The 57,671-nt window shown below is 36.9% G+C and carries 47 protein-coding genes and 1 riboswitch (2 of these 48 running past the window's edge); of the genes, 39 read left to right on the top strand and 8 right to left on the bottom strand.

The annotated features are described in order from the left end of the window. On the bottom strand, positions 1-159 hold the start of the coding sequence (locus tag ACPF63_RS22520) for an MBL fold metallo-hydrolase (protein WP_426481392.1). It extends 1,251 nt beyond the left edge of the window; 159 of the gene's 1,410 nt are visible here — the first part of the coding sequence; the start codon lies at positions 157-159; its stop codon lies beyond the left edge, outside the window. 342 nt (positions 160-501) lie between these two features. Here ACPF63_RS22520 and ACPF63_RS22525 point away from each other — a divergent pair, with 342 nt between their 5' ends. From ACPF63_RS22525 to ACPF63_RS22585, 13 genes are all read left to right on the top strand, one after another. After that, on the top strand, positions 502-2,028 hold the full coding sequence (locus tag ACPF63_RS22525; RefSeq protein WP_426481393.1) for a helicase HerA-like domain-containing protein: 1,527 nt from the start codon (positions 502-504) through the stop codon (positions 2,026-2,028). A 150-nt stretch (positions 2,029-2,178) separates the two neighbouring features. Then, positions 2,179-3,402: a 3'-5' exonuclease gene (locus ACPF63_RS22530; RefSeq protein ID WP_077419409.1), complete on the top strand. Its 1,224-nt coding sequence runs from the start codon at positions 2,179-2,181 to the stop codon at positions 3,400-3,402. Between the two features lie 260 nt (positions 3,403-3,662). After that, on the top strand, positions 3,663-4,865 hold the full coding sequence (gene lysA / locus ACPF63_RS22535; protein ID WP_175627301.1) for a diaminopimelate decarboxylase: 1,203 nt from the start codon (positions 3,663-3,665) through the stop codon (positions 4,863-4,865). Between the two features lie 230 nt (positions 4,866-5,095). Continuing rightward, entirely contained in the window at positions 5,096-6,829 is a 1,734-nt protein-coding gene (locus ACPF63_RS22540; protein ID WP_426481394.1) for a thiamine pyrophosphate-dependent enzyme, read from the top strand. Positions 6,830-6,961: 132 nt separating this feature from the next. Then, positions 6,962-7,444, top strand: a complete 483-nt coding sequence (locus ACPF63_RS22545) for a hypothetical protein (protein WP_426481395.1) — start codon at positions 6,962-6,964, stop codon at positions 7,442-7,444. A gap of 180 nt (positions 7,445-7,624) precedes the next feature. After that, positions 7,625-8,404 (top strand): hypothetical protein, encoded by a 780-nt coding sequence (locus tag ACPF63_RS22550; RefSeq protein WP_426481396.1) that lies wholly within the window; start codon positions 7,625-7,627, stop codon positions 8,402-8,404. A gap of 85 nt (positions 8,405-8,489) precedes the next feature. Beyond that, complete coding sequence (miaB, locus tag ACPF63_RS22555) at positions 8,490-9,926, top strand: tRNA (N6-isopentenyl adenosine(37)-C2)-methylthiotransferase MiaB (protein WP_426481397.1); 1,437 nt, start codon at positions 8,490-8,492, stop codon at positions 9,924-9,926. Positions 9,927-9,985: 59 nt separating this feature from the next. Next, positions 9,986-10,453 carry a hypothetical protein gene (locus ACPF63_RS22560; protein ID WP_426481398.1) on the top strand — a complete coding sequence of 156 codons (468 nt, stop codon included), beginning with the start codon at positions 9,986-9,988 and terminating at the stop codon, positions 10,451-10,453. Then, positions 10,425-11,222, top strand: coding sequence for a tetratricopeptide repeat protein (locus ACPF63_RS22565; protein ID WP_426481399.1), 798 nt, complete (start codon positions 10,425-10,427; stop codon positions 11,220-11,222). The genes ACPF63_RS22560 and ACPF63_RS22565 overlap by 29 nt, the downstream gene beginning before the upstream one ends. Before the next feature lie 36 nt (positions 11,223-11,258). Next, positions 11,259-12,548, top strand: a complete 1,290-nt coding sequence (locus tag ACPF63_RS22570; RefSeq protein WP_426481400.1) for a sigma-54 interaction domain-containing protein — start codon at positions 11,259-11,261, stop codon at positions 12,546-12,548. 13 nt (positions 12,549-12,561) lie between these two features. Further along, positions 12,562-13,266 (top strand): hypothetical protein, encoded by a 705-nt coding sequence (locus tag ACPF63_RS22575; protein WP_426481401.1) that lies wholly within the window; start codon positions 12,562-12,564, stop codon positions 13,264-13,266. Then, entirely contained in the window at positions 13,256-13,807 is a 552-nt protein-coding gene (locus tag ACPF63_RS22580) for an LptE family protein (protein WP_077419575.1), read from the top strand. Before ACPF63_RS22575 ends, ACPF63_RS22580 begins: the two co-directional genes overlap by 11 nt. Position 13,808: 1 nt before the next feature. After that, positions 13,809-15,944, top strand: a complete 2,136-nt coding sequence (locus ACPF63_RS22585; RefSeq protein WP_426481402.1) for a hypothetical protein — start codon at positions 13,809-13,811, stop codon at positions 15,942-15,944. Between the two features lie 41 nt (positions 15,945-15,985). Here the strand turns inward: ACPF63_RS22585 and ACPF63_RS22590 are convergent, their stop codons facing one another. The 4 genes from ACPF63_RS22590 to ACPF63_RS22605 all read right to left on the bottom strand — a co-directional run bounded on the left by ACPF63_RS22590 (position 15,986) and on the right by ACPF63_RS22605 (position 18,628). Continuing rightward, complete coding sequence (locus ACPF63_RS22590; RefSeq protein WP_077419417.1) at positions 15,986-16,594, bottom strand: DUF4126 domain-containing protein; 609 nt, start codon at positions 16,592-16,594, stop codon at positions 15,986-15,988. Positions 16,595-16,811: 217 nt separating this feature from the next. Next, entirely contained in the window at positions 16,812-17,183 is a 372-nt protein-coding gene (gene rnpA / locus ACPF63_RS22595) for a ribonuclease P protein component (RefSeq protein WP_077419418.1), read from the bottom strand. 100 nt (positions 17,184-17,283) lie between these two features. Beyond that, entirely contained in the window at positions 17,284-18,009 is a 726-nt protein-coding gene (locus ACPF63_RS22600; protein WP_426481403.1) for a tRNA threonylcarbamoyladenosine dehydratase, read from the bottom strand. After that, on the bottom strand, positions 18,002-18,628 hold the full coding sequence (locus tag ACPF63_RS22605; RefSeq protein ID WP_180564797.1) for a TatD family hydrolase: 627 nt from the start codon (positions 18,626-18,628) through the stop codon (positions 18,002-18,004). The genes ACPF63_RS22600 and ACPF63_RS22605 overlap by 8 nt, the downstream gene beginning before the upstream one ends. Positions 18,629-18,724: 96 nt before the next feature. Between ACPF63_RS22605 and ACPF63_RS22610 the strand changes: the two genes are divergently transcribed. The 9 genes from ACPF63_RS22610 (at position 18,725) to ACPF63_RS22650 (ending at position 28,120) form a co-directional block, all read left to right on the top strand. Continuing rightward, on the top strand, positions 18,725-19,354 hold the full coding sequence (locus ACPF63_RS22610) for a TetR/AcrR family transcriptional regulator (protein ID WP_027372956.1): 630 nt from the start codon (positions 18,725-18,727) through the stop codon (positions 19,352-19,354). A 103-nt stretch (positions 19,355-19,457) separates the two neighbouring features. Beyond that, positions 19,458-20,453, top strand: coding sequence for an outer membrane protein assembly factor BamD (locus tag ACPF63_RS22615; protein WP_077419421.1), 996 nt, complete (start codon positions 19,458-19,460; stop codon positions 20,451-20,453). 42 nt (positions 20,454-20,495) lie between these two features. Beyond that, complete coding sequence (locus ACPF63_RS22620) at positions 20,496-20,819, top strand: DNA-directed RNA polymerase subunit omega (RefSeq protein ID WP_034681463.1); 324 nt, start codon at positions 20,496-20,498, stop codon at positions 20,817-20,819. A gap of 125 nt (positions 20,820-20,944) precedes the next feature. Continuing rightward, positions 20,945-22,150, top strand: coding sequence for a bifunctional phosphopantothenoylcysteine decarboxylase/phosphopantothenate--cysteine ligase CoaBC (gene coaBC / locus ACPF63_RS22625; protein WP_426481404.1), 1,206 nt, complete (start codon positions 20,945-20,947; stop codon positions 22,148-22,150). Positions 22,151-22,186: 36 nt separating this feature from the next. Next, the gene (locus ACPF63_RS22630; protein ID WP_077419423.1) at positions 22,187-23,092 is read left to right on the top strand and encodes a DUF4835 family protein; all 906 of its coding nucleotides are present in this window, start codon (positions 22,187-22,189) and stop codon (positions 23,090-23,092) included. A gap of 160 nt (positions 23,093-23,252) precedes the next feature. Then, positions 23,253-24,902 carry a DNA repair protein RecN gene (locus tag ACPF63_RS22635; RefSeq protein ID WP_426481405.1) on the top strand — a complete coding sequence of 550 codons (1,650 nt, stop codon included), beginning with the start codon at positions 23,253-23,255 and terminating at the stop codon, positions 24,900-24,902. Between the two features lie 74 nt (positions 24,903-24,976). Then, positions 24,977-26,443 (top strand): DUF5687 family protein, encoded by a 1,467-nt coding sequence (locus ACPF63_RS22640; RefSeq protein WP_426481406.1) that lies wholly within the window; start codon positions 24,977-24,979, stop codon positions 26,441-26,443. A 3-nt stretch (positions 26,444-26,446) separates the two neighbouring features. After that, complete coding sequence (locus tag ACPF63_RS22645) at positions 26,447-27,163, top strand: ABC transporter ATP-binding protein (RefSeq protein ID WP_047381821.1); 717 nt, start codon at positions 26,447-26,449, stop codon at positions 27,161-27,163. A gap of 18 nt (positions 27,164-27,181) precedes the next feature. Beyond that, positions 27,182-28,120, top strand: coding sequence for a Dyp-type peroxidase (locus ACPF63_RS22650; RefSeq protein WP_077419426.1), 939 nt, complete (start codon positions 27,182-27,184; stop codon positions 28,118-28,120). Positions 28,121-28,176: 56 nt separating this feature from the next. Here the strand turns inward: ACPF63_RS22650 and ACPF63_RS22655 are convergent, their stop codons facing one another. Next, positions 28,177-28,383, bottom strand: a complete 207-nt coding sequence (locus ACPF63_RS22655; RefSeq protein WP_077419427.1) for a bacteriocin-like protein — start codon at positions 28,381-28,383, stop codon at positions 28,177-28,179. Between the two features lie 246 nt (positions 28,384-28,629). Between ACPF63_RS22655 and ACPF63_RS22660 the strand changes: the two genes are divergently transcribed. From ACPF63_RS22660 to ACPF63_RS22670, 3 genes are read left to right on the top strand one after another with little or no spacing between them, the layout of a single operon-like run. Then, on the top strand, positions 28,630-29,190 hold the full coding sequence (locus ACPF63_RS22660) for an RNA polymerase sigma factor (protein ID WP_077419428.1): 561 nt from the start codon (positions 28,630-28,632) through the stop codon (positions 29,188-29,190). Continuing rightward, positions 29,177-29,785, top strand: a complete 609-nt coding sequence (locus tag ACPF63_RS22665) for a hypothetical protein (RefSeq protein WP_426481407.1) — start codon at positions 29,177-29,179, stop codon at positions 29,783-29,785. The genes ACPF63_RS22660 and ACPF63_RS22665 overlap by 14 nt, the downstream gene beginning before the upstream one ends. A 30-nt stretch (positions 29,786-29,815) precedes the next feature. Further along, positions 29,816-30,856, top strand: a complete 1,041-nt coding sequence (locus ACPF63_RS22670; protein WP_426481408.1) for a porin family protein — start codon at positions 29,816-29,818, stop codon at positions 30,854-30,856. Positions 30,857-30,931: 75 nt separating this feature from the next. Here ACPF63_RS22670 and fumC read toward each other — a convergent pair whose 3' ends face one another. Beyond that, positions 30,932-32,326 (bottom strand): class II fumarate hydratase, encoded by a 1,395-nt coding sequence (gene fumC / locus ACPF63_RS22675; RefSeq protein ID WP_426481409.1) that lies wholly within the window; start codon positions 32,324-32,326, stop codon positions 30,932-30,934. A gap of 226 nt (positions 32,327-32,552) precedes the next feature. Between fumC and ACPF63_RS22680 the strand changes: the two genes are divergently transcribed. After that, positions 32,553-34,160, top strand: a complete 1,608-nt coding sequence (locus ACPF63_RS22680) for a fumarate hydratase (protein ID WP_047381802.1) — start codon at positions 32,553-32,555, stop codon at positions 34,158-34,160. A gap of 93 nt (positions 34,161-34,253) precedes the next feature. Beyond that, a complete protein-coding gene (locus ACPF63_RS22685; protein WP_172625768.1) occupies positions 34,254-34,538 on the top strand; it encodes a hypothetical protein in 285 nt (94 codons plus the stop codon). Positions 34,539-34,631: 93 nt separating this feature from the next. On the opposite strand, the gene ACPF63_RS22690 is transcribed toward ACPF63_RS22685, so the two are convergent. Beyond that, a complete protein-coding gene (locus ACPF63_RS22690) occupies positions 34,632-35,504 on the bottom strand; it encodes a helix-turn-helix transcriptional regulator (RefSeq protein ID WP_426481410.1) in 873 nt (290 codons plus the stop codon). A gap of 154 nt (positions 35,505-35,658) precedes the next feature. Here ACPF63_RS22690 and ACPF63_RS22695 point away from each other — a divergent pair, with 154 nt between their 5' ends. The 12 genes from ACPF63_RS22695 to ACPF63_RS22750 all read left to right on the top strand — a co-directional run. After that, on the top strand, positions 35,659-37,737 hold the full coding sequence (locus ACPF63_RS22695) for a T9SS type A sorting domain-containing protein (RefSeq protein WP_426481411.1): 2,079 nt from the start codon (positions 35,659-35,661) through the stop codon (positions 37,735-37,737). 192 nt (positions 37,738-37,929) lie between these two features. Then, positions 37,930-40,767, top strand: coding sequence for an alpha-amylase family glycosyl hydrolase (locus tag ACPF63_RS22700; RefSeq protein WP_426481412.1), 2,838 nt, complete (start codon positions 37,930-37,932; stop codon positions 40,765-40,767). A 272-nt stretch (positions 40,768-41,039) separates the two neighbouring features. Continuing rightward, positions 41,040-41,145: riboswitch (SAM riboswitch) on the top strand. 94 nt (positions 41,146-41,239) lie between these two features. Beyond that, positions 41,240-43,663 carry a TonB-dependent receptor plug domain-containing protein gene (locus ACPF63_RS22705; RefSeq protein ID WP_426481413.1) on the top strand — a complete coding sequence of 808 codons (2,424 nt, stop codon included), beginning with the start codon at positions 41,240-41,242 and terminating at the stop codon, positions 43,661-43,663. Positions 43,664-43,670: 7 nt separating this feature from the next. Next, the gene (locus ACPF63_RS22710) at positions 43,671-44,981 is read left to right on the top strand and encodes an APC family permease (protein ID WP_426481414.1); all 1,311 of its coding nucleotides are present in this window, start codon (positions 43,671-43,673) and stop codon (positions 44,979-44,981) included. Positions 44,982-45,127: 146 nt separating this feature from the next. Then, positions 45,128-46,213, top strand: a complete 1,086-nt coding sequence (prfA, locus tag ACPF63_RS22715; RefSeq protein WP_077419437.1) for a peptide chain release factor 1 — start codon at positions 45,128-45,130, stop codon at positions 46,211-46,213. An 82-nt stretch (positions 46,214-46,295) separates the two neighbouring features. Next, positions 46,296-46,970: a hypothetical protein gene (locus ACPF63_RS22720; RefSeq protein ID WP_426481415.1), complete on the top strand. Its 675-nt coding sequence runs from the start codon at positions 46,296-46,298 to the stop codon at positions 46,968-46,970. Between the two features lie 95 nt (positions 46,971-47,065). Beyond that, positions 47,066-49,168 (top strand): prolyl oligopeptidase family serine peptidase, encoded by a 2,103-nt coding sequence (locus tag ACPF63_RS22725; RefSeq protein ID WP_426481416.1) that lies wholly within the window; start codon positions 47,066-47,068, stop codon positions 49,166-49,168. Positions 49,169-49,305: 137 nt separating this feature from the next. Further along, complete coding sequence (locus ACPF63_RS22730; RefSeq protein ID WP_426481417.1) at positions 49,306-52,320, top strand: reprolysin-like metallopeptidase; 3,015 nt, start codon at positions 49,306-49,308, stop codon at positions 52,318-52,320. A gap of 138 nt (positions 52,321-52,458) precedes the next feature. Next, entirely contained in the window at positions 52,459-54,579 is a 2,121-nt protein-coding gene (scpA, locus tag ACPF63_RS22735) for a methylmalonyl-CoA mutase (RefSeq protein ID WP_426481418.1), read from the top strand. Between the two features lie 42 nt (positions 54,580-54,621). Then, positions 54,622-55,608 carry a M28 family peptidase gene (locus ACPF63_RS22740; protein WP_219071919.1) on the top strand — a complete coding sequence of 329 codons (987 nt, stop codon included), beginning with the start codon at positions 54,622-54,624 and terminating at the stop codon, positions 55,606-55,608. Positions 55,609-56,024: 416 nt separating this feature from the next. Next, positions 56,025-56,762 carry a hypothetical protein gene (locus ACPF63_RS22745; protein ID WP_426481419.1) on the top strand — a complete coding sequence of 246 codons (738 nt, stop codon included), beginning with the start codon at positions 56,025-56,027 and terminating at the stop codon, positions 56,760-56,762. A gap of 27 nt (positions 56,763-56,789) precedes the next feature. Further along, a protein-coding gene (locus ACPF63_RS22750; RefSeq protein WP_426481420.1) for an RtcB family protein crosses the window boundary here: on the top strand, positions 56,790-57,671 show its 5' portion. The gene runs 510 nt beyond the window's last position; only the first 882 of its 1,392 coding nucleotides appear in the window; its start codon is at positions 56,790-56,792; its stop codon lies beyond the right edge, outside the window.

The raw sequence follows: 57,671 nt of genomic DNA on the forward strand, positions 1-57,671 counted from the left end.
AGTTTCAAAAATATATTTTAAAGTGACATTATCTTTTTCCAGACGATCCAGGTAAGGTTTTACTTCCCTTAAAGGATCTATAATGACTGCTTCATTCTCTGATACAATATAATAGGCACCCTGAGCCAGACAGCCCGTATATATTTGTTCAATTTTCATTGGGGTCTTTTTTTAATGAGTTAAAGATACAAAGTATTAGATAAATTCTAAATGAAATGTTAAATCCCATTGATAGTTTCTTTCAATACTTTGTTAAACGGATGTTTAATACATTGTTTTTTTCAGCAAAAAGAATGCCTTACAACCTGTGAATTTGCAAATGCTGTTTTTTATCATGTTCTCTTTAGAAATCATATATTGTTCGCAGGTTAATACATATGGTTTAAAATTTGTTTATGCAGATACAAATTTATTTTTCAAAGAAATAAAGATAAGTTCATTGGAAAATATCTTTACATATTCTCCAAAAATTTTATATTTATAAGTTAAAAAAGCGATCAGATGGCAGACAAAACACAATTTATTGAAGAACTAAACACGAGATACACTCCAAAAGGAGAACATATTATATTAGGAAAAGGAATGCTGGATGGTGAAGTGGTCACAGAAGTTAATGTAACCATTCCCCTGAAAACAATTAACCGTCATGGTCTTATCGCCGGTGCTACGGGAACAGGAAAGACAAAAACATTACAGGTATTTGCAGAACAGCTTTCCCATGCAGGAATTCCCTCTTTGGTTCTTGATATTAAAGGAGATTTCTCCGGGATTGCAGAAGCCGGCCAGATGAATGCTATCATTGAGGAAAGATATGGCAAAACGCAGCTTCCTTATAACCCGCAAGGCTTTCCGGTGGAACTGATGAGTATTTCTGGAGGAGAAGGAGTGAAACTGAGAGCTACGGTTACAGAATTCGGGCCCGTTTTACTCAGTAAAATCCTTGAACTTAACGATACACAGCAAAGCATCATGTCGATTGTCTTCAAATATTGTGATGATAAAGGGCTTCCGTTGATTGATCTTAATGATTTGAAGAAAGTACTGCAGTATGTGACGGATAATGCACAAGGAAAAGCCGAGCTTGCAGCGAATTACGGGTCCATTGCATCAGCATCTCTTGGAACAATTTTAAGATCTATTGTCGCGTTGGAACAACAGGGAGCGGCAGGATTCTTCGGTGAATTAAGCTTTGATGTTCATGATTTATTGGAAACAAGGGACGGAAAAGGAGTGGTCAATATTTTAAGAGTATCAGATATTCAGAATAAACCACAGCTTTTTTCTACGTTTATGCTTTCGCTTTTTGCAGAAATTTATATGACGTTTCCTGAAGAAGGAGATAGTGGTAAACCAAAGCTGGTGTTATTTATAGATGAAGCACACCTGATTTTTGATGAAGCTTCCAAAGCTCTTCTTTCACAAATTGAAACAATGGTAAAACTGATCCGTTCCAAAGGAGTAGGGATCTATTTTATTACTCAGATTCCTGGTGATGTCCCTGAAAATGTGCTTTCTCAATTAGGATTAAAGATTCAGCATGCATTAAGAGGTTTTACAGCAAAAGATAAAAAAGAAATTTCCAAGGCCGTTGAAAATTACCCTACCACAGAATATTACAATGCTTCCAGCCTGATCCAGAATTTGGGAATTGGAGAAGCATTTGTCACGGCTCTTGATGAAAAAGGAATACCTACACCATTAGTACACACTTATCTGATCTCTCCGGAATCAAGGATGGATGTTTTGAGTGAACCGGAAATCTCTGATCTGACTTCAAAATCAGCACTTGTTGCAAAATATGAACAGCCTATTGACAGAGAATCGGCTTATGAAATGCTAACCAACAGAATGGAACAGGCAGCACAAAATCCAGCACCTACTCAAAAGACAAAACCGGTAAAAGAAGAACCAGGAATGTTTGAACAGGTACTGCAGAGTAAAGCCGGCCGTACTTTTACTTCTACATTAATGAGAGAAGGAGCAAAAGCTATTCTCGGAATGTTTGGTCTGGGAGGCAGAAGAAGATAATTTTGAAGGATAACCTGCTATATTTTGCTATATTTTTTGTTATTTTAGCAGGTTATCTTTACATAACAGTAAAAAATAGAACCAGATTTTATCGGGGAATAAGCTTTGGTTTTAAATATAAATGACAAAACAGCAGTTAACACACATTCAATGTATTCAATTATAGATATAGAAAGTAATGGTGCAGGTTATAGAAATGAATGCATTATCGATATCGCCATCTACAGATATGATGGTCAGAAAATTACTGACCAGTTTATTTCTCTGGTAAACCCTGAAGGAGATATTACCCCTTTTGTACAGAAACTGACCAGTATTACCCCAAAAATGGTCAAAACTGCTCCGAAATTTCATGAAATTGCCAAGAGAGTTATCGAAATAACTCAAAATACAACCCTGGTAGGCCATAATATTGATTTTGATTACAGAATGCTTCGCCAGTCATTCAAAAGACTTGGATATGACTTCAAAACCAATACTTTAGATACAATTCCGTTGGCTAAGAAACTGATTCCTGATGAGGTAAGTTATTCACTGGGAAAACTGGTGAAATCTCTGGGAATTCCTTTGACCAATCATCACAGGGCTGAAGGTGATGCAAGAGCTACATTAGAACTTTTCAAACTTCTGATTTCAAAAGATACTGAAAATGAGATCATTCAGAAACAACATGATGAGTCTAATGCAAAAACCTATATCAACAAGATCAAAGAGCTTACTCAGGATCTTCCCAACGATAAAGGCTTTGTCTATTTTCAGGATGAAGCGGGACGGATTATGTTCTCAGATTATGTTCAGGATATCAACAAGTTTTCAAAAAAAGTTTTCAATTCGAAATCAAAAAAATGGGAACAGATTCAGAAAGATGTTGAGCAGATTAATTTTGAGCTTACCGGAACAGACATTATTGCCAAGCTGATCCTGAACTCCAAAAATATTAAAAAGAAAGAAGTACTGCCTTTCGGATTGTATTTCAGGAACAATAAATATATAGTTGAGAAAAATACACTCAATAAAACCGAAAAACCGGTTTTAAAATTCAGATCATTTACGCAAGGAACAAAAGCGGTTCAGTTTATTGGTTCTCAGGAAGATTTTAAAGATTTTTCAGTATTGAAACAGAAAATTGAATTCAGAAAAAGAAATGAACTTTGGCTGGGACCAGGAAGAAAACTGGGGGAAAAATTATTTTTAATTATAGAAAACGGGAAAGTGGTTTCATTTGGTTTCTATGAACTGTTTACCCAAATTCAGACTTTAAGTAAGCTGGCTAAATTAAAAATTGACCTTCCGTTATCTTCCACGGATCTGAATAATGAACTGCAGCTGGCACTCCTTCGCAGCGATTTTGAAACACTGCCTTTACCGAAATGATATAGGAATTAACACTTTATAAATTGATCTGAAAGAAGGCGCTTTTAAAATCAATTTTCGAAAAATAAAAAATAAATAGTATTTTTGCAAAAAATAAATGGAAGCAATGCAAAATTTTAAACAAATTAAAACTGGAAAAAAGGGAGCTGTAAGGTTCTCTAAGGTTTGGAATATTTAAAAGAGTTGTCTTGCATAAAAAATAATCAATGCGGCAGGCTCTTTTTATAAGAATCTGCCTTTTTTTATGTTAAAATGAAATTATGAATTCAAAAGAATTATTAAAGATTGCCAATGAGTTTGGCACCCCGGTGTATGTTTATGATGCGGAATCCATCAAAGTTCAATACGAGAAACTTACATCTTCTTTTTTAAAACATACAAAGTTCTTCTATGCAGCGAAGGCGTTGACAAACATCAATATCCTTAAGTATGTCAAGAATCTGGGAGCTTCTTTGGATTGTGTATCCATTAATGAAGTAAAACTTGGGTTAAAGGCAGGATTTTCAAAAGAAAAGATTTTGTTTACTCCCAATTGTGTTGATCTTGCTGAAATAGAAGAAGCAATGACTTTCGGAGTTCATATAAATATTGATAACATTTCTATTCTTGAGCAATTCGGGAATAAGTACGGAAATTCATATCCTATTTTGGTAAGAATCAACCCGCATATTTTTGCTGGAGGTAACTATAAAATTTCAACAGGACATATCGACAGTAAGTTCGGTATTTCTATTCACCAGGTTCGTCACATCGAAAGAGTGATGAAAAGTACAAACCTGAATGTGGAAGGTCTTCACATGCATACAGGAAGTGAGATCAAAGATCCTGATGTATTCCTGCAGGCTCTGGAGATTATGTTGGAACTTTCTGAACATTTCCCGAATCTGAAATATCTGGATATGGGAAGTGGCTTCAAAATCCCTTATCAGGACAGTGAAGAAGAAACTGATGTGAGAACATTAGGTAAAAAAGTAGAAAAAGTGATTTCTGAGTTTTCAAAATCTACAGGAAAAAAATTCGAATTATGGTTTGAACCTGGAAAATTCTTGGTTGGTAAAAGCGGATATTTATTGGTGAAAGCTAATGTGATTAAGCAAACAACAGCTACTGTTTTCGTGGGAGTAAACTCAGGATTCAACCACCTGATCCGTCCAATGTTCTACGATTCTTACCATATGATTGAAAATCTATCCAATCCAAAAGGTGCTGAAAGAATTTATACGGTAGTAGGAAATATCTGCGAAACGGATACTTTTGCATGGGACAGAAAACTTAATGAAGTGAGAGAGGGAGATATCCTTGCTTTCCACAATGCTGGAGCTTATGGTTTTGAAATGAGTTCAAACTTCAATTCAAGATTAAAACCTGCTGAGGTACTATTCTTAGACGGAAAAGCACATTTGATCCGTAAAAGAGATGAATTTGAAGACCTGTTGAGAAATCAGATTGAAATAGTAATGTAAACTTAAGTGATACGATATAAACAGCCTCCTTTTTGGGTGGCTGTTTTGTTTTTTAATCAATTTGTTTGAGGGGTAAGTAGAAAGAAAATTCAAAATTAAATTACAAGTTTTTAACATTGAAATCGGATGAAAGTTCCAATTTTATTAGCTAAATTTGATAGAGATAGGGGCATTATTATCCCTGTCAAATACTATTTTTCACCAAAAATAACCACCAAAATAGAGTAATTATGGCCAAAAACATAGCAGAGCAGATTGTTGAAATGCTCGAAAATGCCAATGTGAAAAGAATTTATGCAGTAACTGGCGACAGCCTCAACCATCTGAATGTTGCTGTTAAAAAAAGCAGTATCCAATGGATTCATGTGCGGCACGAAGAAGTAGGAGCTTATGCAGCAGCTGCAGAAGCCGAACTGGATGGCCTGGCGGTATGCGCAGGAAGTTGCGGCCCGGGACACGTTCATCTTATCAATGGAGTTTATGAAGCACACCGCTCTCATGTTCCTATGCTGGTTATTGCCTCTACGATTCCCAGTGATGAGATGGGAATGGATTACTTTCAGGAAACCAATACAATAAAACTTTTTGATGACTGCAGCTACTACAATCAGATGATTACCCGTCCGGAGCAGGTGCAGAGAACCGTTCAAACGGCTATTCAACATGCAATTTCCAAAAAAGGAGTTGCTGTGATAGGACTTCCGGGAGATGTTTCCGAACTGGATGCGGAAGAAGGATCTACTTCCACTCAAATCTTTAAAACCAATCCTGTTATAAGGCCTTCGGATACTGAGTTAAAAAGCTTATCCACACTCATAAACAATAGTAAAAAAGTAACAGTATATTGTGGAATAGGTGCTGCTGAAGCCCGTGATGAGGTGATAGCTTTGTCCAACCTGTTAAAAGCTCCTGTAGGATATTCATTTCGTGGGAAAATGGCCATCCAGCCGAATAACCCTAATGAAGTGGGACTTACTGGATTGCTAGGGTTTCCATCGGCTTATCACGCCATGCATGAAGCAGACCTCGTGATTCTTTTGGGAACGGATTTTCCGTATCAAAAATTCATGCCTGTAAAAAATAAAATTGTACAGATCGATGAAAGCCCTGAAAGATTAGGAAGAAGGGCAAAGCTGGAGCTTGGGCTTACAGGAGATGTTAAAGAAACAATTAAAGCATTGCTGCCATTGCTGCAAGAAAAGACAGATGTTCATTTTCTGAATGAGCAGCTGGCGTTTTACGATAAAGTAAAAGAAAACCAATTGGAGTATGTGAAAGATTTTGGGAAAGAGAATGCCATTCAGCCGGAATATGTGGCACATACTCTAGACAAACTTGCTAAACATGATGCTATTTTTACGGTAGATACCGGAATGTGTTGTGTTTGGGGAGCCAGATTTATTACAGGAACAGGGGAAAGGAAAATGCTGGGATCATTTAATCATGGTTCAATGGCTAATGCAATGCCTATGGCAATTGGTGCTGCTTTGGCTCATCCTGAAAAGCAGGTTATTGCTATGTGTGGAGATGGAGGATTATCCATGTTATTAGGAGATATGGCGACTATCTTTCAATATAAATTGCCTGTAAAACTGATTGTATTCAATAACAGGACTCTTGGAATGGTAAAACTGGAAATGGAAGTGGGAGGAATGCCCGATAATGAAACCGATATGATTAATCCGGACTTTGCCATGGTAGCTCATGCAATGGGATATCCAGGGAAAAATGTACACCTTCCCGAAGAAGTGGAAAGCGCCATCAAAGAATGTTTAGATCACAACGGACCTTATCTTTTGAATATTTTTACCAATCCTAATGCATTGGCTCTTCCTCCTAAAATTGAGTTTGATCAGATTATGGGAATGACCAAGTCTATGGCTCAGCTGATGCTTGGCGGTAAAATGGATGAGGTTTTTGAAACGGTGAAGACGAATTATAAACACATCAAAGGCCTGCTTTAAGAAGAAAAGAAATAATTGAAAGGCTGTCTGAGATGCAGAACCTACAGATAAAACTTCATGCTTTGCGTGAAGTTTTTCTTTTTTATAAATGAGCTAAATATTTACCTTTGTTTATTATTAGGAAATAAAATTATGAGAACTATATTTTTATTTTTGGTTTTATGTGCAGTGAATTTTTCATTTGCACAGGATCAGGAAGAACGGGATGATTCCTTCATAAGAGAAAGTAATAAAAACCTTTTAAAAATAGATATTAAAGAGCCTTTTATGCAGGTTGCCGTGAAATGTAATGATTTTAAACCGGCTGCTTATGAAGGTGGAGTTGCAGCTTACAAAGACATCCTGAACAAGTATATGTATGCTTATCTGAATTCAGATTTCTATGCGCTGACAGGAGACTTTACATTTACTTTAGTGCTTGATGACAAGGGAAAAGTTGTGGATGTGAAAGGGATGCCTAAAGTACAGAACAGCGAAGTTTTTTTTGATGACATGCAGTATGTCGTAAGAAGAATAAAGAAAAACTGGACTCCTGCATCGTGTAACGGGCAGCCTGTGGCTTCACAGATTAAAGTTAAGATGAACTTCTCTTCTATGTCAGCAGATATAGATTAATAAATAGAAGAAAAAGTATTTTCTAACTTGCTTTTTATAAATGGATTTAAGACAATAAAATGTTCATTGAGAATTAAAATATATCATAATAGTAAAAGTGAAATGACCGCCAGTGTGAAAAATGGAATTCTAATGGATTCAAAATTTGTTATGAAAGTTAATTTTAGTTCTCATACATATATGATTAAGAAAATTTTATTGCTCATCGCTTTCTTTACAGTGAAATTGATTTTTGCTCAAAAAGAAGTTTTGGATCAATATCCCCGTGGTCAAGATTTTTATGCTGGCGGATTTAATCAATTAAATAAGGAAATGGTAAAGATTGTTAAAGAACAAAAGCTGTTGCCTTGTGAAAAAAGTGAAGAACGGTATAATATACAGATTCTTGTGTACGAAAATTCCACCATTAGCTATGTTAAAGACTTTGATACCGTAGAAATTCAAAAAAATAAATGTGCATTTGATTTCAGTCGTAAAATTATTCCTCATCTCAAAAGATGGATGCCGGCAAAAGGGAACGGGAAATTTGTTGCAGCAATTACCAAAATTGAAATAAATCCTTTTTATTTAGTTAATTCCTACGATGATCCAAGCAAAAACAAAAAGGAAAATCCAACTTTTAAAAAGGGAATAGAGGCTTTTGGACTTGAAGTTAAATCTATTTTTGAAAAATATATAAAGAAAAATGAAGATAAAAGAGCTTCTGTGACATTTGTTGTCAATGAAAATGGAGGAATGGAAGACTTCAATCTTGAAGGTGATTTTTCTGACTTCGACAAAAAAGATATCATCAATAGTCTATCCAGAATGAAAGGAAAATGGAATCCTGCTACATATAATAATATTCCAATCAGAACTAAAATCAGGCAGCCTATTTTCCAACAATTTGATCTTCAGACAGAATTAGATGAGAGAAACAGAATAACAGATCAAAAATTTTATAATAACAGATACAGATAATCTCCTGACATTCTGTCACAATATTTTGTATCTTTGCAGACTTATTTCTTCGTAATTTAAAATTGCGAACTTTAAATTGATTATCGTGCAGGAAAAATATATAGACGAAACGAAACAGGGCGAAGCTTTTGCCATTGCTGAAAGACCGGAGAATTCTAAAAAACTGTTTTTAGAAAGCTATGGCTGTCAGATGAATTTCTCTGACTCTGAAATTGTTGCATCCATCCTTAATGAACAGGGATATAATACAACAACGAAGGTAGAAGAAGCAGACCTGATTCTTTTAAATACATGTTCCATCCGAGAAAAAGCAGAACAGACCGTAAGAATGCGTCTTTCCCAATTCAAAAACCTGAAAAAAGAAAAACCGAATATGACGGTGGGCGTTTTAGGCTGCATGGCGGAAAGATTAAAAACCAAATTCCTGGAAGAAGAACAATTGGTTGACCTTGTTGTAGGTCCGGATGCTTATAGAGATCTACCTAATCTTTTAAAAGAAACTGACGATGGAAGAGATGCAATTAACGTAATCCTTTCCAAAGAAGAAACTTATGCAGATATCAATCCTGTTCGTCTGGGCGGAAACGGTGTTACGGCTTTTGTTACCATTACCAGAGGTTGTGATAACATGTGTACATTCTGCGTAGTGCCTTTTACAAGAGGAAGAGAACGAAGCCGTGATCCACACTCAATTATAGATGAATGTAAAGATCTTGCTAACAACGGATACAAAGAAATTACCCTTTTAGGACAAAATGTAGACTCTTACCTTTGGTATGGAGGAGGTCCGAAAAAAGATTTTGCCAAAGCTTCTGAAATGCAGAAAGCAACAGCAGTTGACTTTGCTCAGCTTCTTGATTTGGTAGCTAAAGCCGTTCCTGAACTGAGAATCAGATTCTCTACTTCAAATCCACAGGATATGAGTCTGGATGTGTTCAGAATGATGGCAAAGCATGACAACATCTGTAAATACGTACACCTCCCTGTACAAAGCGGAAGCAATAACATGCTTGAAGCAATGAACAGACAGCATACCCGTGAGGAATATCTGGATCTGATTAAAAAAGCGAAAGAAATTGTTCCTGATGTGTCCTTTTCTCAGGATATGATCGTTGGATTCTGTAATGAGTCAGAAGAAGATCACCAGGATACCTTAAGCCTGATGAGAGAAGTGGAATATGACTACGGTTATATGTTTGCGTACTCAGAAAGACCAGGAACTCCGGCTCATAAGAAAATGGAAGATAATATTCCTGCCGATGTGAAGCAGAGACGTCTTGCTGAGGTTATTGCTCTTCAGGGTGAACTTTCAAAACAAAGAATGAAATCTTATGTGGGAAGAACACACCAGATTCTGATTGAAGGAATTTCCAAGAAAAACAAAAACCAATGGAAAGGAAGAAATTCTCAGAATGCAGTATGTGTCTTCGATCAGCTTGAAGGTCAGAAAATAGGTGACATTGTGAACGTTTTTGTCTACGATAATACACAAGGCACGCTTTTAGGGAGAACAGCGGAATAATAGTAAGTTTTGATCAGGGCGGTTTATCTTTTTGCAATGCTTTCCTTTGCTCTGGTATCTTGCCAGACAGAGAAAACGTAATAAAATACTCTGGTACTGTAGGAGACATCACGTTTGATGAAACACTGGATAATGCTGATTTTAAAAAATGCGGCCCAGAAAAATGGAGACATTTCAGCTTTCAGTATTATCAGGGTTCAAAAGAATTTAGCTACAAAGGCGAAAAGATTGCGGTCACCGAAAAACTTAAAAAAGAAAATATATATTCTGAAAAGAAAATCAGCGGTTATATTACCGTAAGATTTTTAGTAAATTGTGAAGGAAAGACAGGATTCTTCAGATTACAGCATATGAGCCCGGATCTGAAAGATACTGTACTGGATGAAGAATTAGAAAATAAACTGCTGCAGTTTACAAAACCACTCAATGGCTGGATGCCGAAAGAGATAAAAGGTTTAAAAGTAGATTATTATCAGTATTTAACCTATAAAATTGAAAATGGAAAAGTTTCAGAGGTATTACCTTAGCTTTTTGTTACTTATCGTTTACACCAATACTATTGCACAGGTCAACTGTAATGCAGTAGAGGGTGAGAACTGCAAAAAAGCGTGTGAGTTATACAACTGGGCTTCAAATTTACAAGGTTTCGCAGAATCTCAGGAGGGTTTTGATAAAGCCATTGAACTGTGTCCTGATTTCTCCCGTGCTTATATGGAAAAAGCCGTTCCATATCTTAAAAACGGAGATTTTGTAACCTGGAAAATTTTAATTGATAAAGCAGTTGCCTTAGACCCCCAAATACACCTTGGTTACAGAGGTTGGACCAAGTTCCAGTTTTTGAGAGACTATAAAGGGGCAATTCAGGATTTAGATGCTTTAAAAAAATATTATCCCGGAGACTTAGGAAGATCTCAAAACGGAGACTATAGCCTGGATGTAGTAAGAGCTATGTCCTACAGTGCATTAGGCCAGAAAGGAAAAGCAGCGGGAATTATAGAAAGACTTCTGGCAACCAGAGGTTATGTGAAGGGAATGTTTGATCATTACCAGCTGGGAGTTACTTATTTCGAGCTGGGAAGGTATGACAAAGCCCTGGAAAATTTTGAAAGACAAAGCAAAGAATACAACTTTGCCGAGAACATATACTTTAAAAGTAAAGTTTCTAAGATCAGAAACAAAGATTATTTGGATTTAAAAATGTTAGCCCTGCAAACGTATGATGAAGGGAAGACCATGAAAGATGTCTACACTCATCATTTTAACAAAGTCTACAGAAAACAGATTGAAGAGCTGTAGAAGAGTAACATTAAATCAATAATCAAAAATTTACTTATGAGCAACGAGCTACAAAACATAAAAAACCGTTTCGGAATTATAGGGAACTTTCCGGCACTCAACCGGGCCCTGGAAAAATCTATTCAGGTAGCACCTACAGACATTTCTGTCCTGGTGATAGGAGAAAGTGGTGTGGGAAAAGAATTTATTCCGAAAATTATCCATTCAGAATCCAAAAGAAAACATCAGCCTTATATTGTAGTAAACTGCGGTGCAATTCCGGAAGGAACCATAGATTCTGAATTGTTCGGACACGAAAAAGGAGCTTTTACAGGGGCAACAGCTACAAGAAAAGGATATTTTGAAGTAGCAGACGGCGGAACTATCTTTTTAGATGAGGTAGGAGAACTTCCGCTGCAGACTCAGGTTCGTCTTTTAAGAGTTCTTGAGAGTGGTGAATTTATGAAAGTAGGTTCTTCACAGGTTCAGAAAACGAACGTAAGAATTGTGGCAGCTACCAACGTTAATATGATGAAAGCCATCCATGACGGAAGGTTCCGTGAGGATTTGTATTACCGTTTGAATACCGTTCAGATTGATATGCCGCCTTTGAGAGAAAGAAAAGGGGATATCCATTTATTATTCAGAAAGTTTGCAATAGATTTTGCAGAAAAATACAGAATGCCGGAGCTGGAACTGGAGCAGAGCGCTGTTCATTATATAGAAAGTTATTCCTTCCCGGGTAACATCCGCCAATTAAGAAACTTAGTAGAGCAGATGACTGTTGTTGAAAGAAACAGAAATATCACTGCTGAGAAACTTGCCGAGTATATTCCGATGGAAACACACCTTCCCATGATAGTGAGCACTCAGAATACTCCTAAACAGAATGATTTTGGAAGTGAAAGAGAAATCATGTATAAAATTCTGTTCGATATGAGGAATGATATTAATGATTTAAAATCCTTAACTTCGGAATTGATTAAGAATAGAGGAACGGCAGATCTGAGCAGCCATGAGAAAAACCTGATCAACAGGATTTATACTCCTGAAACTCAGCCACAGGTAAATTCCGGATCTTTAGTCTATTTTGAAAATAATAATGATACACCGGTAGTTCAGACCCCTACGATTATGTCAACGCCTGATGACAGCTATGAAGATATCGAGGATATCGAAGTGGAAGAAAACAGACCGGAGTCACTTTCTCTTCAGAATAATGAGAAAGATTTGATTATCAAGGCGCTGGAGAAGCATAAAGGTCGCAGAAACAGAGCTGCAGATGAATTGGGAATCTCACAAAGAACTTTATACAGAAAAATAAAACAATATAACCTGGAAGATTAGCACAACATAAATAATGAAAGTAAATTTAAAACCTAAGCCAATCAATTTTAAATTCGGAGAATATATTAATAAGGGGGTCGAACTTTTAAAGAAAGATTTCGGGAATATATTTGTAGCATTTTTAGTGTGCTTTATCATGTCGATTATTCCGTTCTGCGGACTATTAGCGATGGGTAATTTATATAAATACCTTCAACGGCTGAACAGAAATCAGCCGGCAAGTCCCGGAGATATCTTTGATTTTAAAGACTTCATGCCTTACTTTATGCTGCAGCTCATTGTTTTTGGAGGCGTTTTACTGCTTTACATTCCTTTATTTGCTGTATTGGGTGTATCGGGGGCAATGTCTGAGGGTAATCAACCCAATCCGATAGTAGCTCTTTTTGTGTTTCCTTACGTGTTCTTACTGATTGCTGCGATATATTACTTCGTATTGAAAGGTTTTTATATCATTCCATTAATAAGTCTTAAAGGAGTTAAAGAAATAAAAGAAGCCTGGAATATTTCAAAAGTAATGACCAAAGGGAATCTATTGTCAATTTTTCTTTTCTCATTAGTAGTAAGTATTCTAGCACAGATTGGTATTGTTGCCTGCGGAATAGGAATTTTTCTTACCCTGCCATTTTTATACACAGCAAACTATTTTGCCTATGAAGATGCTATTCAACAAATTGAGTATGATGAAATTACTGAAATTGGATCTAAAAATGAATTTTAACATTAAAAATATCAGCCTGAAACAATCATTGCTTACGGTAATGCTTTTTGCATTGCTGGGAGTTTTAAATTCATGTTACAGTTTTACGGGATCATCCCTTACAGATGAAAAAACCGTTCAGATCAATGAATTTCCGAATAATGCACCCCTTGTAAACCCTGCATTATCCCAACAGTTTTCTACAGCAATACAAAACAGATTCCTTCAGAGAACAACTCTGAAAGGAACCAAAGAAAATCCAGATATCCTGATAGAAGGAGAAATCACAGACTATTCCATTACACCTACCACAATCAGTTCCAATACCCAGACAAACCCTTCTGGTGGAGTGATTCAGCAGGCACAGAATAAACTTACGATTACAGTAAAGGTACATTATGAAAACAAAATTCATCCGGATGCAAGTTTCGACAGAACCTATTCCGATGAAGCAGCTTTCAACAGTGATGTATCACTAAGCCAAATCGAAGACCAGCAGGTAAAGCTGGTAACAGATAGAATTATTAATAAGATATTTAACGACATTGTAGCGAATTGGTAAGATGAATCCGAGAGTTTTAGAATTAATAAAAAATCCGAAAAATATTCAGTCCGAGGACCTTGGTCTTTTGAAAGAAGAGATTCATACTTTTCCTTATATTCAAAATATCAGGGCGCTTCACCTGTATGGAGTCCATCTGTACGAAAAAGAAAATTATCAGAAAGAGCTTTCTACAACGGCGGCATATACTACTGATAAAAAGATTTTGTATCAGTTGATCAACGGAAAGATCAAGCAAGAGGCCAAACCAGAGGTTGCTGAAGAGAAGAAACCTTCTAAAACAATTGAAAAACCTGCTCAATTGGCCCAGAAAACTAAATCTTTCCCTATCAAAAGAGAAGAGGAGGGTTCTGTAGAAAAACCAGCAGAAGAGCAGGAAACGGCATGTATTTTAACAACTGTAGAGGAGGTTAAACACATTTATATCAATGGTGAACGAAACAGAATTTTATTTGAAGGAGAAGAAAACTTCCTTAATGAGCAAAATTCCGAGACAATAGATATTGAGTCTACTCTGGAATCAGGAACTTTGGTAACCCAAAAGACTGAAACTGTAACAGAACCTGTTGCCGAACAAAAAGAAGAGATTCCATCTGAAACAGAGAAATCAGAAGAAAACTTTACACCGGAAACAATCATTCATGAAGATCAGATTTCTTCAGAAAAAGAAGAAGAAAAGGTTGACGACGAAGAAAATATCAGTTTCCATGAAGTATCTCCTTTATTACAGGAGGAAGATATTGTAAATGTAGCAGAAGAGCCTTTAAATACAGGATCAACAGATAACGAAGCTAAACCTGTTTCTGAAGAAGAACCTGCTCAACAAGAAATACGAGCTGAAATAGAAGAGAATGCTGGAGAAAACTTTACGCCGGAAACCATTATCGACGAAGATCAGATTTCTGCTGAAAAAGAAGAGGCAAATAGTAATGAAGAAGAGTCATTAGTAGAAGTATCTGATGCTGAAGTAAGCTTCCATGGAACAGATTCGTTCATGCCAGATGTTAAAATCCAGGCCAATAACGAAGAAATTTCTGAAACAGCTGAAGTTTCCCAGCCCCATGTCAATAAACATGAGGAGGAAATGAGACGTCTGATTGAAGAAGTTGAGAAAAAAATGAAGGAGGCTAAGCCTGTTTCTCAAGAAGAAAAGGTAGGGCCTGAAACAACTGGGGGGCATGAAATTAGCTTCGCGGAAACTCAGAATTTTCATTTTTGGTCAACAAGTGAGGACAAGCCTGAGGAAGTTAAAGAAGAGCCTGTAAAAGAAGAAATTGTTGAAAACCAATTGCCTGAAGAAGAGGTTAAAGTTGAAATTCCAGAAGAAAAAGAAGAAGATATTCCTAAAGTTCAGACAGCTTGGAAACCTATGAGTGTGGAATCCAATATGCCTGATTCATTAATCAGCAAATCAAAAGAAGTATCAGCTCCTGAAATAAAAGCTCCGGTAGCAGAAATTTCCCCTGCAGAAAAAACAGAACAGGTAATTGAGGCTGAGACACCATCTGAAATGATGGATGCCGCTACTGAAATTGTTCAGGAAGATACTCTTTCAACAATAGAAGAAAGTTCGGAAGTTTCTGAAAATCAATCTGGATCTGTGGAAACGGCCGAAGAGAATACTGATAAAGCTGTTGCAAAAGAAGAAGTTCCCGTGATGAATGTTTCTTTCTTTGGAACCGATATTTCTACCCTTAAGGTTGAAGAAAAGCAGAAGGAAAGTAAAGAAGAACCTGTAGAACAAATGCAGGAAGTTACTATGAAGAATACAACGCAGCCGCAATTAGACAGTAATGTTCCCGGTTTTATCAATACCTGGCAAAGCTGGCTAAAGATTGACAGAACTGAAGAGATCGAAAAGGATAAATCAGAAATCAAAGAAAAGGCTATTGAAACCTTCATTGAAAAAAATCCTAGAATCAGTCAGTTAAAAGAAGAAAGCTCCTATGTTGTTAAAGAAAAGAACGATGATATCTCACATTTGATGACGGAGACGTTGGCGAATCTTTATTTTGAACAGAAATTATATACAAAAGCAATAAAAGCGTTTGAAATATTAATCAAAAAGAGTCCGGAGAAAAAAGAATATTTTGAATCTAAAATTCAGGATATTAAGGACTTCAGAAGTAAAAATTAAAAGGAAAAAGGTACTGTTTTTAAAGCAGTACCTTTTTTTATTTATAAATTCTGGGGATTACTTTTATTGCCTCTTAATTTTTTCCAGGCTCTCCGCCCAAAAACAACAACAAGAATTAAGATAATTATGGCAAGAATTGCTGCGATTACCGGCGCTGCCATAGCAAGAACAGACATAAGACCTGCTCCGGCTGTTTCCGTGGTTCCTACCACAGAATTTCCCAGTCCTCCGGTTGTTGCCGTAGAAGCAGCCCGTATTCCTGCAAATCCGGAGCTGATTGTGGCCGCTGTACCTCCACCCGCAATTAATGCCAGCCCCCATTGTGGAAATGTTCCCAGTTCGGCAAACTGACTGGCAAATAATATAGAGCCTGCTACCGTCGCCATCGGAATAGAAACCGTATCCAGCAAATGATCAACAAAAGGAATGTAATAGGCAAGGATCTCTGCCACTGTGGCAATTCCTGTTGTAATCAACGCAGGAAGACCCGCAAGCCACTCAAAATGCTCATTCATGGGAATCCAGTTGAAATAAGACGCAAGACTTACGATAAACATCGGGAGAAATACCCGAAATCCAGTAGCCGCTGCCAGTCCAATTCCGATAAATGCACTAATGATATAAGAAAAATAGGGAATATTATCTAACATATTAATTTTCAGATTTATTGTTTTCCCTAAAATTACAAAAAGTATATGATATTAAGACGTGTTAATTTCTAAGTTTGAGGTACAGGATTCAAGCTTTGTTATTCATGATTTGCTGTAGAATAAAAGATAGTATCTACGCAATCATCTGTGTGGTCCAAAGGAAAATAAAAATCTGCGAGATAAAATACCTCACAGATCTCTTATTTTAATAAAAAAATTATTTTTTCTGCGTTTCACAAAGCGTTATAAACTGTGCTTCCACATCCTGAAATTTCAGAGGCATTTCAGGGGATGCCCAAAATAGCATGGCCATTGTTTTTTCTCCGAAGGCTTGTTTAAATAAGTCTTTATTCAGACGGTATGATTCTCTCAGCAATCTTTTGATCCGGTTTCTGTGTACAGCTTTTTTAAAATATCTTTTTGAAACAGAAACCCCGAATCTGGATGCTTCTACTGGAAGGGTGGGCTTGTCTTTCAGAATAATGATTCTCAGATTTCCACTGGTTCTCCATTTACCCTTATCAAAAAGCAAACTGATTTCCGTGTTTTTTTTGAGCTTTTCCGCTCTGGGATACTTGGAATTTGTCATTTACGGAGTGTAAATATTGTTTTTTATTTTTTTTCACAAATTTCTCAGATTAATTTACGAAATCGTTTTTACAAATCTGCAGAATAGGCGGGAAAATATTTTAATCCTGGTTTAATAAATGATTAATCACTTCTGAAGCGGTGTACAGGCCGAAAATGGCAGGCATGTAGCTTATTGTTCCGTAAAAAGATCTTTTATAATTGGTTCCGTCAGTCATTTTCAAACTTTCTTCATCCTGAATATCATTGGCAAAAACACAACGGACTCCTTTGTCAATTTTTACTTTTTTCAGTCTTTTTCTTACTTGTCTTGCAAGGTGGCAGTGTTCTGTTTTGCTGATATCTCTTACCAATACTTTGCTTGGGTCGGTTTTTCCGCCGGCTCCCATTGAACTTACGATTTTTATCCTTCTTCTTTTGGCAGCAGTAATCAAGGAAAGTTTTGGCGTAACACTGTCGATACAGTCTAAAACATAATCAAATTTTGCGGAATCTAGTACTTCATCCATTCTTTCCGGATTCAGAAATTCATTGATTTTCGTTAAATTAAGCTGTGGATTGATGTCAAGAAGCCTTTCAGCAACCACATCTACCTTATGCTTTCCGACAGTAGAGTGTAAAGCAGGCAGCTGTCTGTTGATATTGGTAATATCTACCGTATCACCATCCACAATGGTCATATTTCCTACTCCGGCTCTCGCCAGAAATTCTGCGGCAAAAGAACCTACTCCGCCTAAACCTACAACAAGCACATTCGCTTTGATCAGTCTGTCCAATCCCTCTTCCTTTACCAAAAGTTCGGTTCTTTCCAGCCAGTATTTATCCATTTTTTATTGAGTGTAAATTTTCTAAAATTTGTTCATTCAGTTGTTCCAGAGAAATAGCTTTTATTTCCGAAACTTTAATGTACAATTCTTCAATGTTAAATTCTTCATTATCAGTTTCTAAAAAGATTCTGTCTAATGGAGTGTTTTTTATAATATCCTGCAAAGATAAATTATACAAAACAGCTTTTCCAAAACTCAGGTAAAAATTATTGCGCAGAAGATCTTCAGCAATTTGTTGTTTTTTATTAAAACCATGGATGACCATTGGCTGTTCGGCCTTCTTTTTAAAAGAAATCACTTCATAAAATTTTCTTACACAATGAATAATCAGGGGCTTTTTTACCTCATTGGCGATCTTTATCTGTCTTAAAAAAACTTCCTCCTGAATTTTCTGGTCTGTAGAAACCAAAGAATCCAAACCACATTCACCAATGGCAAAACAGTTTTCAGACATCATGCTCATCATCCATGAAAACTGCTGCTCTATAGTATTAATATCAATATCATTTGGGTGAATGCCGATGGAATATGGGAAATCAGGCGGAATACTCTCAATGTCCAGATTATAAATTCCGTTTCTGATATATTTTTTATGGTGGTGAAAATCAAAAAATTCCATATCCAAAAATAGTGCTTTTCAGATTTAATTTAAAATTATTAAACGATCGTTTATAAATGTGTTAAAAATTTCTTAACTTTACTCAAAGTGCACTTCATGAAAAAAAAATTTACGGAAAAACAGATTCACATATTGGATATTGCAGAAGAGCTCATCGCCAAAAAAGGATATGAGGGAACTTCTGTAAGAGATATCTGTTCCAAAGCAAATATTAATGTTGCTATGATCTCTTATTACTTCGGTTCTAAAGAGAAAATGATGTCTTATCTCTATCAGTACAGGGTATTGAAGACCAGAGAGAATTTTTCAGAATTTGCGGACACTATCAAAGATGGGAAACCGGAAATGCAGATGCGGGAGATGATCAAATATATCGTTTCTCAACTGTTCAAGTATAACTATTTCCATGGGTTTGTAACCCAGGAACTCCGTCATACAGAAAATCTGAAAGACGAACTGCTTGATTTCTACCAGTTATTCGTAAAAAAACTGGATGAAGTAATTAAAAAAGGGGTGGCTTCCGGTGTTTTTACTTTTACTCCCAAACCTGAAGATATCCTTACCATGATTATTGGATCCACTTTATTTGTCATCAGGAATAAAAACTTTTATGAGCTGTATGTTCCGAGTAAAAACGAAGAAACCTACACCAAAGAAGCTGAAAAAAAGGTAAGAATGAATCTTTTATTAAGTGTTTTTGCAATTTTGGGATACGCTGCAGACTAAAATTACGTTAAATATTCATAAAAAAAAATCTATTGACAAAAAAGTTATATTTTTGCAAATTAGTAAATCGGCTGTATAATCCGAAAACTGTTGAACTTTTTATATGAAAAAATATATTTTAGGTCTTTTTGCTGTAGCGGTGATTTCATCTTGTGTAAGCCAGCAGGAAAGAGCAATGAGGAGTGCTGATAAAGAATTTATCTTGAAAGCAGCTAATGAAAACTTTGCTAAGAAAAAGTGGAAAAATGCATTGGCTCTTTATGACAGACTTGCAAATCTTGTGGCAGGAACAGATGATTTCCCTAACGTAGGTTTCAACACTGCTTATGCCAACTATTATGACAAGAGCTATAAGCTGGCAGGTCACCAGTTCAAAAATTTTGCAGTTAGTTTTCCAAAAGATCCGAGAGCCGAAGAAGCAGCTTATATGTCTGCATTGTGCTACTATGAAGGATCTATGGATTACAACCTAGATCAGTCTAGTACAGAATTAGCGATCAATGAACTTCAGGACTTCCTGAACAATTATCCAAACTCTGAGAGATCTAAAAATATCAGCCAGCTCATTGATGAATTGTCTTATAAGCTTGAGTTTAAAGCATATGAAAATGGAAGACAATACTACAAAATGGGAGAGTATAAAGCAGCGAATGTAGCATTTGAAAACGTTCTGGAAGATTTCCCAAGTACAAAACTTCGTTCAAAAATTTATGATTATATCATGAAGTCCCGTTATGAACTGGCGATGAAGTCAATTTATAATCTTAAAGCTGAACGTATTGAAAGTGCATTAACTTATACAAGAGTGGTAGAGAAAGAACTTCCTAATACAGAATATTCTAAAGCAGCAATAGATCTTAGAGAAAAACTGGAAAAGGAAAAAGAACACTTTGCTGTCGTTAAAAAAGAAACAGATGCAAGAATTGCAGCTTTAACGGCAAGACAGAAAAAAGAAGCTGAAAAATTGGCTGATCAGGGTAAAACTGAGCAGCAAGTTAAAGATCAGATAAGCAATGAAAAGAAAGCAATGCAGTTACAGAGGGACAGTGCAGCACTTAAGACCCCTCCTCCTGCAGCGACTTTCAAAATTCAAAGATAATTCGTAAATTTGCCATCTTAAAATAAAAATAATTTTCTCAAAATGAGTGTAAAAGATACAAAAGCAGAAGTAAATACAATTACTTACGATAAAGATAAGATTGAAGATAAAGTAGGTTCAATCTATGAAGCTATTGTTATCATGGGAAAGAGAGCAGAGCAGATCAATGCGGAGATCCGTACGGAACTTCACAACAAATTAGATGAATTTGCGGTTCACAATTCTACATTAGAAGAGGTTTTTGAAAACAGAGAACAAATTGAGATCTCTAAACATTACGAAAAGCTTCCAAAGCCAACTTCAATTGCTATTGAAGAGTGGTTAAACGAAGATGTTTATTTCAGAAAAACAGAAGAAAGAAAATAAATCTTCTGTATTCTTATAAATGAAGGTCATAAAGGAAATCTGTTCTTTTATGACCTTTATCGTTTTAAAGCCAGATTGTGTGGTAAAAAATAAGTATTTTAGTATTTCAAAAAAATTAGAACTTAATGAGTGTTTCCGGTAAAAAGATTCTTATCGCCGTCTCTGGTGGGATTGCAGCCTACAAAATTCATTTTTTGATAAGGGATTTTGTGAAAAAAGGAGCAGAAGTACAGGTTATTATGACTCCTGATGCAGAACACTTTGTGACAAAACTAAGCCTGTCTACACTATCCAAAAAGCCGGTGTATTCAGAGTTTTACAGCGATAACGGAACATGGAACAATCATGTGGAAATGGCACTGTGGGCAGATGTTATGATCGTAGCTCCCTGTACAGCCAATACACTATCTAAGATGGTTCACGGAATGTGTGATAATCTGGTTATTGCAACTTATATGTCTGCAAAATGCCCGGTTTTCATAGCTCCGGCAATGGACCTTGATATGTATATACATCCTTCCACAAAGAAGAATCTGGAGCTTGCAGAAAGTTTTGGACATATTGTAATTCCTGCTGAAAATGGTGAGCTGGCTAGCGGACTGATCGGGCAGGGAAGAATGGCCGAGCCTGCAACTATTTTTAGTGAAGTTGAAAATCATTTTAGAAACAGTAACCACTCCAAAAGCCTTGAAGGAAAAACCGTTTTAATTACTGCAGGCCCTACGTATGAAGCTATAGATCCGGTAAGATTCATAGGAAATCATTCATCAGGTAAGATGGGATTTTCTCTGGCAGAAGAAGCTTCAAAAAGAGGCGCAAAAGTGATTCTGATTTCAGGACCGAGTTTCCAAACCATTAATGATCCCAATGTTGAACTTCATAAAGTAACTTCAGCAAAAGAAATGCTGGCAAAAGTATTTGAATTTTATGACAGCATAGACATCGGTATTGCAAGTGCTGCGGTAGCAGATTATGCTCCCAAAGAAGTAGCAAAAGAAAAGATCAAGAAAAATGATGATAACCTGACCATTGAACTGGTTAAGAATCCGGATATCCTTAAAACCATGGGCGAAAAGAAAACACACCAGTTTTTGGTAGGTTTTGCACTGGAAACCCAAAATGAAGAAGAAAATGCAAAAGGAAAACTGGAGAAGAAAAACCTTGATATGATTGTTTTAAACTCTCTGCGTGACGAAGGCGCCGGATTTAAAAATGATACCAATAAAATAAGGATATTTACCAAAACGGAGAAGAAAGAATTCGACCTGAAATCCAAAGATGATGTAGCGAAAGATATTCTCAATTTTGTTGAGTCTCAACTTTTAAAATAATTTTAATAAATTTCCGTTCTCAATTTTTAATAGACAATGAAAAAAATTATAAGTTTATTTTTTCTGTTTTTCATCTATACCCAAAGTTTTTCTCAGGAGCTGTTGGCAACTGTTCAGGTAAACTCTCAACAGGTAGGAGGAAGTAACCAGCAGGCATATAAAGCATTGGAGAAAAGTCTCAGAGATTTTATCAATAATACGAGCTGGACAGGGAAAAAGCTTCAGAATTTTGAAAAAATAAAATGTGGTTTTTCCGTTGTTATTGGAGAAAGAGATGGGAACAGATTCAAAGGATCCATTGTTGTTCAGGCTATGCGCCCTGTTTACAATACAACTTATGAATCCCCGTTAATTAATCTTCAGGATCAGAGATTTGGTTTTGAATATGTTGAAAATGAGAGTCTTATTTTTAATGAAAGACAGTTTTCAGGAAAGAATCTTACGGATGTGGTTAGTTTCTATATTTACCTTATTTTGGGACTGGATGCAGACAGTTTCCAGTCTATGGGTGGATCTCAATGGTACGCAAAAGCACAGCAGATTGCGCAGAATTCTCAGAACAGAAACTATGAAGGCTGGAATACCATCAATGAGCCAAGAAGCCGTTCTATATTGATTAATGAAGTTATGAATCCTAACTGGAACCAATTGCGTTCTACTATTTATACTTACCACAGAGCCGGAATGGATAATCTTTTCAATCAGGACCAGACTGCCGGGAAAAAAGTAATCTTTGATGCCCTGATGCAATTGAAAATGTATGAGAACACATTTCAGCAGGCATTTTTCTTTAACCTGTTCATGGATACAAAAAGTGATGAGATCTTCAATATATTCAATTCCGGAAATAATGGAGGTTTGATTCTGAATGATCTTAAACAGACATTGATTATTCTTTCGCCAAAAAACATTGATAATAAGTGGAATAAGTGGAAGGTGTAAGATAGTAGGCTTTAAAAATTTTTGAGAAACAGCTTTATAAAAAATTAGAGAAGCAAAAAGTGTCAAGAACAGAAAGCATACCTAAACATTTTCTCAACTCATCAAAAAAAAACTTATTTTTACAGTTCAAACTCAAGTTGGATCATAACCCGGATTATCAATGCTTTCGAGAATTTACATTAAAAACTTTGCCCTGATTGATACTCTTGAAGTATCTCTTAATAATGGTTTACAGGTTATTACCGGTGAAACGGGAGCGGGTAAATCAATTATTTTAGGAGCGCTCCGGCTTATTTTAGGAGAAAGAGCAGATGTAAAGTCCATTGCCAAATCTGAAGAGAAAAGCGTGGTGGAAACTGAGTTCTCCCTTAACAACCAGTTTAAGAAATTCTTTATTGAAAATGATCTGGATTACGAGCTTCAGACGATTATAAGAAGAGAGATCCTGCCATCAGGGAAATCCCGTGCCTTCATCAATGATGTGCCGGTAACGCTTGATATTCTTAAAGAACTTTCCTCACAGCTGATTGATATTCATTCCCAGTTTGAAACATCCAATCTTTTTACTTCAGAATATCAGTTTAAAATTATCGACGGACTTTCTGAGAATAAAAAAATTATTGAAGAGTATCAGAAGGAGTTTTCTGACTTTCAAAGCCTGAAAATGCTGTTGAAAAAACTGAAGACTCAACTTTCAGAAGCCAATAAAGAAAGTGATTATAAAGAATTTTTACTCAATGAGCTGGAAGAACTGAAACTTGATGATGTAGACTATGAAGATGTTCAGAACCAGCTTTCTATTCAGGAAAATGCTGGGATGATTTCCGAAAACGTAGGTCAGATCCTGTCCAGGTTTCATCAGGAAGAAATAGGGATTCTGTCTTTCTTTCATGAAGCTACCCATAAGCTTTCAAAAATTTCGGAAGTTTCTACCAGTTTCGCAGAGCTTGATGAAAGGCTGGAAACCTCTTTTGTAGAGCTGAAAGATATTATTTCTGAACTGGAACATGCGGCCGAAAGAGTTGAAATCAATCCTGAAAACCTGGTATACCTTACCGATCTTAATAATAAAATCAACGCTCTGTTTCTTAAGCATAATGTTTCAGATCTTAATGAACTGATTGAAATCAGAAACCAGCTGGCAGGAGACCAGAAGGGGGCTTCAGAACTGGAAGCACAGATTGAAGCAACAGAAGAAAATATTTCTCAGAAAGAAAAAACACTTCAGACTCTTGCTGCAAAGCTTTCTAAGAACAGGCACAAAAATATTCCTGTCTTCATCAAAAAAGCAGAAAGCCTACTGAAAAAATTAGGTCTTGAAAAAGCAAAAGTAGATATAGAACTGCAGGATGCCGATGAGTTCAATCAGTTTGGAAAAGAAAATATCCAGCTGCTATTTCAGGCCAATTCCGGTTTTCCTTTAAAACCCATTCAGACCGCTATTTCCGGAGGGGAAAGATCAAGGGTAATGCTTGCTGTCAAAAAGATTATTGCCGAAAGTGATGAGCTTCCAACCCTTATTCTTGACGAAATTGACACCGGAGTTTCAGGGAAAGTTGCCGAAGAGATCGGAAACCTTATGAGAGAAATGTCTGAAGACATGCAATTGATTGTTATTTCACACCTTGCACAGGTTGCTGCAAAAGGAAATGATAACTATAAGGTGGTAAAGCAGGATATTTCCGGCAGAACACAATCTACTATAATTCCTTTGAGCAACGAAGAAAAGCTGAACGAAATTGCCCAGCTGCTTTCCGGAAGCAAAATTACAGAAGCTGCGCTGGCACAGGCAAAAGAGCTTATTGGATAATTACATAAATCTATTTTTCTTTAAAAACTTGTAACATATTTTACATTATATTTACTAATGTAAAAAACTAACATATGTTTCTAAAGTTCCTTAAGCTTGAAATAAAAAGCTTCTTCCGTGGTACATCTTTAGGGATCAATCTGACCATGAAAATCCTCCGGTTTATTGGAATACTTTATTTCGTGGGCTGTCTTGTAGGTGGGGCTTTTATTGCTTTTTTCTATGTACAGGAGGAGATGCATCAGAATCCTGTAAAAGTGGTTTCAAAATTCATGATTGTTGCCTGGATTATTGATCTTGTTCTTAAATATCTCTGGCAGGAAATTCCAACCCAGAATATTAAGCCATTTCTTACCATGAATGTCCGGAAGAATACATTGGTCAATTATATGCTGGCCAAAACCTTTCTTTCCGCATTCAGCTGGCTGAGTTCTCTATTCTTTATCACATTTTCATTGATTGCTTTATTTAACGGATATAGCATTTTAGGAGTGTTGGTGTGGCTTATAGGAGTTATTTCATTGCTTTATCTGAATAATTTTATCAATATTTTCTTTAACGGTAAAGAAACTCTGGCGGTGATCATAGGGGTATGCTTTTTGGGCATAGGAATGTTGGGATATTATAAAATAGTTCCTGTTCTGTCTTATTCTGAGTCTGTTTTCTTTAGTTTCTATGAGAAACCTTACTTTGCACTGATCCCTGTTGCGTTGTTCGTAATACTGTGGTGGATGTGTTTCCGGTACCTGCGCAATGAATTTTATCTTGACCAGGGGCTTGAAGCCAAGAAAACAGTAGGAAAAACAGAGAATATTGCCTTTCTGAACAAATATGGAGTTATTGGAACATTTATCAATAATGATATTAAAATGCTGAGACGCAATAAAGTACCCAAGGGGATTTTACTGGGCAGTTTTATGTTTCTGTTCTACGGATTGCTGATGTTTACTTCTTCAATGTACAAAACACCGGCAATGATGATGGTTATGGGACTTTTTGTAACAGGAGGTTTTCAGTTTCTGTTTGGCCAGAGAGTTCCTGCTTTTGACAGTTCTTATTATCCATTGATGATGACCCTGAATGTTCCATATAAAGAATATTTAAAAGCGAAATGGTGGCTGATGAATATTGTAACGGGAATTTCTATCATTATAGCGCTTTGCTATGCATACTTCGGCTGGGAAGTCTACGTTACCTTTTTTGCAGCAGGATTATATAATATCGGTGTGAATTCTCAATTTACCTTGTGGTCAGGAGCTTTCAATAAAACTCAGATTGACCTTAATACAAAAGAAAAAAGATTAGGACAGAAAGGGAGTTTCAATATGATAGCTATGCTTCTGCTGATTCCTAAAATGCTTCTTCCGATGGGTGTATTTGCTTTAACAAAATATTTATGGGGAATTACCGGAGGAGTGATAAGCATTGCAATTATCGGGATTATAGGATTTTTCTTGAGAGAGAAAATCTTCGATATTATCGTAAAACTTTACAAGAAAGAAAAATACAGCACACTGGATGCGTTTAAAAATATAAGTTAAGCCATGATCAACATACAAAATTTATCTAAAACATACGGAACGGCAACGGTTCTTAATATCGAACATCTTGAAATTCCAAACGGGGAAACATTTGGTCTCGTAGGAAACAACGGAGCAGGAAAAACAACTCTTTTCAGCCTGATGCTGGATTTAATTCAGGCTACAACAGGTTCTGTAAGTATTGACGGAATTAAGGTCGATGAATCTGAAGCATGGAAAAATAAAGTTTCAGCCTTTGTTGACGATACATTTCTTATTGGATACCTTACTCCTGAGGAATATTTTTATTTCATCGGAGAGTTGAGAGGGCAGAACAAAGCATCTGTAGATGAATTCCTGAAGCCTTTTCATGATTTTTTCAATGGAGAAATCCTTAAATCAGGGAAATACGTCCGTGACCTTTCAAAAGGAAATCAGAAAAAAGTAGGAATTGTAGGAGCAATTATTGGAAATCCTGAGATTATTATTTTGGATGAGCCTTTTGCCAATCTCGATCCATCTACTCAGATCAAACTTAAAAATCTTATCAAGGAATTATCAAAACAGGATGGTGTTACTTTTCTGATATCCAGTCATGATCTTTCCCATACAACGGAAGTCTGCAACAGAATTGTGGTAGTAAACAAAGGCCTTTTGGTGAAAGATATTCAGACCAATCCGGAAACATTAAAAGATTTGGAACAATATTTTGCAGATCAGGTTTCTGTTTCGGATATTTAATACCACAAAAATAGAGGTATGAATACGATAGAATCACAGAATGTAACAGATTATCCGAACAGCAATACTATTTTCATGGTCTGGAAACTTAATGACAGCCCACAGCTGAAAAATATTTTTCAGGAACTATGCGCTTTGGTATTAAATCTTAATAATTCCGTTTTTAACCGTTTTCCAGACAGCAGGGCAAGCTGTGTAATGGGAATTGGGGCTGAAGCATGGAGAAAACTGGATCTTCCTACACCTTTGCCAAAAGAATTAATCAATTTTGAAGAAATAAAAGGAGTGAAGCACACAGCTGTTTCCACTTCTGGAGACCTTCATTTTCACTTGAGAGCGGATAATAAAAGCCTGATTTTCGATATGGCTGTTGAAATATCCAAACTATTGAGTTCAGTGGCAGAAAGTATTCTGGAGATTCATGGATTTAAATATTGGGATGCACGTTCCATTCTTGGTTTTGTGGATGGAACAGAGAATCCACATGGTGATGACCGTGATTATTTTGCAAAAATCGGAGATGAAGACCTTCAGTACAAAGGCGGAAGTTACCTTTTTGTTCAGAAATACCTGCACAATATGGATGCCTGGAAAGGGCTGTCAACAGAAGATCAGGAGAAAGTCATCGGGAGATCAAAAGAAAACGATATTGAAATGTCGGATGATGTAAAACCTTCCAATTCACATATTGCTTTAGCCAATATCGAAGGGGAAGATGGGGAAGAATTGAAAATAGTCAGAGATAATATGCCTTTTGGAAATCCTTCTACTAATGAGTTCGGAACCTATTTTATTGCCTATTCAAGCACATTCGCAACAACCAGAAAAATGCTGACCAATATGTTCATAGGTGATCCTCCGGGAAATTATGACAGAATTTTAGATTTCAGTACAGCGGTTACAGGAACGCTTTTCTTTGTTCCTACCAGGAATATGCTTGACGAGTTTTCAGGATAAAATACAAAAAAGGCAGCTTCGAAATTAAGGCTGCCTTTAACAATTGTTTTACAATACTATACTGGATTTCCGGGGTTGTACGAATCACACATTCCGTTTTCCACCAGACATTCTCTTTTTTTCAGTTCACAGGGATTGGTTGTAGGTACGCTGCAACATGCATAAAATCCGTTGTATTGTATCAGATACATATTACAAAGTGGCGTATTTCCCCCATTAATTGTTTTCAGGTTCTCTCTTTTTAATTTCTTTAAATTTTTCATGGTTTTAGTTTTAAATTAATTATATCTCCAATATAGGAAAAAATGAAACATTGAATAGATTAAGTAAAAAATTGTACCTCAGTTTTTTAATTAAAATCTTTCTCACCTTTTTGAAACAAAAAAGAAGGTAAAATTTGTAACTCTGAACAAAAAAAATCAACTTATTGCAATAAATAGTAAAATATTTTTTTTCAAGTTGTAACCTTTTTTTGTTTTGATTGTCTTTAGTATAGAAACAGCATAAGCATGAAACTTTTGTTCGGAAATAAAAAGAATGATTTGTTGAGCCTCCTGAAAAAACAGGATCCGGCTGCACAGAAGATTTTCTATGAACAGAATGTAAAGAGATTCCTGAGCGTAAGCAAAAGCTATGTAAGCGATTTGTATCAGGCGGAAGATTGTCTCATTAAAGCATTCTGTAAAATTTTTAAGCACATAGAAAGCTTCAGAGGAGAGTCGAACCTGGACAGCTGGGCAAGAAGAATTGTCGTGAATGAATGCCTGAATTTTATCAAAAGCCATAAAACGGTATTCTATCTCGATGAGATCAACCAATCTTTTCATGAAGACATCCATGAACCGGAGATTGATTGTGATTTTAATGCGCAAGATCTTTTGGATCAGCTTCCCGACGCCTACAGAATGGTTTTCAATCTTTATGTCCTGGAAGGATATTCCCATCAGGAAATTGCTGATACTTTGCAGATCTCCATTGCTGTTAGCAAAACACAGCTGTTCCGAGCTAAAGAAAAATTAAGAAAGATCTACTTTCAACAACAAAAAAAAGTGAAAAATGAAAACGTCTAAAGATAATTTTGAATGTCAGATCAAAAAACAGATTGAAGAAAGAGAGATTACTCCTTCCCGGGATCTGTGGTCTGAAATTGAGTTTCAAAACAGCAGCAATAGCCGTCCCAAATCACAGATGAACTGGGTTTTAGTGGCTGCCTGTCTGGTCTTGACATTGAGTTTAGGAACCGTTCTGTTTTTTCTCAATCAGCCTTCAGAAATTCAACCTGAAATAGTAAAGAAGGCAGAAGAAAATAAGGCAGATGAAATCATAAAAAAACCGGCTCAATATAATACACCTCTGGCTGTTCTGAATAATGATAAAAAGGAAGTAAAAATAATATCCCCCCAGGATAAAGAAGAAATGATTTCTGCAGTAACAATAGGTCAAAATAAACTTATTCCCAGAGAAACCGCAGTGAAAAAACTGGATATTCCTCAGATTTCTAATCCTAAGCTTATAGCAAAAGCTGATTCTTTGAAAACTCCGGTTAAAAAGAAAAAATATGTAGACCCTTCTACCCTCCTTTTTTCGGTAGAGCATAAAGATGTTATCGAAAAGACAAAGGATGGAAGTAATGTGGCTACAACTATTGACCTGAATGCCAGATAATTTGCCCGTAAAAAATTAAAAATTAATAATATGATCAAGAAATTAATCGTAATGGGATTGCTATGCTCTATTTCAGCATCATTCCATGCACAAAAGGCTTTGAATATTAACCTGTCTTCTAAAAAAGACACTGAGGTAAGCCCTATTGTAAAAGAGAAAGTAGAAGAATATGCCACAAAGATCAATACCATTATTCAGGAAGAAAAGAAGCTGATGGAAGAAGAATTGGTTGTTTTGCAGGCAAGAAACCTTGATAAAACAGATTTTGACAGAGAGAAAGCCCAGATTGCAGACCGTTATTCTGAGAAAATGGATAAAAGAATTGAAGAACTTGGATTTGATCTGGATGACGTTATTCAGAAACAGGTAAGATATTCACTTTTAAATACTGATGTTACTTCCAAAGAAGAGCTTAAAGAAAAGCTGTTGAAAAAATTCCGTCCCAGCAGAAGTTTTACAGGGTATTTCTCTTACGGAATTATGACATTGACAAACAGTTCTCAGGATAACGAACTGGACAAAAATATAGGCTATGCCAATAACCTGGAATTTGGTCTGAAACTGAATTATCAGCTTAGCAGAACAAGCCCGTGGGCAATTACCTCAGGATTAGGATTCTCATGGAGAACCGTAAGAGCAGATAACAATATGCTTTTTACAAGAAGTGCAGATCAGGGAGTGGCTTTGGCTCAGTACAGCGGAAACCTTGATAAAAGTAAGCTGAGAACCGGGTATATTATGGTTCCTCTTGGTGTACAGTATAATTTTTCCAAGCTTAAAAATGCAGGAATGGACATCCAATACCGAAGTTATTACACCGGATTTAAAATAGGAGCCAATGTATATGGCGGGGTGAAAATGTCTACCAACAATATTGTCAAAGGAAATGACGGAGAGACAAGAGACCGGGGAAACTATCAGGTGAATCCTTTTGTATATGGGGCACAGATTACATTCTCATATAACAGTTTCAGTCTTTTTGTGAAAAAAGATTTCAGCAATTTCTTTAAAGACAGTTATTTCAAAAATGATAAAGCGCTGATATTCGGCTTAGCCATTGGATTAGATTAAATACATTTTGACAGCAAAACGAAAAACTCCGGGAAAAGCTCCCGGAGTTTTTGCATTGTATCAGTTATAGAATCATTATTTTAAACTTCCTACCATATCTTCAGGTTTTACCCACTCATCAAACTGCTCAGCAGTTAACAAACCAAGATTGATGGCTTCTTCTTTTAAGGTTGTACCATTTTTATGGGCTGTTTTAGCAATTTTTGCTGCATTTTCATATCCGATATGAGTATTTAAAGCTGTAACAAGCATTAAAGATTTGTCTACAAGTTCTTTAATTCTCTCATGGTTGGGTTCAATTCCTACAGCACAATGGTCATTGAAAGAAATACATGCATCAGCGATCAATTGGGCAGACTGGAGAAAATTATAAGCCATTACCGGTTTGAAAACATTCAGCTCATAATTTCCCTGAGTTCCTGCAAACGAAATTGTCGTATCATTTCCTAAAACCTGAGCGCAAACCATTGTTAAAGCCTCATTCTGAGTAGGATTTACTTTCCCTGGCATGATAGACGATCCCGGTTCATTTTCAGGAATATGAATTTCCCCGATTCCGGAACGTGGCCCTGATGCCAGTAATCTTACATCCTGAGCAATTTTATATAAAGAAACGGCCAATTGTTTTAAAGCTCCGTGAGATTCAACAATTGCATCATGAGCAGCAAGGGCTTCAAATTTATTTTCAGCAGTAATGAAAGGATGTTTTGTAAATTGAGAAATATATTCTGCAACCTTTACATCATAGCCGTTAGGAGTATTCAATCCTGTTCCTACAGCTGTTCCACCTAATGCAAGCTCAGAAAGGTGAGGTAATGTATTTCTTAAAGCTCTCAATCCGAATTCCAATTGAGCCACATACCCGGAAAATTCCTGTCCCAGAGTAAGTGGAGTAGCATCCATCAGGTGGGTTCTCCCGATCTTTACCACATCTTTAAAGGCTTTAGATTTTTCAGCCAGCGTATTTTTTAATTTCTCTACTGCCGGAATGGTTACCTCCACTACTTTTGTATAGGCAGCGATGTGCATGGCAGTAGGATAGGTATCATTGGAAGACTGGGATTTATTCACATCATCATTTGGGTGAATTTCAGATTTTTCACCCAATGTTCCTCCATTATTGACATGGGCTCTGTTTGAAACTACTTCATTGACATTCATGTTCGATTGCGTTCCGGAACCCGTCTGCCAGATTACCAACGGAAACTGGTCATTAAGTTTTCCCTCAAGAATTTCATCACATACCTTGGCGATCATATCTCTTTTTTCAGCAGGAAGCACTCCAAGGTCAGTGTTGGTATAAGCTGCTGCCTTTTTCAGATAAGCGAAAGCTTTAATGATTTCATGCGGCATTGAACCTTCAGGTCCTATTTTGAAATTATTTCTGGAACGTTCCGTCTGTGCACCCCAAAATTTATCCGCAGGTACCTGGACTTCTCCCATGGTGTCTTTTTCAATTCTGTAATTCATAGTGGTTGAAATTTGTATGATCTGTTTATTTAAAAGCCATAAAAATCTTTAACATTATTGATTTTTAATGAAAGAAATAATGTTTTGGCTTTGCTTATTAAGCTTTTATAAAGTTAATTATAAACTCACAAACCCGCAATTTATAATCATTATAAATATCAATTTAAATGACTGATTTTACTCATATTTTTTTAATGAGACGTATTTTTGCACAAACAAAAATTGAATGGACTTTAGATATCAGGATCCGTATCCAATTCAGAAAGATGATACGGTGTACAAGAAGCTTACATCAGATTATGTAAAGGTTGAAAAACTGGGTGACAGAGAAATTTTAACTGTAGATCCGAAAGGACTGGAATTGTTGGCTGAAGAAGCTATGGCAGATGTTTCTTTCATGCTTCGTTCTTCACACCTGGAAAGCCTTAGAAGAATCATTGATGATCCTGAAGCTACTGATAATGACAGATTCGTTGCTTACAACCTTTTGCAAAATGCTGCAGTAGCTGTGGAAGGAGCTCTTCCTTCATGCCAGGATACGGGAACAGCTATCGTAATGGGAAAAAAAGGAGAAAATGTGTACACAGGAGTAGATGACGGGGAATATTTGAGCAAAGGAATTTTCAATACCTATCAGAAAAGAAACTTAAGATATTCTCAGGTGGTTCCTTTAACAATGTTTGATGAAAAGAACTCAGGATCTAACCTTCCTGCACAGATTGATATCTACGCTAAAAAAGGAGATTACTACGAATTTTTATTCTTGACAAAAGGAGGAGGTTCAGCTAATAAAACATTCTTATATCAAAAGACGAAATCTTTATTGAATGAAAAATCTCTCGAAGAATTCGTTAAAGAAAGAATCTCTGATCTTGGAACAGCTGCCTGCCCGCCTTATCACTTAGCGCTGGTAATTGGAGGAACTTCAGCAGAAGCCAACCTTGCTGCAGTGAAAAAAGCATCAGCAAAATATTATGACCATCTTCCAACAGAAGGAAATGAGGCCGGACAGGCATTCAGAGACCTTGAATGGGAAGCAAAAGTTCAGAAAATCTGCCAGGAAAGTGCAATCGGAGCTCAGTTTGGAGGAAAATACCTTACCCATGATGTAAGAGTAATCAGACTTCCGAGACATGCTGCATCCTGTCCGGTAGGAATGGGTGTTTCCTGTTCTGCAGACAGAAATATCAAAGGAAAAATTACTAAAGAAGGTATTTTCCTTGAGCAGTTGGAGCAAGACCCAAAAAGATTCTTGCCTGATACCCCTCCACATCTGGAAGAAGCAGTTGAGATTAATCTAAATAAACCAATGCCGGAAATTCTTGCAGAGTTATCCAAATATCCGATCAAAACAAGATTGAAACTGAACGGAACATTGATTGTAGCAAGAGATATTGCACACGCAAAAATTAAAGAAATTATCGACAGCGGAAAACCAATGCCGGAATATTTCAAAAACCATCCGATCTACTATGCAGGACCTGCAAAAACTCCGGAAGGAATGGCTTCAGGAAGTTTCGGACCTACTACAGCCGGTAGAATGGACGTTTATGTAGACGAGTTCCAAAGCCACGGCGGAAGTATGATTATGCTGGCAAAAGGAAACAGAAGTAAAGATGTTACCAATGCCTGTCATAAATACGGAGGTTTCTACCTTGGATCTATCGGTGGGCCCGCTGCTATTCTTGCCAAAGACAATATTGTGTCTGTAGATGTAGTAGACTTCCCGGAATTAGGAATGGAAGCGGTAAGAAAAATTGAAGTAAAAGACTTCCCTGCATTCATCATTTCCGATGATAAAGGCAACGATTTCTTCGCAAATCTTGCTCACTAATTAGTTTAAAATTAAAATAAATAATAAAATAGAGCGCTGATCTTTTGTATAAAAAAGAAAAAAGCTTTATTTTTGCCTAAAATCTTTAAGAGAATGATAACGATATTATCAGCATTTTGGCCGTTTTACCAGTTCCTTTGGACTATATTCTTCATTACTATGTTCTTAGTAGGATTCTGGTGTATTTTTATGTTCTTCGGATTAGTAATCCCAATGTGGCTAACTGAAGGTTTGAAAGAGTATTTCGGAAAAGTAAAGCCTTTCGATCCTGAAGACATCAGAAGAAAGCTTGTTTCTGAGCAGGAAGGTGTAGAAGTTATCTATAGCGAGCCTAAAGGAAACGGACCTTTCCTTCACGATCACGGACATCATCATTAATTGATTGTCATTGCTTTTTCACCTGAATTCTGAAAAAGTAATATCAAAGCAAAACAACATATATAAAACCGCTTAATTCGTTAGGCGGTTTTTCTATTTATTATTCCTGAGGCTTTCCGGAGATACTCCAAATTTCTTTTTAAAAGCCCGTGTAAAGTTCTGAAGATATTCATAACCGCATTCAATAGCGATCTCTTTGATCATAATCTCTTTGTCAGTAATCAGCTTCCTCGCTTTCAGCATTCGGAGTTCCGATATATAATGAGCAATCGTTGTATGATAGTAGGCCTTGAATTCCTTTCTGATCATATTCTGATTCATTCCGATATACTTTCCGATCTCTTCCGCTTTTATATTTCTGTGGTAATTTTCATCAATGAATTTCCTGATCATTTCAGGCGTTTTTGGAGTGGATTCCAAAATATTTTTCTCATTGAACTGTTCAAAAATCAAAATCAGAAGTTTAATAATCTTGGCTTCTACAAATAATTTCTGCATGATTCCTTTCTTGGTATATCCCAGAATTTCCTTTACAATCATATGCATTTCAACCGTCATATCCGGTGGTGTCTCTTTGTGAAGGAAGATGAAATTATTATGGGTCATGTTTTCCAGAATTTCTGCATTCTCACGGTTGAGATCCGGATTGATGAGGTTGAAAACATATTGATAATTGATCTGTATCTGGAGATATTTAAGAACTTCCTGGTTTTCCGTCCATAGTTCAGCGACATTTTCTTTGGGCGAGTAATGAAGAATGTATTGGTTTTTCTTAAATGAAAATTGGGTTCCACAGTCATGAGCTTCCAAATTGATTCCCTCACTCAGCAGAAAAAGAAGATTAAAACTTGCCTTCCCTTCCAGCATGTGAGATTTGAAGGATTGATCAGGGCACAGATCTTCCTGCATGATGATTTTGATGTCTTCGGATCTGAACAAAAGTCCACTTTTAGATGATTTCCTCATACAACACATTTTTACAGCCATGGTACAACTACTTAAGATAAAAGTCCTTCGCAGGATAACCAAAAGTTCAGAAATGATAACTCGGGGTTAATTATGAGAGGTACTTTTGCGCAAAATTAAATTAAATTTAGAATAATTAAAAATAATATTTTATATGTTTAAAGATTTACATTTTGCAATACAGAAAATCAGAACGGGATTAACGTTGCTGACTATCGCCGGAAGCTGCTTGTATGCTCAGCAATGGGAAAATGTTGGAGGCATTCAGGATGTATCAGCAGGAGGAAGTAGTTTTAACAATTTAGTTATAGACAATTCAGGAAATTATTATCTGTCATATTATGATGTTTCCGTAGCCAGAGGTTCTGTTCAGAAATTTAACGGGAGTTCATGGTCATATTTAGGTGGAAGTGCGGGAGTTACAGCAGGAACTGCAACTTACAGTTCACTGTCTATAAGTCCTAACGGAAACAGTCTTTATTATACCAATCAGCTTGGCTATCCTGATTCCGGAATGGAAGTACGTTTGTTTACGGGGTCTTTATGGTCTCAGCTTCCGAATGCTACAGACAGTTCTGTAAATTATCAGGCTTCTGCAGTTTCTTCTGATAATATTATATTCACTTATGGATCTTATGGTTCAGGAACGGTAAAAAGATATTTTGGAGGAACCTGGGAGCAGGTAGGAAATGCCGGCTTTTCAGGAGGTGCTGAATTTGCTGAAATGGTTATCGGAACCAATAATATGGTGTATACGTGTAATGTTTCCGGAGGTTTAAAAGTGTATCAAAACAGCACTGGTGCAGACTCTTCACAAAACTGGAGTCTGGTAGGAGGTGCTGCTGCAGATGCTTCTTCTTCAGGAGAACAGTACAACGCCGATATTGCTTTGGATGGATCTAATACGATCTATGTAGCCTATGTTTCAAACTCAGGAGGAGGAAAAAAAGTGAATGTTAAAAAATTTGACGGCAACTCTTGGGTTCAGGTTGGAAATGCTAATTTTTCAGAAGGAAAAGTTCAGCATGTTGCTTTAGCTGTGACGGAATCCGGGAAACCGTATGTCGTTGCCAGCCGTTTTGAAAATGACAATTTCCTTAGAAATACGGTTTATAAATTAGATGATTCTCAAAACTGGGTTGCTTTTGGAGGTGATTTTGTTTCAGATGGTGAGGCAAAATACAACGATCTTGCTATAGATAAAGCACACAATTATCTTGTTCTTGCTTATTCTGACAATACTACAAAAGTGAAAAGAATTTCTCTGACGTTAAATCCTCAGACATGCAGCAATACAGATCCCGGAACCAATGCAGGAGATGTGGGTTGTGTAAGTTTTATGTATCGTGGTCAGCAGGTTGCCTATTCCACGGTAAGAGGTGCTGACGGAAAAATATGGCTTCAGCAGAATCTGGGAAGTACACAGGTTGCTTCATCAGTAGCCGATGCGAACGCATATGGAGACCTTTTCCAATGGGGAAGATGGGATGACGGCCACCAGCTTAGAAATTCACAGACAGCGCAAGCACCTTCATCCAATACTCCCGAAGGAATTGCAGCGGCTGGAGGAGTGTATATTGCAGGATCTCCGGCATGGTGGGCAGGTTTTGCAAGTTCAGATACATGGGCTGGTACATCAGTGGCAGACGTTAATGCATCTGCTGGGGTAGATCCTTGTAAAGCGATCGGAACAGACTGGAAAATGCCTTCTCAGGCAGATTGGACTGCTTTGGTAGGGGCTGAAGGTATTGGGAATCCGGCAACTGCTTACAGCAGCAATCTTAAATTACCGGCAGGAGGAAACAGAAGTTCCAGTAATGGCGACTTTAGTTTTGTAGGACAAAGAGGATATTTCTGGAGTTCAGATACATCAAGTTTAGGAGCGAAATATTTATATATCGGATCCACTATTGCCAATCCATCAGCTGGAGGAATGAGAGGTCAGGGGTCTTCAGTAAGATGTATTAAACCGACATCTTCTTTAGGTACTTCAGATATTAAGCTGAATAATGTAGTAATAGGAATGTATCCCAACCCGACAAAAGGAATTCTTACTGTTAAATCAGACTCCGCGATTGACAAAGTGAACGTTATCAATGCGGTAGGGCAAAGAATGAATGTGCAGTTCTCAGATAATCAAATCAATATGACTGAACTTCCTTCAGGGTTATATATCGTAGAATTAAAATTAAAGAATGGACAATCCGTTTCTAAAAAGATTATAAAAGACTAACTGAATTTCTATAACAAAGATTTTCGTCCAAAAAATAGTTCATTACAATTACTTTTATTGGGAGGCTCATGAAAATTTCATGAGTCTTTTTTTATTTTATTTTTTCCCGGAAAATTGAAATATTTGATGAAGAATGGACAAGAATAGTCACTATGAAGAAAAATTTATACTATATTCGATAAAAAATAAGAAATGAAAAAACTTTATTCCGTTGTTTTTCTGTTGATTGCAATGGCAGTTTTTGGGCAGATCAATTACTCCATCAGCCCAAATCCATTCAATGAAACCGATGCCGTAACCCTTACTGTTCCCGGAGATCAGATTGATGAGTCGGCATGGGGCGTGTCTAATAATGCCATTTATATCTGGACATGGTCTTTTGATACTAATTATCAGAACAGTCAGGACTGTCCTACCAATGGCAGCTGGAACAACTCCAATGACCTGAATAAACTAAATTATAATGCTGCTACAGACAGCTACTCACTTACTTTTACCCCGACTTCTTTTTTCGGAAGAACAGGAATCGGGAGGTTCGGGTTTTTATTAAAAGATAAAACAGGATCTCATCAGAGCTCACCGGACATTTTTGTAAATGTGGGCACTTTAAGCTTAAATCTTACCAATCCGCTGGCTAATAGTCTGACTTCTGTTCCGGCAGGAAACTCTATTAATATTACGGCTACAACAAGTAATAATGCAACATTTCAGTTAAAAGCAAACGGAATTGTTGTCAACTCTGCAACAACTCCTTCACAATCCTATTCTTACAGTTATACGGTTACCCAGGATGCCAGCATGGAACTTGTTGCCACAGAAGGAGTTAATTCTAAAACTGCGACATTCATTTTACAGGTTCCGAGAAATGTAGTTTCTGAAGCCATTCCAAACTGGATTAAACAGGGGATTAATTATCATCCGACAGATCAGACAAAAGTAGGACTTGCGTTATATGCGCCTGGCAAAAGCTTTGTACACGTCATTGGAAGTTTTAATAACTGGGCGGTGAATGATACTTATTTAATGAAAAAAGATACCACAAACCCGGATCTTTATTGGATTGAGCTCAATGGGATTACGCCTCAGCAACTCTATACTTTTCAGTACAGAACGAATGATCTGAGAAAAGTGGCAGACCCTTATTCACCCCAGATCTTATCTTCTTATGATGATCCGTGGATCTCAGCTTCTACCTATCCGAATTTACCTGCATTTCCTGCCGGACAAGGTTTTGAAGTTTCAACATTTAAAACGGGGCAGACAGCCTATAACTGGCAGACAACCAGTTTTCAGAGACCCGCGAAAGAAGATCTGGTGGTCTACGAATTATTATTGAGAGATTTTACACAGGAAAAGAACTGGCAGTCTCTGATCAGTAAAATTTCTTATTTAAAAAATCTAAAGATCAATGCTATAGAATTACTTCCCATCATGGAATTTGACGGAAACCTTTCATGGGGATACAATACTTCTTTCCATTATGCATTGGACAAAGCTTATGGAACTCCCGAAAAATTCAAAGAATTTGTAGACCTCTGCCACCAGAACGGAATTGCAGTTATTCTGGACGTCGCATTTAACCATGCAACAGGACGTTCTCCTCTGGTAAGGCTTTGGAATGTAGATCCTGATGGAGACGGTTACGGGGATGTTGCTCCAAACAATCCTTATTTCAATCAGGTCCCGAAACATTCATACAATGTATTTAACGATTTTAATCATACAAGCCTTTCAACTCAATATTACGTTGAAAGATGTCTTCAACAATGGCTGACAGAATATCACATTGACGGATTCCGCTGGGATTTAACAAAAGGATTTACCCAAAGCTGCTCCGAAAATGATGAAGCATGCACCAACGCTTATCAGCAGGACAGAGTGGATATCATGAAACATTATGCAGACAGACAGTGGGCAATCGATCCCAATTCTTACATGATTTTTGAGCATCTGGGAACGGATGCAGAAGAACAGCAATGGGCAAACTACAGGGTAGCGGAGGGAAAAGGAGTGATGCTTTGGAATAAACAAACGGAGCCTTATAACCAGAATACTATGGGATATAAAGACAACAGTAATTATGACAGAATGAACCATAGTCTTCATGGGTTTACCAATATGCGTGCTGTAGGGTACGGAGAAAGTCATGATGAAGAAAGATTGATGTTTAAAAATCTTGCATATGGTGCTGCGAACGGTAGCTATGACGTTAAAAACCTTAATACAGCTCTTGAAAGAATGAAAACTTTCGGTGCAACATTCTTTACTATTCCAGGTCCGAAAATGATCTGGCAGTTTGGGGAATTAGGATATGAATTCAGTATCAACAGATGTGCTGACGGTACTATCAATAACGGGTGCAGAACGGATGAAAAGCCTGTTGCATTTACTTTAAACTATGATACCAACGTAAACAGAAAAGCTGTATATGATATATGGGCTAAAATAATCACGATCAGAAATACCCATCAGGTTTTTAAAACTAAAACGTACAGTATAGAATCCAATAATCTGACTAATGATCCGGACGGATTGATCACAAGAATTTATCTCTATGATCCGGCTATTACAACCGGGATAAAAAATGTTGTCGTACTGGCCAATTATGATTTATCTGCAAAAAATGTTGTTCCTTTCTTTCCTTACACAGGGCAATGGCAGAATCTCATGGATGACAGTATTTCGAATATCGCCTCTACCACGGCTCCGATAACTTTACAGCCAGGAGAATTCAGGATTTTCGGGAATTATGGAGGTGCACTGTCAACAACAGATCCAAATACTGTAAATAAATTATCACTTCAGATCGCTGATAATCCAATACAAAACGGAGTGGCGAAATTAATTTTTAATAAAGCAAAAAACGGAGAAATTTTGATTTTTGATATGACGGGTAAAAAACTGGATTCATTCAAACTGAATAAAGAAAACGGAACTTATGAAGTAAAAGTCAGTTATCCTGCAGGCACTTATCTGGTGCAGTTGAAATCGGAAACAGGAATTGCCATTCAAAAGATGATAATCAAATAAAAACAAATTATGAAGTTGTTTAGACTTATAAAATTGTTGAATATATTAAAACCATTAAGAAGGATTTAAGAAATAAAGTGTAGTTAAGATGAATCATTCTGATTTTTAAGCTTAAAGCGAAGCTTATCTTAATACTCTTATCGCCTTATTATAATCTTAATGTTTCAAAAATAAAACTTTAAACAAGTTCTATAAAATAATAAAAGGCAAATTTGCAGTGTAGCAGATTTGCCTTTTTTGTCTATTTAAAAAAATAGTCTACTTTTGCAGTAGATTTATCAAGAAAGGTGGAGGGATTTGGCCCAAAGAAACCTTAGCAACCTGCACGATTCGAGAAGTGTAAAGGTGCTAATTCCAACCCTGAGGGGGAGATAAGCGAAGTCAATATTCTTATATGAATTCCATTTCTTGAAGTCTTGTATATCTGCGGAAAAATCCGTCAGACTGTAATTATTAATTGGCAAGAACAAAAATGAAAAAATTAAGTACAGCTGTATTATTGCTTGGGGCAATTTTGGTTGCTGCTCAGGAGAATGAGGAGAAAGGAAAACAAATAGAAGATATTGTTATCGTTGGAAACCGTAATGTAAAAAGAACAAAACTGGAAACACCGGTTCCTGTAGATGTTATCAATATTGACAAAATTCAAAGGAATTCTCCGCAAATGACGGCTCAGGATCTTCTGAATTATGTTATCCCATCGTTTAATGCAGTGAGACAGTCTGCTTCTGATGGTACGGAACATATTGATCCTGTAACCTTAAGAGGAATGGCCCCTGATCAGGTTCTCGTATTGCTTAACGGGAAAAGAAGACACACCACTTCTTTAGTCAATTATCAGAATACCGTGGGGAATGGCTCTGTAGGAACAGATCTGAGTACAATTCCTGTTATTGCTATTGATAGAATAGAAGTGTTAAGGGACGGAGCTGCAGCACAATACGGTTCTGATGCCATTGCAGGAGTGATCAATATTATTCTTAAAAAAAATACGGGAGCCTCAGCAAGTCTTACGTATGGATTGACTGGGAGAAATGATGGAGATACCTATCAGGCAGGAGCCAATTATGGTACTTCATTAGGAAAAAAAGAGGGTTATATCAACCTTTCTCTACAATTAAGCCACAGAGGAAAAACAACACGAACTCAAAATCATGATCTGGATATTTTTGGAAATAATTTTGCCTATGCATTTGCTGATGATCCCGAAGCGGCAAGAGCTGCAGATGATGCAAAGATTAAAGAACATGGGTTAACCCGTGATGATTTTAATTTTCAGATCGGAGATGCCCAGATCAGACAGGGACAGCTGTTTTTCAATGCGGAATATCCTTTTAACGATCAATTTAAAATCTATTCTTTCGGAGGTTTCAGTATCAAAGAAGGAAAAGGCTTTGGTTTCAGAAGGCTGCCGAGCGAAGCATCAAATGTGGTTTCATCCATTTATCCGAACGGCTTTCAGGCAACTCTTGGATCTCAGGTGTATGATGTTTCTTATGCTGTAGGTGCAAAATATAATGTCAATGATTGGGTATTAGACCTAAGCAACACATTCGGAAGTAATACCTTCAATTATAATGTAAGCAATACCAATAATGCTTCTCTCGGGGTAAAATCGCCAACCCGGTTTTATGCAGGCGCCCATAGTTTTCTGCAGAATACTGTTAATCTTGATGTTTCCAAAAATATAAACCGTTTCAATATCGCTTTTGGGGGAGAATTTAGGTTTGAACAATATCAGATCAAAGCAGGGGATGAAGCTTCTTATACCCAATATGACATTAATGGAAATGTAGCTACAGAAGGGTCAACAGTATTGGGTGCGGGTGGATCTCAATCTTTTATCGGGTTTTCTCCAAACAATACCTTGAAAAAAGACAGACACTCAACTGCTGTGTATGCGGATGTTTCCTATGATTTAGATAAAAAATTAAATATTGACGCCGCTGCCAGATTTGAAAATTATTCAGATTTCGGAAATACGTTGAATGGAAAGCTTGCCGTCCGATATGAGTTCGTAAAAAATTATGCAGTAAGAGCAGCGGTTGGAACAGGATTCAGGGCACCTTCCCTTCAGCAGCAGTATTTCAATAATTCATATGCGGATATTTCTACTTCAGGCTCAAAGATTGTTACCAAAGGAATATTCAGTAACGATAGCGAAGCCGCCAGAATTCTGGGATTTGATAAACTCAAACAGGAAACTTCTGTCAACGCGAGTGCGGGATTTACCCTGAAACCTTTACACAATTTAACGGTCGCTATAGATGGATACTGGATTAAAGTGAAAGACAGAATTGTGATTACCAGTAATATAACAGACCCAAGACTAGACCAGTTTAAGGTGGAAAGCGGAAGGTTCTTCGCCAATGCTATTGATACAGAAACGAAAGGAGTAGATGTAGTGGTTTCTTATGACTGGATTCTTGGTAACGGAAAATTAAATATGAATCTTGCCGGAAATTATACAGAAACTAAAATTACAGACTTTCATTTTCCGGAAAACTTAGGAACTCCTAAAAATCAGTTTTTTGGTCCGGATCAGATCAATATCATTGAAACACTGTCTCCAAAAACAAAAGCTTCATTTGGATTAAATTATGGAATCGGGAAGTTCAATTTTCTCGTGAGAAATACCTATTTTGGTAAAGTGATAAGAGATGGTTATCCATTTGGAGGCGTTCAGGAATTCTCCCCAAAAGTAGTTACGGACATCAGTATTGGATATGATATCACAAAAAGTATCAACTTTACAGTAGGGGCCAACAATGTATTTGATGTTTTTCCGGATCGCCAGATTTATGAAAATTCATACTATGGAGTATTCAAATATGCGCCAGTTCAGATGGGAACACTGGGGAATTATTTCTTCGGAAGGCTTAATTTTAATTTTTAATCATTAAATGAGTACTACCTCACATCAGATTGGCTGGAAAACAGCAGCAGCCATCGTCGTTTCCAATATGATAGGAACAGGGATTTTTACAACCCTGGGATTTCAGTTATCAGATATTACCAATACCTACAGTATTTTCCTGTTATGGAGCATCGGAGGAATTCTCGCCTTATTCGGGGCTTTTTGCTATGCCGAATTAGGCTCACATTTCAAAGGAAACGGAGGTGATTTTATCTATCTTAAAGAAACCTATCATCCGCTGTTCGGATATCTGATAAGCTGGGTTTCACTCATCATCGGATTTTCCTCTCCGGTTGCGCTGGCTGCATTGGCAATGTCGAAATACCTTTCCGTATTCAATTATTCTTTTGGAAATGGGTTTGCAATTGCCGCTATTTTTCTGGTAGCAGTGGCATTGTCATTCAGTTTAAAAACATCCAGCAGGTTTCATAACTTTTTTACATTCATCAAGATAGCCTTTATTATTGTACTGGTTATTCTGGGAGTTGGGCTTTCAGAATCTATACAGATTGGCAGCAGTCTGAATTTCAGTGACAGCTGGCAGAATGAGATTATGCTTCCTGCCTTTGCTACGTCTCTGGTGTTTGTTACCTATTCTTATACAGGCTGGAATTCTGCTTCCTACATCGCAGGAGAAATAAAAGACGTCCAGAAAAACCTTCCCAAATCTTTGATCATTGGAACTATTTTCGTGACGATAAGCTATATTTTGGTGAATTATATTATGCTGAAACATGCTCCTGTGAGTCAGCTGGCAGGAAAAGAAGACGTAATGGGGGAAGCTGCTGTCAATATGCTGGGGCCTATCTTTGGAAAGATTGTCAATATTTTTATTGCGCTGCAGCTGGTTGCAACAATTAGCGGATATTTATGGGTAGGTTCAAGATTGACACAGGCTTTTGCAAAACATACTTACATCTGGAAACCGTTATCAGCGGGTAATGCAAGAGGAATTCCCGTAAGAGCTATTTTTGCCCATGCCGTTATTGCTGTGGTTATTATTCTCACCGGAAGTTTTAAAGAAATCTTTGTTTACACAGCCTTTATTTTACAGCTTTTTGCAAGTCTGGCGATTTCTACCGTATTCTTCCTGAAGAAAAAAGACAGGAAAATTTTTAAATCAAATGCTTTTCATATTTTTCCAGCCGTTTTTCTATTGTTCAGTATCTATATTCTCTATTTTACATTTATTCATAATCCTAAAGAAAGTCTTATAGGAGTAGGAATTATTGCTGTAGGAATTATTTTATATTGGGTTGACAGGAGACTTTCCAAACAACATCAAAACAAACCTTAATGGCATAGAAAGGTTAATATACAATTGATAAATTCACCTTTTTACAGTTTAGCCCTCTTTATCCCTAATGCTCAAAAATTTATGATGCTCAGTAATTTTAATTTTGAATTAATAATCCTTATCTTTGCACCCACAAAATTTCTACAATGTCTAAATCATTAATTCCAAAATTAGAAGCTATAAAACAAAGATATAATGAGGTTGCAGACCTTATTATACAGCCTGATGTCATTTCAGACCAAAAAAGATATTCTTCTTTGAACAAAGAATATAGTGATTTGGGAAAAATTGTAAGAGTTTACGATCAGTACAAAGGGGCACTGGACAGTATTGAAGAATCTGAAGAAATTATTGCAGACGGTTCAGACAGAGATTTGGTAGATCTTGCTAAAGAAGAAAAGCTGGAAGCTCAGGCTAAACTTCCAGGATTGGAAGAAGAGCTGAAGGTATTACTGATCCCTAAAGATCCTGCTGACGACAAAAACGTTATTGTGGAATTACGTGCCGGAACAGGTGGTGATGAAGCCGCTATTTTTGTAGAGGACGTGTACAGAATGTATACCATGTATTTTAAAACAAAAGGATGGAGACATGAAGTAACAGACTCTAACGAAGCTGCCAAAGGATACAAGGAATTGATCATGAAAGTGGAAGGAGAAGGCGTTTACGGAATCATGAAATTCGAATCCGGAGTTCACCGTGTACAGCGTGTACCTGAAACAGAATCTCAGGGAAGAGTACATACTTCTGCCATTACAATTGCTGTTCTTCCGGAAGCTGAAGAAGTAGATTTTGAACTGAATCCTGCTGATATTGAAATGCAGACATCCCGTTCAGGAGGTGCCGGAGGTCAGAACGTAAACAAAGTTGAAACGAAAGTTCAGCTTACCCACAAACCTTCAGGGATGGTAGTGGTATGTCAACAGGCTCGTTCTCAGTTAGCTAACCGTGAACTGGCAATGGAGATGCTAAGAACAAAATTATACGATATCGAATTGCAGAAAGTACAGGGAGATATTGCTGCACAACGTAAATCTATGGTTTCTACCGGTGACCGTTCTGCAAAAATTAAAACATACAATTACCCTCAGGGAAGAGTGACAGATCATAGAATCAACAAGTCTATGTACAATCTTGATGCTTACATGAATGGAGATATTTCTGAAATGATTGATGCCGTCATCATGGCAGAAAATGCAGAGAAAATGAAGGGGGAAGAAGAAAATTATTAAAATTAAAAACAAAATAAGAATAAAGCCTCTGATCCTTCAGGGGCTTTGTTTTTTCAAATAACTAAACATAAAAATATTAACTATGAAAAACTACAAAATTATTTTACTGCTGCTTACCATGATAGGGCAGCACCTTATGGCCCAAACTGAAGTGAAGAAGCCCAAAGAAGCCTTCGAATTATTTTTCGGAACTTTTGTGAATAATGATGAAGCGGCATTGAATAAGCTGAATGATTACTTAAAACCAACAGTGGAAGGACAGAATGCTTACCAGGTAGATTTTAAAGAAACGTCAAAAGAAATGATGGATGGCAGTGTAGAGAATTTTCTGTCTGCTTTCCCTAAGGCAACGGCTGCAGCATGTAAAAAAGAAGCGGAGGAGTATTTTACCGCAATGTTTGGGAATTTTAAAACAGGAAAACTGACAATTAAAAATGTAAAAGTTGTCCCGAATGAATATATTGAAGGACAAAAAATTGCAGAAATAACTTATTCCGTAAGCTTTCTGGTTCCCTCAAAATTAACTTCCGGACCAAAAGGTGATCTCAATAAAATAAAAGCAGAAGACCTTAAGAAATATTTGATTCAGGCGGTTCAGGACTTCAAAAATGCTGATAAAACAGTAACAACCGATCAGAATTTTAATCTTTATGAACTTAAAGAAGGCGATAAAATATACTACTGGAACGGAAGTCCCGATGAGATTGTTACCAATCTTACCGATTTCTATTTTGAAAGCTTCGGAGCCAATGAATAGTTGAAAAATATTCCACTAAAGAATAAAGAGTCCCAATATAAAGGGACTTTTTTTATTTCACATACTTTACGTATTTTTGAGAAAAACCGATCAGTATGAATTTTAAACCTATATTGTTAACCGCTGGAGTGTTGTTTTCAGCATCTTTTTATTCTCAGAAAATGAATTACCCTAAAGCATTAAAAGGAAGTCAGACAGATACCTATTTTGGAACTGCTGTTTCTGATCCTTTCAGAGATCTGGAAAACGATTCTGAACCTACAAAAAAATGGGTAGATGAAGAAGTAGCTTACAGTCAGAATTATCTTTCTAAAATTCCGTTCAGGGATAAAATTAAAAATCAGTTGAAGGAAATCTGGAACTATGAAAAAATTTCAGCACCTTTCAAAGAGGGAGATTATACCTATTATTATAAAAATGATGGTTTGCAGGCGCAGTCTGTTTTGTACAGAACAAACAACAAGACCAATGCTGCAGAAGTATTTTTAGATCCTAATAAATTTTCGGAAAAGGGAACGACTTCTCTTTCCAATCTTTCATTCAATAAAAAAGGAAACCTTGCGGCTTACTCTATTTCTGAAGGAGGAAGTGACTGGAACAAGATCATCATCATCGATGCTGTTACCAAAAAACAAATTGATGAGACTTTACTGGATGTGAAATTCAGTGGAATTTCATGGCAGGGAGATGAAGGATTCTATTATTCAAGCTACGACAAGCCGAAAGAAGGAACTGTGCTTTCCGGTATGACAGACAAGCATAAAGTATATTTTCATAAATTAGGTACAAAACAGTCTGAAGATAAATTGATCTTCGGAGGAGATAAAACGCCAAGAAGATATTTGGGGGCCGTAGTTTCTGAAGACCAGAGATACCTGATCATTTCTGCCGCTAATGCTACGAATGGTAATGAATTGTACATCAAAGACCTTCAAAAAGGAGGAGATTTCGTACAGATTGTAAACGGATTTGATATCAATGCCAGCATTGTAGATACACAAGGTGATGATCTTTTCATTTTTACAGATAAAGATGCTCCGAATATGCGTCTTGTAAAAACTACCATTGCTAATCCGGCTCCTTCAACATGGAAAGACGTAATTCCACAAACCGAAAATGTATTGGGGATCTCTTCAGGTGGAGGATATTTCTTTGCAACCTATATGATTGATGCTATAGATCAGGTGAAGCAGTTTGATAAGGCTGGAAAACTGATCAGAGAAATTACATTGCCGGGTAAAGGAAATATCTCAGGATTCGGAGGAAAAGAAAAAGAGAAAGATGTTTATTTTTCTTTCAGCAATTATATTACACCGGGAACTACTTATAAATTCAATGTAGATTCAGGGAAATCTGAAGTCTATCAAAAACCTAAGGTAAAATTTAATCCGGATGATTATATTTCGGAACAGGTATTCTATACTTCAAAAGATGGCACAAAAGTTCCTATGATGATCAACTATAAAAAAGGAACTAAGCTTGATGGTAAAAACCCTACGATCTTATACTCTTATGGAGGTTTTAACATCAGCTTACAGCCATCATTCTCCGTAGTAAACGCGATCTGGATGGAAAATGGAGGTATTTACGCTGTTCCAAACATTCGTGGTGGCGGTGAGTATGGTAAAAAATGGCACGATGCCGGAACAAAACAACAAAAGAAAAATGTTTTTGAAGACTTTATCGTTGCCGGAGAATATCTTCAGAGCAAAGGATATACTTCAAAACAATACATGGCTCTTTCAGGAAGATCAAACGGAGGTTTGCTGGTAGGTGCAACCATGACAATGAGACCGGATCTGGCAAGAGTAGCCTTCCCGGGAGTAGGTGTTTTGGATATGTTGAGGTATAATAAATTTACAGCCGGAGCAGGATGGTCTTATGACTACGGTACTGCAGAAGACAGTAAAGAAATGTTTGAATATCTTAAATCTTATTCTCCCGTACACAATGTAAAAGCAGGAACTTGCTATCCATCAACAATGATCATCACCAGTGATCATGATGACAGAGTTGTTCCGGCACACTCATTCAAATTTGGGGCAGAACTACAAGAGAAGCAGGCATGTAAAAATCCTATTCTTTTGAGGATTGAAAAGAATGCAGGACACGGAGCCGGAAGAGCTACAGATCAGGTAATTAGTGAAAATGCAGATCTTATATCATTTGCTTTATTTGAGATGGGAATAAAGAAATAGACTAGAAAAAGAATAATATGCAAGAAAACAGTTGATTTTATTTAAAATTGACTGTTTTTTTTATGTGGTTGTGTTTATAATTCTTATTTTTATGCCGGATATTTAAAGTTTATTAATTCTAAATTAATTAAGTAATTATGAAAAAGAGAATTTTACTAGTTTGTGCATTGGCTGCTGGGTTATCCAGCTTTAATGCACAGAGGTGGGAACCAGCCTCCCAAAGGACATCACAAATCAGAAAAGAAGTAGAAGTTCAGTATTCTTACAGATTTGATTTGCAGTCGCTTAGGAACATTTTAAAAGATGCTGTAGAAACAGGAAAAGGAGCTCAGGCTGTTATTGTATCTCTTCCTACAGCGGAAGGAAAGATTGAAAAGTTTGCGGTATATAGTGATCCTGTTATGGAAAAATCTATGGCAGACAGATATCAATTAGGATCTTATATAGGAGTAGGGGTTGATGATCCGGGTAAATATGTAAGATTCAGTACTGCACCTACTGAAATGCAGTCAATGATTATAAAAGACGGGAAATTCCAGTTTATAGAACCTATTACTACAGACAAACAGGTGTATGGAGTTTTTTATAAAACGAAAAGAACAGATGCTGATCATGGCTTTGAATGTACTACAGAAGAGAAAAGCTTAAAAGATATAAAGTCTTTAGAAGCTTTCGGGAAAAAAAATCTTTCTAATCTAGGAATTACAAACAGACCAGCAAGTACAAAATACAGAACGTATAGATTAGCTCTTTCTACTACAGGAGAATATACAAAGAAATTTGATCCGTCTGGAGGAACAGTCAATACGGTTACTCAGATGAATGCTACGATGACCCGTGTAAACGGTATTTTCCAGAAAGATTTTGCAATCAAGCTTATTATTCAGGATCTTCCGAATATTATTTTCACTGATTCCACAACAGACCCTTATACTGGAAATTTAAATCTAAATCTTCAGCAAACTTTAACAAGCCTGGTTGGAAATGCTAATTACGATATGGGGCATGTATTTAATGCTGCAGGAGGAAACGGTAATGCAGGAGGGATAGGAACAACATGTAATGATCCTGCAACAGCTACTTCATTAGCAAAGGGATCTGCATTTACACAGAATACAAACCCGGTAGGAGATTCTTTCGATATAGATTATGTTGCTCATGAAATGGGACATCAGCTGGGAGGTAACCATACTTTCTCGCATGTTTCAGAAGGTTCAGGAGTAAATATTGAACCAGGAGGAGGAACAACTATTATGGGATATGCGGGAATTACAGGAGATAATGTTCAGGATTTTACGGATGCTTATTTCCATTATTCTTCTATTAACCAGGTTCTTAATAGTTTAGACAGCAAACCTGGATGTGGAACATCAGAAAATATTACAACAAATACCGCTCCGGTAATTTCAGCTCTTCCTGCTTACAGTATTCCAAAAGGAACAGCATATTATTTGGATGCTTCAGCTACAGATGCTGATCCTATTAAATATACATGGGAACAGTATGATAGTGTGGATTCTTACAACTCTATCTCAGGAGACAGCGGTTGGGGATATAATGCTCAGGGAGCTTTAACAAGATCTTATTTTGGTACAGCAAGTGGAAGAAGATACTTCCCAAGTCTTCCTGTAGTAATGGGAGGATCTTTAACTGATAAAACTAAATGGGAAACTGTTTCTTATATTCCAAGAGTACTTAAATATGCAGTAACTGTTAGAGATGAGAATGCTGCTAAACCTATGCTGGTATCTGCTGAAACTACGGTAACTGTTACCAATGACGGGCCTTTCAAATTTAATGGTCTTATTGATAATACTACATTATACAATAATGCAACTAATACAATTTCATGGGATGTAGCGAATACCAATGTGGCACCTTATAATGCAGCTAATGTAAAAATTGAATATACAACAGATCTTGTTAACGGATCAGCATGGACGGAACTTGTTGCGTCTACCCCTAATACGGGAAGCTATACGGCTCAAATGCCTTCCGGTTTAACAGGTCCGATTAAATTGAGAATTTCTGCCATTGGAAATGTATTCTACGCGGTGTCTCCTAAGATTATAGTGGGAACTGCTCCTACTTCAACTACAGATGCTCCAACAGGGGTAGGCTCAATAGCTACAGAGATTTTGAAAACATCTGCTACTATTGGATGGAATAGTGTTCCAGGTGCTACCTATGCTGTTAAATATAGAAAATTGGGAGAGACTAACTGGACAAATGCTACCAGCACTACTAATTTTGTATTGTTGAACTCTCTTGAAGATGAGACTAACTATGAGTTTCAGGTGGCTGCAGTAGTGAACACTGTTCCAGGAACATTCTCTTCTACTTATGCATTCAAAACAAAAGGGTTAAGAACTGGTTCAGACTATTGTTTAATGACAACCGGTGGAAATAGCTTTGCAAGCTTTAGCTTTAACAGTGGTTTAGCTCAATTAAACTTAGCTAACCTGGCTTATTCTCAATTAACATATAAAGCTATTTTCAGTACATATCAGGATTTTACTGAAGATGTAACTAAACAAGTTAATTTAGTTAAAGGAACACAATATACACTATCTTATTTCAATGTTGGTAACACAGCAGGTTATAATGACAAAATGGAAGTTTGGATTGACTTTAACAGAAATGGAGTTTTTGAAGCTTCAGAGAAAATAGGGACTAAGACTACTGTTCCTCCTGCAAATGGACAATATACAGGAACTATGGTATTTACTGTTCCTGCTACTGCCTATGCTGGAGACAAACTCCTAAGAATGAGAGTAGCAAATACTTTCTTTAATGCTGCTACAGGGCCGTGCGGTAGCCCGTCAGTTCCTGTACAGGGAGGTGGTGTTATTTCACAAGGTTCATTCAAAGATTTCTCTGTGAAAATTTCAGAAACCCTTGCTGTAAATGAAACAAAAGATGTAAAATCAACTGAAATTTCAATTTACCCGAACCCTGCAGATACTTTCGTAGAAGTGAAAAACCTTAAAGGTAAGGCGGATTACAAAATCTATACTGCTGACGGAAGATTAGCTCAGGAAGGTCAGATTGATGGACAGAGAATTAATGTTGCTTCATTAATCAAAGGAATGTATGTGATCACGATAAAAGATGACAAAAACACTTACAATACGAAGCTTATCAAAAAATAAGCAGACGATATAACAATAAGAAAGGCCGGGCATTTGTCCGGCCTTTTTCTTTTGCTAAATTTAAGTAAAACAGAACGTTAACAGAAGTTTCATGTTTCGTTCAAAAAAATTAACTTTACGGAGACAAAAATAATTGGAATGCGAAAGACAATTTCTGTGAAAAAACCGGATTTTAATGTATTACCTCAGGAAAGAGAGATTTATAATTTTGAAAAAGACGGGCTTGAACTCAAATCATCTTATGAGAAAAAAGATGTAAAAGATGAATCATTAACGCAGACTTCTCCAGGAATTGCTCCTTATCTGAGAGGACCGTATTCTACGATGTATGTACAGAAACCTTGGACGGTTCGTCAATATGCAGGGTTCTCTACTGCTGAAGAATCCAACGCTTTTTACAGAAGAAATCTTGCCGCAGGTCAGAAAGGACTTTCAGTGGCATTTGACTTGGCAACGCACAGAGGATATGATTCTGATCACTCAAGAGTAGTAGGAGACGTTGGAAAAGCAGGAGTTGCCATTGACTCTATAGAAGATATGAAAATCCTTTTCAATGAAATTCCGCTGGATCAGATTTCAGTATCCATGACCATGAATGGGGCGGTGCTTCCTATTTTGTCTTTCTATATCGTAGCTGCAGAAGAGCAAGGGGTAAAACAGGAACTGCTTTCAGGAACCATTCAAAATGATATTCTGAAGGAGTTCATGGTAAGAAATACCTACATCTATCCGCCGGCACCTTCCATGAAGATTATCGCAGATATTTTTGAATATACTTCGCAAAATATTCCAAAATTCAACTCCATTTCTATTTCAGGATACCATATGCAGGAAGCGGGTGCCACACCGGTACTTGAAATGGCGTATACGCTGGCTGACGGTCTTGAATATGTAAGAACAGGGATCAAAGCAGGAATGAATGTAGACGATTTTGCCCCAAGACTATCTTTCTTCTGGGCAATCGGCATGAATCATTTCATGGAAATTGCTAAAATGCGTGCTGCAAGATATATCTGGGCAACCCTTTTAAAACAGTTTAATCCTCAGAACCCAAAATCTCTTGCATTAAGAACCCACTCCCAAACTTCAGGATGGTCTCTGACAGAGCAGGAGCCTTTCAATAATATTACAAGAACAGCTATTGAAGCATTGTCTTCAGCATTAGGAGGAACACAGTCTCTCCACACTAATGCACTGGATGAAGCCATTGCACTTCCTACAGACTACTCAGCAAAAATTGCAAGAAATACGCAGATCATTCTTCAGCAGGAAAGCGGAATATGTGATGTGGTAGATCCGATGGGAGGAAGTAACCTGGTGGAAAGCCTTACTCAGCAAATGATCGAAGAAGCAATGAGGTACATCGATGAGGTAGAGCAGGAAGGAGGAATGACCAAAGCTATCGAAGCCGGAATCCCCAAAATGAGAATTGAAGAAGCTGCAGCCAAAAAACAAGCGAAGATCGATAGCGGGGAAGAATTCATTATTGGAGTGAATTCATTCAAATCCTCATTAAAACAGGATCAGATAGAAATATTAGACATTGATAATACAGAAGTTCGCAGAAAGCAAATCGAAAGGCTGAATACCATTAAAGCAGAACGAAATACTGACGCTGTAGAACAGATCCTGAATGAAATTCGTGAAAGCGCAAAAACTGGAAAAGGAAACCTTCTGGCATTATGTATCGAAGCCGCAAGAAGAAGAGTTACCCTTGGCGAAATGAGCGATGCCATGGAAGAAACTTTTGGAAGATATAAAGCAAATATTAAAACAATCTCTGGTGTATACGCAATGAATGCCGGTAAAAACGAATACTTTGAAAAAGCCCTTCATCTGACTCAGAAATTTGAAGAAGAAGAAGGACGACGCCCAAGGCTTATGGTTGCCAAAATGGGACAGGACGGTCATGACAGAGGAGCAAAAGTAGTAGCCACAGCATTTGCCGATATGGGATTTGATGTGGATGTAGCTCCGTTGTTTCAGACACCGGAAGAAGTGGCTAAACAGGCTGTGGAAAATGATATTCACATTTTAGGAGTATCATCATTGGCTGCCGGACACAAAACATTAGTTCCGCAGGTAGTGGAAGAATTATCTAAATTAGGTGCGGATGATATCACTATCGTTGTAGGAGGTGTAATTCCTCAGCAGGACTATGAATTCCTTTATGCCAACGGTGCAGATTTTATTTTCGGACCTGGAACCAACCTTCCCAAATGTGCAGTGGAAATCTTAGAAAGATTTTTAGAAAAATAAACAGAAAAGCTTTAATTTCAACTTGAAATTAAAACACAACCTATGAATCTGAAAAATATAATAAAGCCTACGAGGAAAAAACTGTTTCTTCTCGTAGGCTTATTTCTTCTCGCTGGCGTTGTCCTGTTAGCTTCAGGGAAGAAAAATGTATCCATACAAAGCTCGAAGATCATTGCAGATACTTCCTTGGTTAAAAAGCATTTGACAGTACTTACCCAAACGCCACAGTTTAGAAACCATAAAAATATAGACCAGCTGAATGCGGTTGCAGACTATATTCATCAGACTTTTAATGTCTATGGTGACAGTACCGCCTATCAGGAATATAAAGTGGATGGAAAAATATATAAGAATGTCATCTCTTCTTTTGGAACTGAAAACAAGAAACGAATCATTATAGGAGCTCATTACGATGTTTGTGGAGACCAGCAGGGTGCAGATGATAATGCAACCGGAGTTACAGCTCTTTTGGAGTTGGCAAGAATGCTTAAAGGACAAAAGCTGAAGTACAGAGTAGATCTTGTAGCCTACACATTGGAAGAACCCCCTTATTTCAGAACTGAAAACATGGGAAGCTATGTTCATGCAAAATATTTAAAAGACAACAAGATCGATGTCTATGGGATGGCCAGTGTAGAAATGATTGGATATTTCAGAGATGAAAAGGGATCACAGAGCTTTCCTTTAGGGATCCTTTCATGGTTTTACGGTGATAAAGGAGATTTTATTACTTTAGCTAAAAAGTTCAGTGGGGCAGGTCCGTTTGTAAAAAACTTTATTAGCAATTTTAAAGGTTCAGAGCAGATAAAAACAGAAACCTTCTCAGCTCCAAAATTTGTAGCAGGAATAGATTTTTCCGATCATCTCAATTATTGGAATTTTGATTTTCCCGCACTCATGATCACTGATTCATCTTTTTTCAGAAATAAAAATTATCACGAACCCACTGATACTCTGGAAACCCTAGATACAAAGAGAATGACAAAGGTTATTGACGCCATTTTTCTCAGTATTATTCACCTTAGGTGAAAAAAATATTTTGATTCTCAGAAAAATTTATATATTTGCACCTGAAAATAAAGTTTAACCAATTAAAAAGCGACGAAGCAATGTTCAAAACAAAACAGAATTCTACAGTTGGATTGCCACTTATGGTGGTAAGGCTTCGCGGTTTGGTACATTCTTAGAATAATAATACAATACAATATCAAAACCCGAAGTCGTAGAGATTTCGGGTTTTTTATTGCGCAATATTCAAACTCCCAGGTTTACCCGAAATCTTTTTTAGTGTCATTTCGAACGAAGAGAAGGAATCTCAATATGCAGAACTTTCTCATTAGTTCATAACATTCATCTTGTCATTCTGACGGAGGAAGAATCTATTTCTTTTCCCGTTAAAAATGATATATATTAAGTCAACTAACTGTTTAGTTGAGCGAAAATTAATGGAAAATGATAACCTTCTATTTTTCCGGCTGAGAAGCATGAGAAGCAGAAAAAGAACAATTAGAAAAGATGTAGAAAAGCAGATAAGAAAAAAATATCAACGTAGTGATGAACTTTGGGATATCAGACGAAATACCCCATGGATTCCTTTGGATAAACCTTATCAAAGAGGATTTGTAAGATTCTTTGCGGTAAGGGAAGATGTATTAAGATCCAAAGACGGAGAATTCTTTGAAGGAATATTGAAGAAGATTAATACGTACATGTATTCAGAAAGCCGCCAGTTTTTGAAAAAGAAAAGAAAATACGGGCGAAGAATATATGTAGAAACAGTACAGAAGCTCAAACAGATCTCTTCATATTCCTGGAATGACCCAAAGCTGGGACTTACTCCAAGGGAAAGACAGTATTTTCTAAAACAGGAAGAATATTGTCCTGCCCGGAAGACTTATGTGCCTTACTACGAATTTACTGAACCCTGGAGATTTATCCTGCGTATAAGACCCAATATGATTACCCACTATAAACCTGTAGACTTTGAATTGGAAAAAGAATGTGCAGAGCTGGAAGATTATTTGGGACAGCATAAAATTGTAGGAATTATCCATAAAAAAATTTATGGCAGGTCATATCCATGGAGAAGAAAAAGAGAAGATATTCCACTTATCAAAAGCAGGAAATATATTACCTGCACTATGTCTGCAACAGAGATTGCAGAAAGCTTACAGGACTTATGAGTCCAACTGTTATTTAAAACAAAAACAATGGGAAATTTAAAACTAAAAGGAAAAGATATATTAAAACTGGGCTATCCAAATAACCAAAGCGTAAACGTAGCATTGGAAGTCATGAAAAGAAATTTTGCAACAAAAAATATTCACCATGTAAAAGCTCTTTTAAAAGAAATCCTGCTGAATCCGGAAGAATTTGAAAAAGATCTCACTTTCGGACAAATCGCAGAAACCCTGCTTTCATCCAAAAAAACTGAAAAAAGAATGCTGAATTCACAGCGTGCTTCATTTCATATTTTTGGTAACAATATCTCAGAAGAGGCAAAAAATCAGTTGTACACAGCTTTGAAACTGCCTGTTTCTACTCAGGGAGCATTAATGCCTGATGCCCACAGTGGGTACGGACTTCCAATAGGAGGAGTTCTGGCAGTGGAAAATGCAGTAATCCCTTACGGAGTAGGAATGGATATAGGATGCAGAATGAGCCTCAGTATTCTGGATACACCCATTTCATATCTTGAAGGAGCAAGAGACAAATATGAAAAAGCGCTTGCCGAGCATACAAGATTCGGAATGTATGAAACGCACAAATCTCACATAGATCATGAGATTTTTGAAAGAGATACATTCGATATGATCCCTATCTTAAGAAGACTAAAGGGAAAAGCAATCAAACAGATGGGATCCTCAGGCGGAGGAAATCACTTTGTAGAATTCGGAGAAGTAGAAATCACTGAAGAAGACGAACAGATTGGCCTGCCGAAAGGAAAATATCTGGGAATCCTTTCTCACAGTGGCTCAAGAGGTCTCGGAGCAGAAATCGCTCAATATTACTCAAGAGTGGCTGCAGAACAGTGTCCATTGCCTAAAGAAGCTCAAAACTTCGCCTGGCTGGATCTTAATACTCACCTGGGA

The sequence above is a fragment of the Chryseobacterium sp. R2ACT005 genome, from assembly GCF_049949215.1.
Taxonomy (GTDB): domain Bacteria; phylum Bacteroidota; class Bacteroidia; order Flavobacteriales; family Weeksellaceae; genus Chryseobacterium.

Coding starts and splice junctions, on each gene's coding strand:
- ACPF63_RS22525 (WP_426481393.1), top strand. CDS start 502: ATGGCAGACAAAACACAATTTATTGAAGAACTAAACACGAGATACACT.
- ACPF63_RS22530 (WP_077419409.1), top strand. CDS start 2,179: ATGTATTCAATTATAGATATAGAAAGTAATGGTGCAGGTTATAGAAAT.
- lysA (WP_175627301.1), top strand. CDS start 3,663: ATGAATTCAAAAGAATTATTAAAGATTGCCAATGAGTTTGGCACCCCG.
- ACPF63_RS22540 (WP_426481394.1), top strand. CDS start 5,096: ATGGCCAAAAACATAGCAGAGCAGATTGTTGAAATGCTCGAAAATGCC.
- ACPF63_RS22545 (WP_426481395.1), top strand. CDS start 6,962: ATGAGAACTATATTTTTATTTTTGGTTTTATGTGCAGTGAATTTTTCA.
- ACPF63_RS22550 (WP_426481396.1), top strand. CDS start 7,625: ATGATTAAGAAAATTTTATTGCTCATCGCTTTCTTTACAGTGAAATTG.
- ACPF63_RS22565 (WP_426481399.1), top strand. CDS start 10,425: ATGGAAAAGTTTCAGAGGTATTACCTTAGCTTTTTGTTACTTATCGTT.
- ACPF63_RS22570 (WP_426481400.1), top strand. CDS start 11,259: ATGAGCAACGAGCTACAAAACATAAAAAACCGTTTCGGAATTATAGGG.
- ACPF63_RS22575 (WP_426481401.1), top strand. CDS start 12,562: ATGAAAGTAAATTTAAAACCTAAGCCAATCAATTTTAAATTCGGAGAA.
- ACPF63_RS22580 (WP_077419575.1), top strand. CDS start 13,256: ATGAATTTTAACATTAAAAATATCAGCCTGAAACAATCATTGCTTACG.
- ACPF63_RS22585 (WP_426481402.1), top strand. CDS start 13,809: ATGAATCCGAGAGTTTTAGAATTAATAAAAAATCCGAAAAATATTCAG.
- ACPF63_RS22590 (WP_077419417.1), bottom strand. CDS start 16,594: ATGTTAGATAATATTCCCTATTTTTCTTATATCATTAGTGCATTTATC.
- rnpA (WP_077419418.1), bottom strand. CDS start 17,183: ATGACAAATTCCAAGTATCCCAGAGCGGAAAAGCTCAAAAAAAACACG.
- ACPF63_RS22600 (WP_426481403.1), bottom strand. CDS start 18,009: ATGGATAAATACTGGCTGGAAAGAACCGAACTTTTGGTAAAGGAAGAG.
- ACPF63_RS22605 (WP_180564797.1), bottom strand. CDS start 18,628: ATGGAATTTTTTGATTTTCACCACCATAAAAAATATATCAGAAACGGA.
- ACPF63_RS22610 (WP_027372956.1), top strand. CDS start 18,725: ATGAAAAAAAAATTTACGGAAAAACAGATTCACATATTGGATATTGCA.
- ACPF63_RS22615 (WP_077419421.1), top strand. CDS start 19,458: ATGAAAAAATATATTTTAGGTCTTTTTGCTGTAGCGGTGATTTCATCT.
- ACPF63_RS22620 (WP_034681463.1), top strand. CDS start 20,496: ATGAGTGTAAAAGATACAAAAGCAGAAGTAAATACAATTACTTACGAT.
- coaBC (WP_426481404.1), top strand. CDS start 20,945: ATGAGTGTTTCCGGTAAAAAGATTCTTATCGCCGTCTCTGGTGGGATT.
- ACPF63_RS22630 (WP_077419423.1), top strand. CDS start 22,187: ATGAAAAAAATTATAAGTTTATTTTTTCTGTTTTTCATCTATACCCAA.
- ACPF63_RS22635 (WP_426481405.1), top strand. CDS start 23,253: ATGCTTTCGAGAATTTACATTAAAAACTTTGCCCTGATTGATACTCTT.
- ACPF63_RS22640 (WP_426481406.1), top strand. CDS start 24,977: ATGTTTCTAAAGTTCCTTAAGCTTGAAATAAAAAGCTTCTTCCGTGGT.
- ACPF63_RS22645 (WP_047381821.1), top strand. CDS start 26,447: ATGATCAACATACAAAATTTATCTAAAACATACGGAACGGCAACGGTT.
- ACPF63_RS22650 (WP_077419426.1), top strand. CDS start 27,182: ATGAATACGATAGAATCACAGAATGTAACAGATTATCCGAACAGCAAT.
- ACPF63_RS22655 (WP_077419427.1), bottom strand. CDS start 28,383: ATGAAAAATTTAAAGAAATTAAAAAGAGAGAACCTGAAAACAATTAAT.
- ACPF63_RS22660 (WP_077419428.1), top strand. CDS start 28,630: ATGAAACTTTTGTTCGGAAATAAAAAGAATGATTTGTTGAGCCTCCTG.
- ACPF63_RS22665 (WP_426481407.1), top strand. CDS start 29,177: ATGAAAACGTCTAAAGATAATTTTGAATGTCAGATCAAAAAACAGATT.
- ACPF63_RS22670 (WP_426481408.1), top strand. CDS start 29,816: ATGATCAAGAAATTAATCGTAATGGGATTGCTATGCTCTATTTCAGCA.
- fumC (WP_426481409.1), bottom strand. CDS start 32,326: ATGAATTACAGAATTGAAAAAGACACCATGGGAGAAGTCCAGGTACCT.
- ACPF63_RS22680 (WP_047381802.1), top strand. CDS start 32,553: ATGGACTTTAGATATCAGGATCCGTATCCAATTCAGAAAGATGATACG.
- ACPF63_RS22685 (WP_172625768.1), top strand. CDS start 34,254: ATGATAACGATATTATCAGCATTTTGGCCGTTTTACCAGTTCCTTTGG.
- ACPF63_RS22690 (WP_426481410.1), bottom strand. CDS start 35,504: ATGAGGAAATCATCTAAAAGTGGACTTTTGTTCAGATCCGAAGACATC.
- ACPF63_RS22695 (WP_426481411.1), top strand. CDS start 35,659: ATGTTTAAAGATTTACATTTTGCAATACAGAAAATCAGAACGGGATTA.
- ACPF63_RS22700 (WP_426481412.1), top strand. CDS start 37,930: ATGAAAAAACTTTATTCCGTTGTTTTTCTGTTGATTGCAATGGCAGTT.
- ACPF63_RS22705 (WP_426481413.1), top strand. CDS start 41,240: ATGAAAAAATTAAGTACAGCTGTATTATTGCTTGGGGCAATTTTGGTT.
- ACPF63_RS22710 (WP_426481414.1), top strand. CDS start 43,671: ATGAGTACTACCTCACATCAGATTGGCTGGAAAACAGCAGCAGCCATC.
- prfA (WP_077419437.1), top strand. CDS start 45,128: ATGTCTAAATCATTAATTCCAAAATTAGAAGCTATAAAACAAAGATAT.
- ACPF63_RS22720 (WP_426481415.1), top strand. CDS start 46,296: ATGAAAAACTACAAAATTATTTTACTGCTGCTTACCATGATAGGGCAG.
- ACPF63_RS22725 (WP_426481416.1), top strand. CDS start 47,066: ATGAATTTTAAACCTATATTGTTAACCGCTGGAGTGTTGTTTTCAGCA.
- ACPF63_RS22730 (WP_426481417.1), top strand. CDS start 49,306: ATGAAAAAGAGAATTTTACTAGTTTGTGCATTGGCTGCTGGGTTATCC.
- scpA (WP_426481418.1), top strand. CDS start 52,459: ATGCGAAAGACAATTTCTGTGAAAAAACCGGATTTTAATGTATTACCT.
- ACPF63_RS22740 (WP_219071919.1), top strand. CDS start 54,622: ATGAATCTGAAAAATATAATAAAGCCTACGAGGAAAAAACTGTTTCTT.
- ACPF63_RS22745 (WP_426481419.1), top strand. CDS start 56,025: ATGGAAAATGATAACCTTCTATTTTTCCGGCTGAGAAGCATGAGAAGC.